The organism is Pseudoalteromonas sp. HF66 (assembly GCF_011806445.1).
Lineage (GTDB): Bacteria > Pseudomonadota > Gammaproteobacteria > Enterobacterales > Alteromonadaceae > Pseudoalteromonas > Pseudoalteromonas apostichopi.
Window position 1 is genome coordinate 346,029 of record NZ_JAATOU010000001.1, and the last position, 57,671, is coordinate 403,699.

49 protein-coding genes (1 of these 49 only partly in view) are annotated in these 57,671 nt (G+C 40.3%); 23 read left to right on the plus strand and 26 right to left on the minus strand.

The genetic code is table 11. The features are described from left to right. Window positions 1-409: 409 nt before the first annotated feature. The 10 genes from HCZ11_RS01455 to azu form a co-directional block, all read right to left on the minus strand. Entirely contained in the window at window positions 410-982 is a 573-nt protein-coding gene (locus HCZ11_RS01455; RefSeq protein ID WP_167657429.1) for an NAD(P)H-dependent oxidoreductase, read from the minus strand. Between the two features lie 142 nt (window positions 983-1,124). Continuing rightward, on the minus strand, window positions 1,125-1,817 hold the full coding sequence (locus HCZ11_RS01460; RefSeq protein WP_167657430.1) for a DUF4336 domain-containing protein: 693 nt from the start codon (window positions 1,815-1,817) through the stop codon (window positions 1,125-1,127). A gap of 133 nt (window positions 1,818-1,950) precedes the next feature. Continuing rightward, a complete protein-coding gene (locus HCZ11_RS01465; protein WP_167657431.1) occupies window positions 1,951-2,292 on the minus strand; it encodes a MerR family transcriptional regulator in 342 nt (113 codons plus the stop codon). A 73-nt stretch (window positions 2,293-2,365) separates the two neighbouring features. Continuing rightward, window positions 2,366-3,367, minus strand: coding sequence for a LacI family DNA-binding transcriptional regulator (locus HCZ11_RS01470; RefSeq protein WP_130052850.1), 1,002 nt, complete (start codon window positions 3,365-3,367; stop codon window positions 2,366-2,368). A 34-nt stretch (window positions 3,368-3,401) separates the two neighbouring features. Beyond that, window positions 3,402-4,934, minus strand: coding sequence for an MFS transporter (locus HCZ11_RS01475; protein WP_130052849.1), 1,533 nt, complete (start codon window positions 4,932-4,934; stop codon window positions 3,402-3,404). 13 nt (window positions 4,935-4,947) lie between these two features. After that, window positions 4,948-6,276, minus strand: a complete 1,329-nt coding sequence (locus HCZ11_RS01480; protein ID WP_167657432.1) for a GH1 family beta-glucosidase — start codon at window positions 6,274-6,276, stop codon at window positions 4,948-4,950. Between the two features lie 499 nt (window positions 6,277-6,775). Beyond that, entirely contained in the window at window positions 6,776-8,263 is a 1,488-nt protein-coding gene (locus HCZ11_RS01485; protein WP_167657433.1) for a tryptophan halogenase family protein, read from the minus strand. Between the two features lie 9 nt (window positions 8,264-8,272). Continuing rightward, on the minus strand, window positions 8,273-9,799 hold the full coding sequence (locus HCZ11_RS01490) for a tryptophan halogenase family protein (RefSeq protein ID WP_167657434.1): 1,527 nt from the start codon (window positions 9,797-9,799) through the stop codon (window positions 8,273-8,275). Between the two features lie 243 nt (window positions 9,800-10,042). Then, window positions 10,043-13,015, minus strand: a complete 2,973-nt coding sequence (locus HCZ11_RS01495; protein WP_130052845.1) for a TonB-dependent receptor — start codon at window positions 13,013-13,015, stop codon at window positions 10,043-10,045. A gap of 366 nt (window positions 13,016-13,381) precedes the next feature. Further along, window positions 13,382-13,837: an azurin gene (gene azu / locus HCZ11_RS01500; protein WP_167657435.1), complete on the minus strand. Its 456-nt coding sequence runs from the start codon at window positions 13,835-13,837 to the stop codon at window positions 13,382-13,384. A gap of 556 nt (window positions 13,838-14,393) precedes the next feature. Here azu and HCZ11_RS01505 point away from each other — a divergent pair. Continuing rightward, window positions 14,394-15,692, plus strand: a complete 1,299-nt coding sequence (locus HCZ11_RS01505) for a PAS domain-containing methyl-accepting chemotaxis protein (RefSeq protein ID WP_167657436.1) — start codon at window positions 14,394-14,396, stop codon at window positions 15,690-15,692. A gap of 215 nt (window positions 15,693-15,907) precedes the next feature. On the opposite strand, the gene HCZ11_RS01510 is transcribed toward HCZ11_RS01505, so the two are convergent. Then, window positions 15,908-16,333 carry a DUF6678 family protein gene (locus tag HCZ11_RS01510; protein WP_167657437.1) on the minus strand — a complete coding sequence of 142 codons (426 nt, stop codon included), beginning with the start codon at window positions 16,331-16,333 and terminating at the stop codon, window positions 15,908-15,910. 667 nt (window positions 16,334-17,000) lie between these two features. Between HCZ11_RS01510 and HCZ11_RS01515 the strand changes: the two genes are divergently transcribed. The 3 genes from HCZ11_RS01515 (at window position 17,001) to HCZ11_RS01525 (ending at window position 19,980) form a co-directional block, all read left to right on the plus strand. Beyond that, on the plus strand, window positions 17,001-17,255 hold the full coding sequence (locus tag HCZ11_RS01515) for a YfhL family 4Fe-4S dicluster ferredoxin (protein WP_054562570.1): 255 nt from the start codon (window positions 17,001-17,003) through the stop codon (window positions 17,253-17,255). Window positions 17,256-17,363: 108 nt separating this feature from the next. Next, complete coding sequence (locus tag HCZ11_RS19755; protein ID WP_167657586.1) at window positions 17,364-18,683, plus strand: PAS domain-containing methyl-accepting chemotaxis protein; 1,320 nt, start codon at window positions 17,364-17,366, stop codon at window positions 18,681-18,683. Window positions 18,684-18,972: 289 nt separating this feature from the next. Next, window positions 18,973-19,980: a PAS domain-containing methyl-accepting chemotaxis protein gene (locus HCZ11_RS01525; protein WP_167657438.1), complete on the plus strand. Its 1,008-nt coding sequence runs from the start codon at window positions 18,973-18,975 to the stop codon at window positions 19,978-19,980. Between the two features lie 2 nt (window positions 19,981-19,982). Here HCZ11_RS01525 and HCZ11_RS01530 read toward each other — a convergent pair whose 3' ends face one another. Both HCZ11_RS01530 and HCZ11_RS01535 read right to left on the minus strand, forming a co-directional pair. After that, window positions 19,983-20,234, minus strand: a complete 252-nt coding sequence (locus HCZ11_RS01530; protein WP_130052834.1) for a TIGR03643 family protein — start codon at window positions 20,232-20,234, stop codon at window positions 19,983-19,985. Between the two features lie 45 nt (window positions 20,235-20,279). Further along, window positions 20,280-21,164 (minus strand): LysR family transcriptional regulator, encoded by an 885-nt coding sequence (locus tag HCZ11_RS01535; protein ID WP_167657439.1) that lies wholly within the window; start codon window positions 21,162-21,164, stop codon window positions 20,280-20,282. A 102-nt stretch (window positions 21,165-21,266) separates the two neighbouring features. Between HCZ11_RS01535 and HCZ11_RS01540 the strand changes: the two genes are divergently transcribed. The 3 genes from HCZ11_RS01540 (at window position 21,267) to HCZ11_RS01550 (ending at window position 23,703) form a co-directional block, all read left to right on the plus strand. Then, window positions 21,267-21,896 (plus strand): NAD(P)-dependent oxidoreductase, encoded by a 630-nt coding sequence (locus tag HCZ11_RS01540; RefSeq protein WP_167657440.1) that lies wholly within the window; start codon window positions 21,267-21,269, stop codon window positions 21,894-21,896. Between the two features lie 68 nt (window positions 21,897-21,964). After that, entirely contained in the window at window positions 21,965-22,987 is a 1,023-nt protein-coding gene (locus HCZ11_RS01545; protein ID WP_167657441.1) for a kelch repeat-containing protein, read from the plus strand. Further along, on the plus strand, window positions 22,984-23,703 hold the full coding sequence (locus HCZ11_RS01550; RefSeq protein WP_167657442.1) for a Sir2 family NAD-dependent protein deacetylase: 720 nt from the start codon (window positions 22,984-22,986) through the stop codon (window positions 23,701-23,703). The genes HCZ11_RS01545 and HCZ11_RS01550 overlap by 4 nt, the downstream gene beginning before the upstream one ends. 39 nt (window positions 23,704-23,742) lie before the next feature. On the opposite strand, the gene HCZ11_RS01555 is transcribed toward HCZ11_RS01550, so the two are convergent. Further along, window positions 23,743-25,335 carry a carboxylesterase/lipase family protein gene (locus tag HCZ11_RS01555; protein WP_167657443.1) on the minus strand — a complete coding sequence of 531 codons (1,593 nt, stop codon included), beginning with the start codon at window positions 25,333-25,335 and terminating at the stop codon, window positions 23,743-23,745. Window positions 25,336-25,530: 195 nt separating this feature from the next. Then, window positions 25,531-28,470: a TonB-dependent receptor gene (locus HCZ11_RS01560; protein WP_167657444.1), complete on the minus strand. Its 2,940-nt coding sequence runs from the start codon at window positions 28,468-28,470 to the stop codon at window positions 25,531-25,533. 200 nt (window positions 28,471-28,670) lie between these two features. Here HCZ11_RS01560 and HCZ11_RS01565 point away from each other — a divergent pair, with 200 nt between their 5' ends. The 8 genes from HCZ11_RS01565 (at window position 28,671) to HCZ11_RS19695 (ending at window position 38,874) form a co-directional block, all read left to right on the plus strand. Further along, complete coding sequence (locus HCZ11_RS01565; RefSeq protein WP_167657445.1) at window positions 28,671-29,918, plus strand: amino acid deaminase; 1,248 nt, start codon at window positions 28,671-28,673, stop codon at window positions 29,916-29,918. 11 nt (window positions 29,919-29,929) lie between these two features. Beyond that, window positions 29,930-30,781: a MurR/RpiR family transcriptional regulator gene (locus tag HCZ11_RS01570; RefSeq protein WP_167657446.1), complete on the plus strand. Its 852-nt coding sequence runs from the start codon at window positions 29,930-29,932 to the stop codon at window positions 30,779-30,781. A 2-nt stretch (window positions 30,782-30,783) separates the two neighbouring features. Beyond that, complete coding sequence (locus HCZ11_RS01575) at window positions 30,784-32,241, plus strand: amidohydrolase family protein (RefSeq protein ID WP_130052825.1); 1,458 nt, start codon at window positions 30,784-30,786, stop codon at window positions 32,239-32,241. Window position 32,242: 1 nt separating this feature from the next. Beyond that, the gene (locus HCZ11_RS01580; RefSeq protein ID WP_167657447.1) at window positions 32,243-32,626 is read left to right on the plus strand and encodes a RidA family protein; all 384 of its coding nucleotides are present in this window, start codon (window positions 32,243-32,245) and stop codon (window positions 32,624-32,626) included. 128 nt (window positions 32,627-32,754) lie between these two features. Next, the gene (locus HCZ11_RS01585) at window positions 32,755-34,203 is read left to right on the plus strand and encodes a sodium:solute symporter family protein (RefSeq protein WP_167657448.1); all 1,449 of its coding nucleotides are present in this window, start codon (window positions 32,755-32,757) and stop codon (window positions 34,201-34,203) included. Then, window positions 34,196-35,110: a sugar kinase gene (locus tag HCZ11_RS01590; RefSeq protein WP_167657449.1), complete on the plus strand. Its 915-nt coding sequence runs from the start codon at window positions 34,196-34,198 to the stop codon at window positions 35,108-35,110. Before HCZ11_RS01585 ends, HCZ11_RS01590 begins: the two co-directional genes overlap by 8 nt. 3 nt (window positions 35,111-35,113) lie before the next feature. Beyond that, the gene (locus HCZ11_RS01595; protein WP_167657450.1) at window positions 35,114-37,417 is read left to right on the plus strand and encodes a family 20 glycosylhydrolase; all 2,304 of its coding nucleotides are present in this window, start codon (window positions 35,114-35,116) and stop codon (window positions 37,415-37,417) included. 140 nt (window positions 37,418-37,557) lie between these two features. Then, complete coding sequence (locus HCZ11_RS19695; protein WP_167657451.1) at window positions 37,558-38,874, plus strand: PAS domain-containing methyl-accepting chemotaxis protein; 1,317 nt, start codon at window positions 37,558-37,560, stop codon at window positions 38,872-38,874. A gap of 213 nt (window positions 38,875-39,087) precedes the next feature. Here the strand turns inward: HCZ11_RS19695 and HCZ11_RS01605 are convergent, their stop codons facing one another. Then, on the minus strand, window positions 39,088-40,086 hold the full coding sequence (locus tag HCZ11_RS01605) for a DUF4382 domain-containing protein (RefSeq protein WP_167657587.1): 999 nt from the start codon (window positions 40,084-40,086) through the stop codon (window positions 39,088-39,090). Between the two features lie 227 nt (window positions 40,087-40,313). Here HCZ11_RS01605 and HCZ11_RS01610 point away from each other — a divergent pair, with 227 nt between their 5' ends. Further along, window positions 40,314-40,754 (plus strand): hypothetical protein, encoded by a 441-nt coding sequence (locus HCZ11_RS01610; RefSeq protein WP_167657452.1) that lies wholly within the window; start codon window positions 40,314-40,316, stop codon window positions 40,752-40,754. Between the two features lie 38 nt (window positions 40,755-40,792). Here the strand turns inward: HCZ11_RS01610 and HCZ11_RS01615 are convergent, their stop codons facing one another. The 4 genes from HCZ11_RS01615 to HCZ11_RS01630 form a co-directional block, all read right to left on the minus strand. After that, on the minus strand, window positions 40,793-42,481 hold the full coding sequence (locus HCZ11_RS01615) for a methyl-accepting chemotaxis protein (protein ID WP_167657453.1): 1,689 nt from the start codon (window positions 42,479-42,481) through the stop codon (window positions 40,793-40,795). A gap of 99 nt (window positions 42,482-42,580) precedes the next feature. Next, window positions 42,581-43,090 carry a GNAT family N-acetyltransferase gene (locus tag HCZ11_RS01620; RefSeq protein ID WP_130052817.1) on the minus strand — a complete coding sequence of 170 codons (510 nt, stop codon included), beginning with the start codon at window positions 43,088-43,090 and terminating at the stop codon, window positions 42,581-42,583. 3 nt (window positions 43,091-43,093) lie between these two features. Further along, window positions 43,094-44,437 (minus strand): N-succinylarginine dihydrolase, encoded by a 1,344-nt coding sequence (gene astB, locus HCZ11_RS01625; protein WP_130052816.1) that lies wholly within the window; start codon window positions 44,435-44,437, stop codon window positions 43,094-43,096. Window positions 44,438-44,485: 48 nt separating this feature from the next. Continuing rightward, complete coding sequence (locus HCZ11_RS01630; protein ID WP_054562555.1) at window positions 44,486-44,716, minus strand: helix-turn-helix domain-containing protein; 231 nt, start codon at window positions 44,714-44,716, stop codon at window positions 44,486-44,488. 403 nt (window positions 44,717-45,119) lie between these two features. Here HCZ11_RS01630 and HCZ11_RS01635 point away from each other — a divergent pair, with 403 nt between their 5' ends. Beyond that, window positions 45,120-45,524 carry a hypothetical protein gene (locus HCZ11_RS01635; RefSeq protein ID WP_105173664.1) on the plus strand — a complete coding sequence of 135 codons (405 nt, stop codon included), beginning with the start codon at window positions 45,120-45,122 and terminating at the stop codon, window positions 45,522-45,524. A gap of 125 nt (window positions 45,525-45,649) precedes the next feature. On the opposite strand, the gene HCZ11_RS01640 is transcribed toward HCZ11_RS01635, so the two are convergent. Then, complete coding sequence (locus HCZ11_RS01640; RefSeq protein WP_167657454.1) at window positions 45,650-46,663, minus strand: zinc-binding alcohol dehydrogenase family protein; 1,014 nt, start codon at window positions 46,661-46,663, stop codon at window positions 45,650-45,652. 93 nt (window positions 46,664-46,756) lie between these two features. Continuing rightward, entirely contained in the window at window positions 46,757-47,188 is a 432-nt protein-coding gene (locus HCZ11_RS01645) for a MarR family winged helix-turn-helix transcriptional regulator (RefSeq protein ID WP_130052814.1), read from the minus strand. A 123-nt stretch (window positions 47,189-47,311) separates the two neighbouring features. On the opposite strand from HCZ11_RS01645, the gene HCZ11_RS01650 reads away from it, so the two are divergent. After that, on the plus strand, window positions 47,312-47,740 hold the full coding sequence (locus HCZ11_RS01650) for an organic hydroperoxide resistance protein (protein WP_054553604.1): 429 nt from the start codon (window positions 47,312-47,314) through the stop codon (window positions 47,738-47,740). 26 nt (window positions 47,741-47,766) lie between these two features. Here HCZ11_RS01650 and HCZ11_RS01655 read toward each other — a convergent pair whose 3' ends face one another. Continuing rightward, window positions 47,767-49,500, minus strand: coding sequence for a GMC family oxidoreductase (locus tag HCZ11_RS01655; protein WP_167657455.1), 1,734 nt, complete (start codon window positions 49,498-49,500; stop codon window positions 47,767-47,769). 179 nt (window positions 49,501-49,679) lie between these two features. Here HCZ11_RS01655 and HCZ11_RS01660 point away from each other — a divergent pair, with 179 nt between their 5' ends. Further along, window positions 49,680-51,803, plus strand: a complete 2,124-nt coding sequence (locus HCZ11_RS01660) for a methyl-accepting chemotaxis protein (protein ID WP_167657456.1) — start codon at window positions 49,680-49,682, stop codon at window positions 51,801-51,803. A gap of 137 nt (window positions 51,804-51,940) precedes the next feature. Here the strand turns inward: HCZ11_RS01660 and HCZ11_RS01665 are convergent, their stop codons facing one another. Beyond that, entirely contained in the window at window positions 51,941-53,413 is a 1,473-nt protein-coding gene (locus tag HCZ11_RS01665; protein WP_167657457.1) for a diguanylate cyclase, read from the minus strand. A 400-nt stretch (window positions 53,414-53,813) separates the two neighbouring features. On the opposite strand from HCZ11_RS01665, the gene HCZ11_RS01670 reads away from it, so the two are divergent. Next, entirely contained in the window at window positions 53,814-55,322 is a 1,509-nt protein-coding gene (locus tag HCZ11_RS01670; protein ID WP_167657458.1) for a DUF3360 family protein, read from the plus strand. A gap of 47 nt (window positions 55,323-55,369) precedes the next feature. On the opposite strand, the gene HCZ11_RS01675 is transcribed toward HCZ11_RS01670, so the two are convergent. After that, the gene (locus tag HCZ11_RS01675) at window positions 55,370-55,894 is read right to left on the minus strand and encodes a hypothetical protein (RefSeq protein WP_167657459.1); all 525 of its coding nucleotides are present in this window, start codon (window positions 55,892-55,894) and stop codon (window positions 55,370-55,372) included. 53 nt (window positions 55,895-55,947) lie between these two features. Between HCZ11_RS01675 and HCZ11_RS01680 the strand changes: the two genes are divergently transcribed. Beyond that, entirely contained in the window at window positions 55,948-56,307 is a 360-nt protein-coding gene (locus HCZ11_RS01680) for a DUF1294 domain-containing protein (RefSeq protein WP_167657460.1), read from the plus strand. Window positions 56,308-56,325: 18 nt separating this feature from the next. Here HCZ11_RS01680 and soxR read toward each other — a convergent pair whose 3' ends face one another. Next, window positions 56,326-56,781, minus strand: coding sequence for a redox-sensitive transcriptional activator SoxR (soxR, locus tag HCZ11_RS01685; RefSeq protein ID WP_167657461.1), 456 nt, complete (start codon window positions 56,779-56,781; stop codon window positions 56,326-56,328). 76 nt (window positions 56,782-56,857) lie between these two features. Here soxR and HCZ11_RS01690 point away from each other — a divergent pair, with 76 nt between their 5' ends. Both HCZ11_RS01690 and HCZ11_RS01695 read left to right on the plus strand, forming a co-directional pair. Beyond that, window positions 56,858-57,322 carry a flavodoxin family protein gene (locus tag HCZ11_RS01690; protein WP_130052807.1) on the plus strand — a complete coding sequence of 155 codons (465 nt, stop codon included), beginning with the start codon at window positions 56,858-56,860 and terminating at the stop codon, window positions 57,320-57,322. A 47-nt stretch (window positions 57,323-57,369) separates the two neighbouring features. Further along, a protein-coding gene (locus HCZ11_RS01695) for a DsrE family protein (protein ID WP_130052806.1) crosses the window boundary here: on the plus strand, window positions 57,370-57,671 show its 5' portion. 223 nt of this gene lie beyond the right edge of the window; the window shows 302 of its 525 coding nt (coding positions 1-302); its start codon is at window positions 57,370-57,372; its stop codon lies off the right edge, out of view.

A 57,671-nucleotide genomic window follows, 5' to 3' on the forward strand; every position in this document is an offset into this window, starting at 1 on the left:
ACGCGTTCTTCCTTGCTTTAATTGAGAAAACAAGAGGAGCTTGTTGTCTTTATAAAGTAATTGATACGCCTTACCAGAGACATACTCTAAGCCTAAAAAACAGTCATATGGGCTAAGAGGGTGCTTATCAGCAGACTCTATTGTTAAACCGGCCTGAATGAGCGAGTTTATAATGTCACTGTTTTCGACTTAGTGCCGTCACAATTTTTGGTATTGGTGATTAGGGGAAGATCAAGGTTATAAAAAGTAGACTGAGTATGGAGCTCAGTTCTTTTATTCCATGTACCTCTATTTACTTAAATATAATCCATTTCCCTTCATCTAATTATTTTCTATTGGGCATTATCTAAAAGTCAGAATAACACCCAATAAAAATTATAAATATTATATTTTTAGTTAAAATAAGCCTTTAGTCACATAGAGAACCTAGCTCAGCAACTGTTGTTTTCCAGTTCGATTTTTGATTATCATCTGAGAGAATAACAGAGCCAAAAAAGTTAACTTTCGGCTTTTCAAAACCACAATATTCGAGAGTATAGCGGCATAACTGTTCTACTACGGGCTTTGCTAGTTCCTGAGCGAGCTCTTGGGGTGTATCCATGGTTAAGATCACTCTCGCAGTTTTGTCAGTTAGCAGTGGCGTCGGCAATAAGCTGTTTTGTTCGAATTTAAAGGTAACCCCAGGCAAAAAAACGCGATCAAACAGCCCTTTTAATTTAGCGGGTAGGCTACCCCACCAAACTGGCGAAATAAGCACGAGATGATCGGCCCAAAGGAGTGCATTTGTAAATGCTTCTAAGCATGACTCTAACGGCTGTACCTGATCATAACCAAAGCTGAGATCTGGGTTAAAGTCCATTTCAGACAGTCTAAAAGTACGTATATTTGCCGTTTCTTTAGCAGTGCATTCATATGCATCCACTAAAGAGTCAGCAAAGCTATTGGGTTTAGGGTTTCCGTTTAAAATGAGTATATTTTTCACAATTACTACCTCTATGTATTAGGAAATAATTGCAAGTCTAAAGCCTCCCCTTAACGGGAGAGTCAATCATTTTTTGAAAAACAAATAAATACGGTACATTAAATATATAGAATGTTATATGTAACGAAGCTGGTTTTTTCTTTTAACTCTTAGTAAGCCAGCGGAAGGATTTATGCAAAAAATCCACAGCGTTTTTCTCAATTAGCTCGCCATGGGCCATAACCAAAATTTCAGGCTGCCAGGCTAGCATCTGTTCAAAATGTTTTCTGGTCTTGGCTTTGTTAAACATAAAACTTAGACGCCAATCGATAGGTGTTTTTCCATCAGGGGCGATGATCCCAACGCCCTTGGCTATCCATTTTTGCAAAGGGTTAAAATTATCACCCGAAAAGTTTTCTACCAAATCAGTAACAATGAGTGTTTTAGAGCTTTTATGGAAAAACACACACTCTTCCATAAGAGGGGAGCCTGTAACTAAGACTTGGTTAATTTCATTTTGCCACTGCCACGCTAAATCGTCATTTAGGGACGCATCAAATGAGATATCGCTACGCTTTTTGATGACTTCATCAGTGCCATAGATTTGCGCATCTGGATATTTTGTTATCCATTGGGGTAAAAACAGGTGATGTAAATGATTTGGTGCAATAAGGTATTTGACAGAGCCTAACTGGTCTATTTGGGTTTTTAACGCATCACTTAGATAGATAGGACTATGAACCCACAGATCGCCATTTGCGAGTTTAATGACTGTCATTCGAGTTGTAAAAGGTAAAAAGAAGAACCTTACTGCTTCACCATCAAAAATCCAAATGTCGTTTGCTAACTTTTCCATATTATTCCTTAATTAGAATTTAAGTTATCAAAAAAAAGATTAGTTTATTGAAAATGTTAATTTAGATTGTACTGCTTGTTCTAGGTCTACATGAGATACTATAAACCCTCCACTAAAGGGGAGAGTCAACTAATTATTTAGCGTTAATAATCCCAACACATGAATCGATTTTGGCTATTTTCTGTTTTGTTTGCTCAATTTGAGCTTGCAAACGGGCTTTTAAGTGTACTAAAAACTCGCTTATCTCAGCCCAGTTTGCTTCCCCGTTTTCATATTTTATAAACCCTTTTAGCTCAGCTAGTGTAACCCCCAACAGTTTTGCTTCTGCGATTAACCTCAATACTTCAATGTGCTCATTGGTGTAAACACGGTATTTTCCTTGGCGTTTTGGGGGGACAATAAGCTCTTTTTCTTCGTAAAACCGAATAGCTTTAACAGATAAATTCGTTTTTCTTGCTACTTCACCGATAAACACCTGTTACTCCATCTATACATCGATATTATTCATTATATTTAAATAAGCGGTTAGTTTCGCCTTTTTCAAGCTCTCAAGTTAAATGTGTTGTTGAGTCGCGTATCAGTAATTCAGGTGTGAAAATATGCTCTATATTCGAGAGACTTTGTTTATATACTTGTTTTAAAACCAAGTTGGCGGCCATGATCCCCATTTTCTCTACCGGGTTATCAATGGTAGTCAAAGTTGGGTACAAGTAATTTGTAAAATGAACATTATCGAATCCGACGATAGCTAAGTCTTTTGGTAGATCAAGCTGATGCTCTCGAGCATATTTCATTACACCAGATGCCATTTCATCATTTGCACAAACAACAGCAGTAAATTTTATGTTGTTGTTAAAGAAATGCTTTAAGCCGTTATACCCACCTGTTTCTTTAAAGTCACCGACAAATAGAGTTTGCTCATTAAAAGTAATACCGTATTCTTTAAGTGCTTTTTTGTGACCTTCTAGTCGATCAAATGCATCGGGTTTAAATAACGGGCCCGCAATGTATGTTATATCTTTATGGCCTTGAGCAAGTAAGTGCTTAGTTGCTAAATATCCGCCCATCACGTTATCCAGACTAATGCAGTTTTCTTTCATTTTATCTACATAGCGGCTGATTAAATAAATAGGGGTTTTACCTTTGTTTAATTTTACTAGATACTCATCACTAACAGCTTCAACATGAGCAATGATTGCATCGCAATTACGTGAAATTAAAAATTCTAAGCCATTCTTTTCTTTGTCTTCTTCACTGTGTCCCGGCGTAATAATGACATGTTTTCCGGCAGCTCTTAATTGAGCTTCGATAGCAGACATCATCTCACCAAAAAACGCGCCATCTAATTCAGACACTAAAATACCCACACTATTAGTGCAATTTGAAGCGAGAGAGCGAGCTATTGAATTTGGTTTGTAACCAAGCTGCTCCATCGCATCGAGGACTTTTTGTTTGGTTTTTTTGCTGACGTAGTCATTTTCATTTAACACCCGAGATACGGTTGATAAAGAAACGCCAGCGAGCTCTGATACCTGATAAATAGTTGCCATAATTACTGTTTTATATAAATCTTAACTGTTTAATTTACAGACTTGCACGCCTAATTGCCAAGTCTTCTGTTATTTTTTCTGTCATTTCAGATGTTAATGGATAAAAGGCCATCAGTGCTGCGGCTATTAGAGCAAACGCTGCTGGTAGCCAACTCATTAGTAGTATCATGCCATCGAGTGAGTGTGCAATGGTGGTTTCGTCCATTCCGTCATAGCCATAACTTGCAAGTACAACAAGCACTAAGGCTCCGGCAAATCCACCCCCCGTTTTTTGCACGAAAGTTCCTGCTGAGTATATGAGGCCAGTGGCACGGCGCTTATTTTTCCACTCAGAATAGTCAGCACTATCCCCAAGCATCGTAAAAAACAGGGTAGGCATCATGGCTGCGAAGAATTCAGACAGACAACCCATAACAAAGATCAGGCTGAGGTTATCATTTGGCAGCCAAAAGAAACAAATGGTAAAGAAGGCACTTAGTAATAATGAAGCGATAAACAAAGTACGTTTACCCAGAATCTCAGCTAATTTTCCTGTACTTAACGCGCCGAAAATTGAGACGATTAATAAAGCTATAAAGTATTGGCCAGTTAAAAGCTCATTACCTACGTAATATTTAAAATAATAAGCAATGACACCATATTTAATGCCATTAAACATCATTGTTAAAAAGCCCATACCTAATAAGATCAGCCATGGTTTATTTGTAAGTAAATCAACCATATCTCGTTGAGTGCCACTTAGCTTACTATGATCGCTTGCAAGTAAGCGACGAATTACGACAGTCATAAAAATCATTGTTGCCGCAAAAAACAAACCGGAGTAGAGCTCGCGATAATAGAAAAATAATGTGATCGCCAATAAAGGAAGAATGATAAAAGGTAAGCTTTTACTTAAATCAGTTAGCTCAGTTTTTAGTGAAACTTGCGTTTTTGTTGCAGGTTGAACGCGCTCCTTTGTACTTACAAACGTGATTAACATGAGTACAGTGAGTAAGGCTGCAAATACATACATAGTGTATTGGTAACCTTGTGCGCTATTTCCTTCCCCAAAGTATGCAACTAAATCAGGTAAAAAGCCCATAACTAATAAGCCACCTGCAAATGCTCCGGCAAAGCGAAAGCCAGACAGTTTAGTTCGCTCTAGATCATCACCAGTCATAACCCCCATTAAAGCAGAGTAGGGTACGTTACTTACCGTATAAGCTAGAGTGAGCCCTATATAAGTGAAATAAGCATAAAATAGCTTAGCTGCTGGGCTTATGTCAGGTGTTGTGAAGCACAACACCATAAACAAGGCTAGAAAAGGAGTTGACCACAATATCCAAGGACGAAATTTACCGAAACGTGTTTGCGTTCTATCTGCAATCATCCCCATTATTATATCTGTCACGCCATCTGATAAGCGCACAACTAAAAAAAGTAACGCAGCAGCGGCGGCAGAAATACCAAATGTGTCTGTATAAAAAACGGCTAAATAAGCCAAAGCACCACGCCAAACTAAATTAGCGCCGGCATCGCCCATCGCGTAGCCTATTTTTTCGTAGATGGGAAGAGTGTGTTTTATCATTATTGTTGTCTTATTATCGGCGCGTGATTAACTGACTATATGCTTTACCACTTAGCTTTACTGTTCGTACTTGTGTATCGTAATCAACATGAACAATTCCGAAGCGTTTTGAATAACCCTCTGCCCACTCAAAATTATCCATTAAGCTCCATGCGAAGTAGCCAGCTACATTAACACCTTGTGATATGGCATCATTCACTGCATTTAAATGGGCATTATAATAGTCGATACGATCTTGATCGTTCACCTCTCCATTCTCCATTTTGTCCGCCATAGCAGCTCCATTCTCTGTAATATAAATTGGCGGCAAATCATATTTTTGATGCAAGGAGTCTAATAATTCGGTCAATGCAGATGGGTAAATTTCCCAACCAATATCGGTCATCGGCGCTTGGTGAGGCAGTTCATGGTAATAATCTGTATCACTTGCTTCATAGCGCAGTCTGGTATAAAAATTTACGCCTAAGAAATCTAAAGGTTGGCAAATAATCTCCATGTCGCCATCTAGAATGTCAGGTCTGTGAGCGGGTGGCAACTGCTCTATGATGTCAGGGTAAGCTCCTTGCATTATAGGTTTCATATACCATTGGTTTATGTAGTCATCAGCAAAAGCTGTTGCAGCAATGTCTGCTTCGCTTGATGATACGGAATAACATGGAGTAAAGTTAAGCACGATACCGTTTAACGACTCTGGGCTATTTTTAGTTAGCACCTTCATTGCTAAACCATGGGCAAGTAATAAATGATGAGCGGCTTTTCGGCCAAATTCACGGCCTTTGATCCCTGGAGCATGAACACCAATTTCATAGCCTAAATACGAGCTGCAGAAAGGTTCATTCAACGTTGCATATGAATATACTTTTCCAGATAGCTCTTTACTAACTAGATCAACATAATGAGCAAACTCATACGCTGTTTCACGATTTAACCAGCCTCCCTTATCTTCTAAGTGCTGTGGCAAATCCCAATGGTATAAGGTAACAAATGCTTTGATATTCCGACGCATTAATTCGTCTAAAATATTAATGTAAAAGTTAATACCTTCTTGATTTAAGGTACCGTCTAACTTTATGACTCTTGGCCAAGAAATTGATAGGCGATAGGCATCTACACCTAAAGAGTCGATTAGCTCAATATCGTCTTTCCATTTTTTTACATGCTCACAGGCGAAATTACCGTTTGAGTTATCAGCTATTTTTCCTGGGGTCGCACAGAAAGTATCCCAAATACAAGGGAGGCGCTTATCAGCAGCTCCTTCTATTTGAAACGAAGCCGTTGCAACGCCATAGATAAAGTCTTTGCTAAGCATTGTTGAGTTTTTTGGTAACGTGAGCTGAGTCATGTAAAGAAACCTTTGATAAACAAATGCAAGTAAATCTTGCAGCTAAATTTAAGTTGTTATGGTAGCGCTTCCATCTTTATGTGTATTGCATGGATTGAAAGTTATTGCGTTGTTTATGGTAGCGCTTCCATATTTAGGTTAGAGGCTATTGTCCAAACGGTCAACCGTTTATTTTGTTTAGCCTGAAAACAACCTAGGTAAGTCATTTTAATATTTAATAATTAATGAGTTAGTGTTAGGCTTTTTTTTAGTTATAGTGACAATTTAAGAGCTGAAAGTTGAGTGGTTAGATTATTTTCTCAGTTGAGTCATGGTTTTTACTTTTTAGCATTTTTACGCTAAGTGTTTTTAGTTATCACTAACCCTTGTCGGCTAAAATCATCATTAAGAGAGGCCTAATTCAGTTTGTAATTACTGTAAAGCGAACGCTTAAAAGCGGCTTTACAGTAAATTTTATTATGTATATTTTAACAATAATCGTATCGGCTTTACTGTGGGCTTAGTCATTTATTCGACAGTACTTGTTAATAAACTCTTTATGAGTTGGCAATTGCGCTAACCGATGGGCAATTTGTTGTTTAATGCCTTGCATAAAGCGACCTAACTCTTGGTCATTCATTAAAGAAGCAACATAATGATATTGTTTTGGTTTAACACCTTGCCCAAGCATGACTTGAACCCAAGAGTCGACACGGAAAATATCGCCATCATCTAAAAATACTCGGCCAGTTTCTTTAAATAATGCGATTTTATGAGCAAGTGACTCAGGAATTTCCATAGCTTGGCAATGACGCCAAAATTCACTGTCTTGCCTATCTGTAACTTTATAATGCAAAACAATAAAGTCACGAATACTTTCGAGCTCTGACTTCAATTGCTTATTATATTCATCGATAGCTTGTTGTGTTACACCAGCAAAAGGATACAGGCGCATAAACCGAATGATACCGGTCATAATCAAGTGGATACTTGTTGATTCAAGAGGTTCTAAAAAGCCACTGGCAAGACCTAGCGCTAAACAGTTTTTGTTCCACCCTTTACGCCTACGACCAGTTTTAAATTTAATGATTTTTGGTTCGGTTAGGGTGTCTCCAATAAGGTTATCTAATAGTAATTTAGTTGCATCATGGTCATTTAAATAGCGGCTGCAATAAACTAAGCCATTGCCAACTCTGTTTTGCAAAGGAATTTGCCATTGCCATCCTGATTGATGCGCAATAGAACGCGTGTAAGGGAGAGGGTCTGATGTTCCTTTTGTTTGTACCGCAACGGCACTGTCGCAAGGTAATAAATGAGACCAATCTTCAAACCCTGTATGTAAGGCTTGCTCGATAAGTATGCCTTTGAAACCAGTGCAATCAATAAAAAAATCACCCGCTATTTCAGTGTTATTATCCAGCGATAAGCTTTTAATAAAGCCATTATCAGAATGTTTATTTACCCGTTCAATTTTACCTTCTATACGTTTGACACCGAGGTTTTCTGAAAATGCTCTTAAAAATGTAGCATAACGACTGGCATCCATATGAAATGCGTAATTAATTGGGTTTTGAGGGCTAATCCCAAATTTACCTTGCTTAGCTGCCTGTAGTTCATAGCAGTAATCTGCGAAATCATCGGTATTGCCCATTTTTTGCCAATGCAACCAAAAATGGTGGAACTCTCCAGCCCAACATTCTTTACCTGTCATACCGAAAGAGTGAATGTAATCACTGTTTGACTGATGCCAATTCTCAAAGCTAATTCCCAGTTTGAATGTGGCTTGTGTGGCCCTCATAAATTCTTGTTCATCGATACCTAGCAATTTATGAAAGGTACGAATAGGTGGAATTGTTGCCTCTCCAACACCGACAGTGCCGATATCATCTGATTCAATTAAGCAGATTTTAATATCTTTATTTAGTAATTTAGCTAACGCGGCAGCTGTCATCCAGCCTGCGGTACCACCGCCAGCTATGACTACTTGTTTAATTTGTTGTTGTCTCATTTTGCCACCTTACTCCCTTTGTAATTGTTCTAATAACAGTCGATTAGTGGGTAGTTTTTGTAAGTATTGCGCAATCTTCTTGCGATTGAGTTGGTAGAGTTTTTGTGCCATCTGATATGTATGGTTATCAAGCTTTTTTGTTTGCTTGGTTTTGAAGCCCATGCCATAAAGCACGTATTGATAACTCGCAGAAGAAAAAATTTCTTCATTTTCTATAAAGTCAAATCGGCTGGGAGCTTGATATTGCCATAGTTCTAGCAAGCTCTGTAATTCACTTGGGATACTTTTATGGTGGTGGTTATCGGACCAATAGCTACTATCATCGCGACTACTCAATACATAATGTAGCTTTAGAAAATTGATGACTTGCTTCCAGCGGTACCTAAAACGTTTATTAAAACGTTTTCTCAACAACTGCATGTGTACTTGGTCTACAGGCATTTGTTCACTTAGCATGCTAATACTTAATTCAACCATTGCTAACGCCGAAGCTTCTAGTGGCTCTATAAATCCTTGCGACATTCCTATTGCAACACAGTTTTTATGCCAGAATACTTCTCTGTAACCAGGCGTAAAGCGTAATGTTCTTGTTTCAATATTGTTAGCTTGTTGAATGCCAACAGATTGTGCAGCATAACTTTTTAGTGTTTCAACAGCAGTTTCAACGTCACAATATTTATCACTAAATGTATAGCCAATACCGCGTCTAGTAGGTAATCCTATATCCCAAATCCAGCCAGCGGATTGTGCGGTGGATAAAGTCGCTGATGCAATATCTTGAGAAGGGCTTTCGTAAGGTAAGTGCGCTGCAACAGCAGTATTATTAAAAAGAATGTGACTTTGATCTAAAAATGGGATCTGGTAGTGCTTGGCTATTAACAGTCCTTGACTACCAGAGCAATCAATAAACAAATCACCGTTAATCACACCATTATTCTGTGTAGTGACACTTTCAATGTAGCCTTGAGCATTATTATTGGCGTGGAGGACATTATCGAGAATGCGTTTTACATTGAGTGTGTTTACACAATGTTTTGTGAGAAATTGTGCGAATTTATGGGCATCTAGGTGATAACCGTAATTTGTAACACCCGCATATTCAGGTGTATTCAGTTGTTTAGGCGCAAGGGTAGCTTGACAAACAAAGCTTTGCACGTTCATTGCATCGGCGTATTTTTGTTCAGAAAACAACTGCTGCCATGCTGCATGAACATCATACTCATTGTAGCCTTCAGGAACCATGAAAGGGTGATAATAGTTATCTGCCTGTTCTTTTCCCCGCCAGTTTATGAATTTTGAACCTTGCTTAAAAGAGGCATCACATTGCTGTAAAAAGTCAGTTTCTTTTATGCCAATTCGTTGCAATGTATGTCGCATCGATGGCCACGTCCCTTCACCGACACCGGAAATACCGATATCAGCAGATTCAATTAAAGTGATACTTTTATCTGGGTGTTCTTTGGATAGTAACCCAGCTGTAAGCCAACCAGCAGCTCCACCGCCAATGATCACAATATTATTAATTTTTTTGCTCATATGCTTACTTTAAATGTTAAAGCCGCTTCAATTAAGCGGCTTTATACCTATTCGCAATAATTGTTCATCTTTTAGGAAGTAAACTTATCGTAATTAGTCTACAAAAGAGACTCATTTAAACTAATTTAACAGTACTTTTGCCTTCTTACGAAATAGTTTCTAGCCCCAGTTGTTCACTCAAATATGCGAATAGGCATTTGGCTGTATATACAAAACGTAATATACATTTTCTACAGTAATAGGTTAGAAGTTATAACGTACACCTAAATTGTAGCGAGCCCCATTTTTGTCTAAATTCCATAACTGGGCTTTATATCGACCATGTTGACGGTTGTCTTGCTCAGTAATATTAATTCCCTCTAAGAAGAAAGACAGTTGTTCACTGTAGTTATAAGCCACATTAAAATCGATTTGATAATATTCTTCAGTAAATGCGGGCTCATTTACATAACGCGCAGCATTATTTAAGAATTTATCACGCCAGTTATAGGCTATACGAGCTTGAAATTTATCATTCTCATACATTGCAATGAAGTTCGCAGTATCACTCAAACCAACTAATGCAAATTGCGTTGTTGTTGGGTCTGCTGCGACATTGAAGTCAACATCACCATTTACAATCGTATAGTTTGCCTGAAAACCAAAACCTGAATCACCAAAGAAATGCTGTATTGCAAGTTCATAACCATCTATCTTGGCGTCTTTGTTATTGGTAGGGACTTGAGCTGTAAAGTCCATTAACGGGTCATCGCTATTAGGTAAAATATCGTATGCGGCTTCAAACTCTTCATAAGACATTGAATCAAAAGCGACCCCATTTTCCATTGCAGCAACCATTTGGAATAGGTTTGAATCAGTGACAGCTAGACCTCTTGCTTCAAGTTCAGCTTTTGCTGCTTGTGCGCGAGGACCTGCAGATACATCTCGTAAGCCATAGTAATTTTGAGTCATAGGTGTTAAGCCTATGAAGTTATCAACTTTTTTATTGTAATAACCGACAGAAACATAGCTAACATCGCTGTAATACCACTCGGCTGAAACATCGATATTATCTGATTCAAGCGGCACTAAGCCTGGGTTACCAGTCGACGCAGGTGCATTGGTTGTACCTGGAATTAAACTTGGTCCAGTAGGCACTCCCACTGTCGCAGCAGAGCTTAAATTATCATAAGTAGGTCGTGCGATTGTTGTGCTATATGATGCTCGAATTTTCACATCTTCAACTACGTTAATATCAAAATCTACGCTAGGTAAGAAGTGGTCATAATCAGAGCTTAGAGAATAATCTTGCTTATCAGTACCATATCGCACATTAAAGTCGTTGTTACCTTCCCAAGCAACCGCATTTGGTAAATCAATATTTGCTGTTGATGTGATATCAGTCGTTTCGTATCGAGCACCAACTAAGAGGTTAAATGGCATATCGCCAATCTCACCTTGATGTTTATATTGTACAAAGGCGGCTTGGATATCTTCTTTTATTGTACGATTTGTTGCAAAAGCGCCGTCAGCAGCAAAATTAAAGCCGTACTGGCTTGCTGCCCAATAACCAATTTCAGATGCGCTACCTGTGAATCCTTGATCAAACGAACCTGAGGTATTGTAGCCATCTAGTTCACTTAAGAAGTTTGTAGGATCAAGGTAACCGTCTGGTAACTCTCCAGGGTTTTCAATCCCCCAGTTACCCATCGTATTACGTGTAAGAGATTGTAATGAATGACTTTCCATTGAACGTGATTCAATACCAAAATCAATCACGCCTGATTCGATTTCATATTTACCGAGCAAACGAAATTCATCAACGGTTGATTCTTGGCGTGCGAAGTTAGAGTCAAGAATAGAAGTACCTACATCATCTTGGTCTAATACACCATTACAGTTTAAATTAGCACGGCTGCAATCATCAAAATCAATCACCATTGATGGTAATTTGCGGCTAAAGTCAACTTCTTGAGAGGCAACAACATTTGCACCTAATCCTGCATTTACCCAACTGCCGTAAGGCGCATCAGGTTCACTCGTTGCCTTTGAGCTGTGCGCATCAAATACAAAACTAAGTCGATCATTAACAAAGTATTCAAGGTTTAAACCAATCGAATCATTTTTATTAAGCTGATTTAGCTCTTGTAAAGCTAAACCGAGATCTCGTGTGGATAAATCTCTGCGCTCTTCTTTATAGTAAATTGGAGTTTTAACTGCATTATCATCAAAAATTAAATGCGTTTTATAGTTATCCATCCAGATAGATTGCTCAGCTCGCGACTCAAAGAGCTCTTGTTGTGAGTATGTATAATCAAGAGTTGCTGTTAATGATTCAACAGGGCTGTATTGCAACGTTAATTGCGCATTTGTACGTGTTCTTTCACGATCCGCAATTGTATATCGAAGGTCTGAGGGCATTGAATAATACTGTCCCATAGCAGGTGCGTTTTCGATAACAATATCATCTGCAGATTGAGGGATCGTGCCGTCGTAAGCTGTTGTTCGCCACTCGTTTACAAAAGCTCCTGCAGCCGAACTATCTCTTTTTTGAACGCTTGCAGTAAGCGAAACCCCAAACTTAGCTTCTTCGTCTGTCCAACTAAAAATGCCTGAAATTTCGGGTGTAATATCATCACCTACACGATTTGTTGTGTCGTGCATCGCCTTAACACCAATATTCGTGATCAAACCTGGATTGTCTAAAGGACGAGCAGTATTGATATTGATTGTGGCACCAATACCGCCTGATGCGATATTTGCTTTTCCTGTTTTATATACTTCAACAGATTTAACACTTTCTGATGCCAGATTAGCAAAATCATAGGCACGAGAGTTTGGTGAGCCCCCGCCAGCAGGAAGTGAGGCGGCAGGCATGGTACGTCCGTTTAGGGTTACCATATTATAATCTGGACCAAAACCACGTACTGTAACTTTAGAGCCCTCACCATTACTGCGGTCTATCGATACACCTGTGATACGTTGTAAAGACTCTGCTAAGTTAGTATCAGGGAATTTACCAATATCTTCTGATGAAATCGCATCAACAACACCCGAAGAATAGCGTTTTAGTTGTGTTGATTCTTTGATACTACCTTTAAACCCTGTTACTTGAATTACTTCAATGTCGTCGTTGTGTTCAGACTGCTCAGCATAAGCTGATAAGCAGGTGCTAGCACCTAAAAGCAAAGATAAGCTGGAAGCTAACTTTGTTCTTTTAAAGTTATGGCTTGGCATCAGGTTTCCCTCGTTCTTTATCGTTGTTATTCATGCTATTAGAGCATGATATTGTTGTCGAAATTGATTATTTTTCAAATCTGGAAGCGCTACCATAAAGAGGTTGAAAACCGCCCTTATGAAAGCGCTTCCAGAAAAGAGTAGTGTGATTTGCAGTTTACGTCAACAGCTATATCAACAAATTGTTAAAAAAGTTGCGTGAAAATCGAACGGATATTGATTGTTATATTTAACGGGTAGTAGGGGATATTGATAATTTTAATGGGAGTCATATACAACTCCCATTAACTTAGTCATTTTTAATAAGCAGCCTATTCTCTAAAAAATGATAGTGAGGCTGAGATAAATATGTAAACGGCCAGTATTTTACTTAGTTATGCTAAAGCTACCTTGCATTATTGCCGAATGTCCCGGGGATGCGCAGAAAAAGATATATTCTTCTTTTGTATTTATAAGCGACGTTTTGAAAGATATTGAGGTTGATTCACCTCCCCCTATAACTTTAGAAACAGCGATTGCTCTAGAGTCATTTGGCTTTACATAGTTATTCTCGAAGCCGGCTTCATAGCTATCATTTGTTAATCCAACTAAATCCTCTTTTTTTGAGATAACCAAATTATGTCCCATTAAAGTTGCTGGTAGCTTGCCAGAGTTTTTTAGGTTTATAGTAACGGAAGTACAACTAGCAGATACGTTTATTTCACTTTTAGAAAAGTGCATTTCGTTTGTGGCTTCTATATTCACAATGCAATTATCTTGAGCCAAAGCAGGAAAAATAAAGCTTGCAAAGAAAAGAACTAATAAGGTGCTGCGGATAGACATTGAGCCTCCAGTTAAATGTTAAGTTATTTAGGTTTGAACTTATCAAGTAACGCTTTAACTCTCTAACGAGTAAATTAAATCTAATCAATTGATAAAACAGATGATTTAAAGCTATTTTTAAAAATTAAATGCTCAATAAAAGTTGGTTTCACATTATGAAACTATAAGTCAGTAAGGTAATTCATTAAATAACAAGTGCTTAGCTTTTAATAAGCCATATAATTCACCAAAGACGGCGCGTGTCTTAATTTGTTTCCTCACTACTCTATGCTTTGCTGGATCAAGGTCGCTCTAGATATGAATGTAAGGCGAGGCTTGGGGGAAGGAGTAGCGTGCAATTGATTTTTGATTATTAAAGCTACGAAACATATAAAAAGTGATCTTTTATAGCGTAAGAGCAGTATAAAGATTCTTTGATCAATATTTGAATCTCAGAATTAATTTATCTGCCTTCTAATTAATCGTTCAACCTAATGTACTTCTAATCACCATTTTTATTTGTACGATGATACAAATATCTTCATGAGTTAAGTTCTTAATTTAAGGAACATATTAAATGTGGTTTACTAATCGTAACCTGTTATCCGAAAATACTTACTTAAAAGAGCAAGCAGCGGAATATGAAAATATACAGAAAGATCTCAAAAAAGAGATGCTGTACTTTTTACTGAGTAAAAATAGCACCATCATTGAAGTTAATGAGCTATTTGCAGCTGCATTAGACTCTAAAGTTGATGAGTTAATAGGGAAAAACTTTAATGATTTGATTCTTAAAAAATCAATTAATAAGCCACATACACAAAAACTACTTTTGGCAATAAATAACTTAAACCACTGGCATGGCGCCTTACAATTAAAAACTAAAACAGATCGTGAATTGTGGCTAAGAAGCATTGCACAACCAATTAATGGTGAGCTAGCCGTTTACTCTGCAGAACTCACAAGAACAATTTCTCAATCAAGAGAAAAAGAAGACATGCTTGCTGCTCTAAGTCGCTCTTCCGCAGTTATTGAGTTTAGCTTAGAAGGCATAATACTCAATGCAAACGACAATTTTTTAAATGCTATGGGTTACTCTCAAAGTCAAATTCTAGGAAAACACCACAGTATGTTTTGTGACCCAAATGAAGTTGAGTCGAGTGCATATAAGCAGCTTTGGTCTGAGTTGAAGCAAGGGCGCTTTATTTCAGACCGTTTTAAAAGGATTGATAGTCGTGGTAATGAGGTATGGCTTGAAGCCTCATATAACCCGATTCATGACGACAATGGTGATTTATATAAAGTTGCTAAGTTCGCGACTGTCATTACTGAGCAAATGAGAAGAGAGCAAGCTATTTCTCAGACTGCAGAGATTGCTTTCGATATCTCAAAACAAACAGACGCAGATGCTGAAAATGGTTTAGAGGTTGTAAAGCAAACAATATCAACTATGAACGCTCTTTCTAAGAAACTCGAAATAGCGAGTGAAAGCATCAATAAGTTAGATGTACAGTCAGCTAAAGTAGCCGAACTGGTTGATAGCATTAAAAGCATTGCAGACCAAACGAATCTATTAGCACTTAATGCTGCAATAGAAGCAGCAAGAGCAGGGGAGCAAGGGCGCGGTTTTTCAGTTGTGGCTGATGAAGTAAGGCTATTAGCATCAAGAACAAGTACCGCCACTGAACAGATAATAGGCGTTGTGACTGAGAATAAAGTACTAACACAAGATGCGGTAACTCAAATTAAGTCTAGCTTAGTAGAAGCAAAAGATGCATTAGAGTTATCTAATAGTGCAGGCAGTGTAATCGATGATATTCAAAAAGGTGCAAAAGAAGTGGTTGAGGCCGTAGGGCAATTTAAAACGAACCTTTAGCTAAAGGGATATAGAATAAGGGAGTAGTGTGCTACTCATTTTTATTTGAAGTAGGCTTGGTAAAAGCCTTGCTAGTATTTCAACTCGTTTTTGGACATAAATGAGTTGGAGTATTTATTCTGTAACGCCCGAATAATGGGTGGATTTTGCTTGGTTACACTTAGCGAAGAATGAGCGCCAGCCAAGCTTTAAGCGTCCCATCCATTATTGCCTTGTTATATGCCGAGTTTTTTGTGGCCGTATATTTTTATGCCACGTTCAGTTTGCTCAAGTTCAAACTCTCCAATTGACTCAAGTATTAAAATAACTCGATCTACGTCCTGTTCAAAATTCATATGAGGTATATTTTCATAACGGGGATCGACACCAACTCTTGGAATTTCGATCCATTCAATTCTTCGGTAAGCAAGTGGCGCGCCTGCTAGCCCACAATCACCAATAAACCTATCCATTAAATCACTTTCGTCGACGAAGCAACTGCGCAATTCATAATCTAAATCGACATACTTCCAGTACGCTTGTTTCAAGGGGATAACACAAAGAGCTGTAAATATCTTCCGCCATTTTGTATTGGACATAAACGAAGCATCAAACTTACGTTTGATTAATTTTTTAAGTGCTTCTTCCATTCTCGCGGGCATGACATTCCTTAGGCATATAACATTTTAGTATTTATGCGACACGCAGTCTGTGCTGCATAATCGCTTGTTGGACTGAGCCGCTACCTGCTCGGTGTGTCAGAGTTGGTGTTGTTTATGCTATGGGAATTTGCTTTTTGGTGGCTCTCTCTTTCCTAGCTAATTTAATCAGCTTAGCGAGTGTTATGTAAGCTTTCCCTGCATTGCTCAGCGCTTATTATGTACTCATTACACCTAAATTTGCCTTAATAAGCAATTATATTTTTTACACGTTTAGAAGCCGCTTACCTGAGCTATTATTAATTGATTATAAGCATTTTCGTTAGCTCATTTTGGGCGCAAAACCAATTTGCAAAATATGCAATTTGCTAACTCGAAAAGGGGCAGAAACGTATTGCACTCTTATGACTGCTGCGGACGCCTACAATCAACTAAGTCACCATAAAACATCTCACTTATCTCATCACATCACTTGCTTCGGTAGATAACCGCTAATGCATTAATTACGTAGCAACTACCAAAAAGAATTCAAACTAATTTCAAGCTTGACCTAGATCAAAGAAAGGTTAAGTGAAGCAATCTATATTACGCGGCTGCAATTTTCGCTGCTTTTTGAAATCTAGATTAGCTTTTAAAGGCAATACTCCATCAGCGTGCTTAAAGGTTTGTCATGGCATTACTCATCAATAACAAATGTATTAACTGTGATATGTGTGATCCTGAGTGTCCGAATGAGGCTATCTATATGGGCGCGAAGATATATCAAATCGACCCTAACAAATGCACCGAGTGTGTTGGGCATTACGATAACCCTACTTGCGTGAGTGTGTGTCCTATCGATTGTATTAAGCCAGATCCAAATCATCGCGAAACGTTAGATGAACTGGCAGAGAAATACGTTAAATTGACCTCTCAAGCTTCTTAGTTAAATCACTTTTCTTAATTCTTTTTACTTATTTTAAAGTGGCGCCCCGTGTTAATTGTTCTACAATTTTATGAACAACAACACGTTAATAAGAAATCAGGGCGTTTTATGTGGTTTAGCAAATCATTACAGGCTGAAATTGATGCGTTAAAGGCGGAACTTTATCCTTTAAAAGATCTTACTTCAGGCATTGATGAAGAGATGCTGGTGCTTAGACTACGTGCTGATGGCACAATGGCCTATATTAACCAGAACTTTTTAGATGAATTAGGCTACTCGCACAATCAGCTAATTGACTCGCCCTTTCAGGATATTATTACTGAACAATGTCAAAATACTGACCAGTTTAAAGATTTAAAAAACACCATTGAAAATCAACAGCATGGAGTTGGGCACTTACAAATAACCCGTTATGACGGCAAACTTGAGTGGCTGCGATTAATTGCTCATCCTGTTCACACAGAGCAAGGGGAGCTTAATTACTTTGCTATTTACGGCACTGTACTTACTGATGCAATTTCTACCTCTCGTGAACAGCGCGACACTATTAATGCTATTTATCGTTCTATGGCGGTTATAGAGTTTGACCTTGAAGGCAAGGTTATTAACGCAAATGAACCGTTTTTAGAGAGTATGGGTTATAAAAAAGAAGAGATTGTCGGTAAGCATCATCGCATGTTTTGTGAGCCAGAACTTACAGAATCTGCTGAGTACGAAAAGTTTTGGCAGCGTTTAAGGCGCGGTGAGTTTGTTGTTGATCGCTTTAAACGTGTTGATCGTCATGGCAATGAAGTTTGGCTTGAAGCTTCATATAACCCAATTTCTAATGATTTCGGTGAGCTTTATAAAGTAATGAAGTTTGCAACCGTGATCACTGAGCAAGTTAATCGTGAGAATGCAATCTCCCAAGCTGCCGAAATTGCATATGGCACATCAACAGAAACCGATAAACTGGCTCAACAAGGGGCTGAGGTGTTACAAAACACCATGACGGTGATGAATGAATTAGCTCAGCAGATGGAACAAGCCGCACAAGAAATTTCTGCGCTTGATAAACAGTCACAACAAATTGCTGCTATTGTGCAAAGTATTAGTAGTATTGCAGAGCAAACAAATTTGCTGGCACTCAATGCCGCGATCGAAGCTGCCCGAGCGGGTGAGCAAGGTAGAGGCTTTGCTGTGGTTGCTGACGAAGTTCGACAGCTTGCATCGAGAACTTCAAAAGCCACAGAAGAAATTGTTGAAGTAGTTAACGATAATCAGTCTCTTACACAAAATACAGTTAAGGTTATAGAGCAAGGAAAGGTAAAAGCCGAGCAAGGTGTCTCATTATCAAATGAGTCAGGTCAAATGATGGAGGATATACAACGTGGCGCTCAACAAGTGGTAGATGCGGTTGGACAATTCGCTAACCAACTTAACCACTGACAAAAAGCCTACACAGCTAGGCTTTTTTAATGCTATTTAATTAAATCATTTCTTATTTTCCCTCAAGAAACTTCCTATTGTCTTGAAAGTTGATATTTACCCAACTTTTTTACGCTAAAATCATCGAACGGTACAGATTAAGTAGTCCTTATAAAGCTACTCTGTGATGATTTAAGTATTTAAGGTGGGATGCTTTATGTTTTTTACCCAGCCATTGAAAAAAAGGATAGCTCAGTTAGAGGATGAATTGTTTAGTGTATCTCAAGTCATAGATACATTAGACAATAGAATGTTTACACTGGAATTAGATAAGGAAGGTCGTATAACATTTGCTAATACACAAGTATTAGCTGAACTTGGTTATACAGAAATACAGCTAATAGGAAAACCTATTCTTGATTTGGTGCCTAATAATGCCAAAACCACAAGGCATTACCTTCATTTAAAACGAGCTATTTTAGACAAATCAGCCTGGGTTGGGGCCGTACAGCTTTTAAATTCACAGGATCAACAAGTTTGGTTAAGAGCATTTTTCCATCCGATTGTGAGCAAGCAACGAGGCTTTGAAAAGTTTTCACTTCACGCCAGTGTACTAACTCGCACAATTGAAACATCGCGAGAAAATAAAGACTTAGTTCAAGCGATAAATCGCTCTATGGCGGTCATTGAGTTTGATTTAGATGGCTATGTTTTAAAAGTGAATGATCAATTTTTAGCAGGTGTTGGTTATACGAAGAACGAAGTTATCGGTAAGCATCACCGCATGTTTTGTGAACCAGCTGAAGCTAATTCAACAGATTATGCCGAGTTTTGGCTTAAATTAAAAAAAGGCCTCTTTATTTCGACACGATTTAAACGTGTAGATAAATTAGGAAAACCAGTTTGGTTAGAAGCGACTTATAACCCTGTTTTTAATGAGCAAGGCGTGCTCTATAAAGTCGTTAAGTTTGCTACTGTGCTCAGTAAGCAAGTAAATCGAGAAATAGCTGAGCTTCAAGCGGTTGATAATGCTTACAATATATCAGCTGAAAACGATAATGCAGCGCAGCAAGATGCTACAGGTTTAGATGAAATGGTCCGCGTGATGAATGATTTAGCAAGACAAATAAAACAAGCAGCAGCTGAAATGACTGAGCTCGATAAGCAATCTCAACAAATGACTGCCATTGTACGAAGTATTAGTAGTATTGCAGATCAAACAAACGGACTAGCACTTAATGCTGCAGTTGAAGCGGCTCGTGCGGCGGCACGAGGTCGCAGTTTAGCTGTTGGTCAGTTTTCACAAAAGATAAAGTGAATTTATCTATGCTTATACTGTGTTTTGCAATAACCACGAGATATATCAGGGTGGCGTAATTTTAAGTGTTTGGTTTGTCGGCCCGCCGCGCGTTTTCGCCAAAGTTTAAAACTAGAGCTTGTTAACTGCTCACGCATTAATGCGATTACGCTTTTTTCATTTAAGCCAAATTGCTGGTTGATTGCTTCAAACGGGGTTCTGTCTTCCCATGCCATTTCGATGATACGAGATATTTCATGTTCTAAGTGCTGCATTACGACTCCTTTTTGTTGCTTATACGTACCTGCAGCAGATTTAGATTATAAGATATCCTGTTGCCAGTGCTCTGCTAAAAAGTCGATGAACGCTCTCACCACATTTTGTTGGAAGTTACGCGACAAATACACCGCCCATAAGTGAGAGCCCATAGTTGTATGCTCTGGCAGTACTTTAACAAGCTCACCTGATGTCAAATAGTCATTGGCGAGATCGCAAGGCAGATGAGCAACCCCCATTCCTTGTTTGGCAGCTTTTAGAAGTACGCCCATATCGTTGGCAACTATGTTGCCCTTAACAGTCACTTTTTGTGTGTTGTCGTCGCGTTGAAATTGCCAAACATTCTGTTTGTTATGAATAAGGCAATTGTGTGCTGTTAAGTCACTTGGCTCATTAATCGTTTGATTTGCTAATAAATAATCGTTAGATGCACACACTGCGGTTGCGATATACATTAGCTTGCGTGCAATGAGTCCTTCATCGGGCTGGTGGATGTAACGCAAGGCTATATCAACGCGGTCATCAACAAGCTGCGATAAACTATCCGAAAGTAAAAGTTCAAATCGAGTCTGTGGATGGCGTTTGGTGAACTCTTCAATGGCATCAAACAGCTTATGTTGTCCAAGCCCAATGGGGGAGGCAACTCTTATGGTACCTACCAATTCGTTGTTATGGCTGTGTGCTCGGCTTTGTAAATCAGACACTTGGTTCAATATTTGCTGGCAATAGCTAAGGGCTTCTTCGCCTTGAAGGGTTAAACTCACTTTGCGTGTTGTGCGATGAAATAACCTTAAATTTAGCCATTTTTCAATATCTTGAATATGCCTAGAAACTTGTAATCGGCTTAAACCTAAATGCTCAGCAGCTTGAGTAAAGCTGCCTGTGCGGGCAACTTCGACAAAGCTAGTAATAGAATTGAGTTTATCCATTGGTATCTTAATATGAAACAATGTGTGTCTATATAGTGTATTTATCAGTAATTAGTGAACAAGTAAACTGCAATCATTGAAACAAACAACGGAGCATTCCTCATGAAATTAGCAGTTATTGGCACAACAGGTTGGATTGGCAGCCACATTACATCAGAAGCACTCGCACGTGGTCATCAAGTCAATGCATTAGTAAGAGACGCAAGTAAAGTAACTCAAGAAAACATCACTGTAACTGAATTTGATTTAACAAAAGACGATATCGCAATTGCAGCTGCAGGTAGTGATGTTGTTATTGCTGCAATTGGTGGTCGTGCTTTAGGTAACCATGACATTGTTGCAAACACAGCAAAGCAATTACTAAACGCGCTTGCAGGTACTGGCACACGCATTTTATGGGTGGGCGGCGCAGGTAGCTTAGAAGTCGCACCCGGTGTAACCCTTGTATCAAGTCCTGACTTTCCTGCTGAATACAAAGCAGAAGCAATTGCTCAAGGCGAGGCGCTTGATGTATTTAGAGCATCAACAACAGATACACCATGGACGTTTGTATCACCCGCAGCGGTTATTTACCCTGGTAATTCAGAAGGCCCATACCGTGTCGGTGGCGATAGCTTCTTTACTGATGCAAACGGCGAAAGCAAAATATCAGTTACTGATTATGCTAAAGCGATGCTTGATGAAGCGAAGTCGGCGGCACATTTAAATCAACGTATTAGTATTGCTTACTAATAGCGAGCCTTTTTTCAGGCTCATAAAATGGTATTCTTTAGCGATGTGTTTAGCTATTTATTTAATTTATGAGCCTGTTATTTTCTATTGCACTTGCAACCATTCCCGCCTTACCTGAAGCCGTCGCTAACAACGCTGTAGCGAAAGTTGTTATTGATGAACAAGCCTACTTCTTAAGTTTTATGGGCTTGAGCTCAGGCAAAGCACATACCGATGTTCACAATAAAGTGTGGGTACTCAAAGTTGGCGATAACGCATGGCAAGCGGCTAAAGCAGTGCCGAGTACATTGCCACTTACTGGTCGCTTGGCGAGTACTGCAGTGGGCGTTGGTAAACATGCCTATGTATTTGGTGGTTATACGGTGAGTGCAGAGCATCAAGAAATCTCTTCACCTGATGTATATCGCTATGATGTGCTCTCTAATTCATATACGCAACTTGCCAATATGCCCGTGCCTGTGGATGACAGTGTGGCGCTCTCATACCAGCAGCGTTATATCTATTTAGTCAGTGGTTGGCATAATGATGGGAATGTTAACCTGGTACAAGTTTATGATACGCAAACAGATACTTGGCAACAGGCTTCGCCGTTTTTAGGTCAACCAGTGTTTGGCCAAGCGGCTGCGATCAGTGGTAATACTATTTTAGTGTGTGATGGTGTAAAAACACAGGCAAATACTGATAAACGTCGTTCTTTTGCTGCAGTTGCACAGTGCTTAAAAGGCACTATTGATGCTGATAATCCTTTAAAAATAGATTGGCGTACCGTGCCACATCCAACAGGGGTTGCCCATTATCGTATGGCTGCAACCAGTTTTAATGGTGACATCTATATGATGGGCGGCTCTGATAATCCATATAACTATAATGGTATGGGGTACGATGGCAAACCAGCGCTAGCGAGTGATCATGTTTGGCGCTTTGATATTGATAAAAACACGTGGCAAGTGATGCCAAAAGCCGATACTGCGAGCATGGATCACCGAGGTTTATTAGAGCACCAAGGAAGTTTGTATCGTCTTGGTGGTATGGACAATAATCAACAAGTGACGGCCGATGCACTTGGTTACAAGGTAAAGTTATCTTTATGAATATACTCTATATTACTGGGGCGGGAGTGAGTGCCGCTAGCGGTATACCGACCTTTCGTGGCGAAGATGGCTTTTGGACCATTGGTAGCAAAAATTACACGCCAATGGAAATGGCAACACGTGCTATGTACGAAACTAATCCACGAGAATTTTTAGCTTGGTATTATCATCGCTTTGCAACGTATCGCCATCACGGTCCCAATGAGGTGCATCATTGGTTGAGTGATAAAAATCTCATTACGCAAAATATCGACGGTCTTGATGGCAAAGCTGGTAACACTGATTTTATTGCTATTCATGGTCGTTTAGATCAAATGACACTGTTTCACCATCAAGGTGACGATGTGATGGCTTTTAATGCGCCGTGGGAAAAGGTCAACGAAGACAACCTACACAACTCGTTGCTTGAGGTGTTTAATATCAATAATGAAAGCCCGATGATTAACGAATCGTTTAAGCCTTACGTGTTGTTATTTGATGAATACTACACTGAACTTTATCGTATTTCACAGGCGCAACAGCGTATGCTCGATGCCGATAAAATCGTCTTTATAGGCACTTCTTTTAGCGTTAATATTACGCAAATGGCACTCGATATTGCACGCAGTCAAGGCATACCGATTGAAGTTGTTGACCCTGATCCTACTCATGTATTTCATCCGAATGTGACATACCACAAGATGACTGCGCTTGAGTATGTTCAGCAGCAAGGGTAAAAATAAGGCGCTTTTATTAAGCACCTTATTTAATTATTACTACTGTTCAGCTTTTGTTGCTGTGATGTTTAACCGGGCTTGTAAGGGATCTGGTAAAAATTCTGCAGTCCCCGACTTATTCATTTGCAGTATAAAAGATTCATCATTTTTATATGCTTGCCATGTCGGTAAGCCTGGGCCATTTGGTGTGCCTAATTTAATAAAATTAGTGACATAACGGTGCATTATTTTAGCAGCTTGCTTATCTTGCTCAGTGGCCACATGCCCATATTTAGCCGCCACAGTGTTAAAAAAGTACGGAATTTCGCTGGCGTGCTCTGCACCGGGTTTATCTAAAGTTTGCGCTACATAACCAAAACGATATAGAAAGGCATCATTACCCATATCTGTCACACGTTTTGCAACGAACCTTGCTGGCTCTTGCATTAAAGCATCTTGACCAACTTGATAATTGAGTAACGGTAACGGAGTGTCGCCATTTGCATCGTAAGTCATTTTGGCTTGTGTGCTGTGAGGGGCAAAGCTTGCGAATAGTGCTTCTTTTGAAGCAAAATTTGCAAAGCCTAAGTCCATATCTGTTGTGCCAACCATTGTTGCAACATGGCTAAATGTACCTTTGTTCAAGCGCGCTTCAGTCGTGGTATTGATAATGGTGCCATCAATAATTGGCCCGCCAACGTAAGTTGAATCATCATTGATTTGTCGGTTCAATGTGCTTAAGTTTAGATTATCAATCACTTCTTCAGCAGATAATTCCCTTAGCGCTGCAAGGGCATTTTCATCACTGCCTAAAATGGTGTGTTGCTTGGCAAAGTTTTTGCCAATTTTTTCAGCGCTTAAGACTGTGTCCTCGTCACTATTAAGTGGCAATTGCTTAAATAGCTCTCGCCCGCCAGCTGACATAATAACCGCTTGTTGGAATAAGCCATTTGCAGCAGGAGTTTGCATCATGGCATGAACCGATGCACCACCTGCAGATTCACCCATGAGTGTCACTTTTGAAGCATCACCACCAAATTGAGCTATATTTTGTTTCACCCACTCAAGTGCTGCAATTTGATCCATTAATGCGTAGTTACCCAATGCGTCATTCTCAAAACGAGTAAGTGCAGGGTGTGCAAAAAAGCCAAATCGGCCTAGTCGATAATTAAAGTTAACAAATATAACCCCTTGTTTAGCAAAGTTCTCACCTGAGTAAACCGCGGGCGATGCACCCCCATTTACAAAGCCACCACCGTGGACCCATACTACAACAGGGTATTGAGTATCACTGTGCTTAGTCGGTGTAAATACATTTAAATAAAGGCAGTCTTCCGAGGGCGTTGTTGTAAGCGGCGCAGCATCTGCTGCAAATGGCTTTTGCATACAGTCAGGCGCGTAATCGTTAAGTACTTTAACACCTTGCCATTTTGGCACTGGCTGTGGTGCTCGCCAGCGTAAGTCTCCCACAGGAGCTGCAGCATACGGAATACCTTTATAAGTAATAAAACGCCCTTGCTGCTGTCCTTGGATGAGCCCACCAGTCACAGCGATATGATCAGATTGAGGCTGTTCTTGGCAGCCTTGCAAAAATACGGCAGAGCCTAATAGTAAAGATGAGTAAAAAATCGATTTTAGAATACGCGATGTCATAACAAAGCCTAGGCTATTTGGATAAGGCTTATAATATTAACATATTCAGATAGTAACAACGAAAAAACCAGCATAGCTACAAGGGGAGGCTATGCTGGTTTTAGTATTTGGCTAAACCACGCGATGCGTTGTTCATTAAAAAGGCCAAACAGACCTTTTATCACTTGGGCAGAAGTGAGCCAAATTAGATTAACCTTAGAAGCGTGTACGAATACCTAGTGTAATACGGCGCTCAAAGATATTTTGAGTGATCACATTATCTGACCACTGTGCGTAAATATCTTCTTTTTCCTCGGTTAAATTACTGACAGATGTATAGATACTGGTATCTTCAGCTAACTCATAGCCAGCATATAAGTCGTAATACAAGGTACTTTTAGTCCAAAATGGCATCACACCATCACCCATTGCTGAGCTTAAGCTATCTAAGCGGTCGCTACGATAGTTTGCTGCTAAACGAAGTTGTAATGGGCCTTTTTCATACCACAGTACAGCATTTGCTGATTTTTCTGAGTTGTCTTGGATTGGTAAGCTTTTGCCATACACATCAACGTTAGCGCTATCACTTGGTGCGTAAGTAAAGTTAAGTGATGTACCTAAACCATCAAATGGCTCTGGTAAGAAATCAAATGCTTGTTGATACGTTAATTCGAAGCCTTTAATTTCACCACCTTTACCATTGATTTCGGTAGTCACAGGTACTTCACGACGAATTACACCGTCAATATCAGGTAAGCCCATCATTACGGTGCCATTTTCAACAAAAGACTCAATATCCATTAAGAACGCAGAGATACTTAATAAACCACTTTCATTGAAATACCATTCGGCTGATAAGTTATAGTTTGTAGCGCGCCAAGGCTCTAGATCAGGGTTACCATTTTGGCGACCTTGAACCGCAACTAGTAAATCAGGACTTACTCCAAGTTCAGCGGCAAGAACATCACCAGCGCGAGTACGTCCAACACTGATACCCCCTGCGAGTTTACCAATGTCCAGCGTTGTCATTGTTTTGCCGTAACCAGCACGTAAAATGAAATCCTCAGTCAGGTTTAAGTTAAAGTTCATCGATGGTAAGAAATCAGAGTAATCACGATTTAGCCATTTTTCTCCTGTTTTTTCACTAGCCGTACATAGTGAACATGGACGCGCTGAACCTAGTTGGTTTTGTAGCATGTCGAGTTCCGTTTTAATGTATTGAGCACCAATATTAGCTGTATAGCTCATATCACCAAGCTCACCAGCAAAGTTGAATTTAAAATAAGCTGATTGAGTTTGCTCTTTTACTTGGTATGTACGAGATGGATTTGCTAAACGTTTATTACCTGGATAAATAGCATTTTGGAAAGCCATAGGATCGTCCATGACTTTTGGATCAATTAAGTAAAAGCTTTGATTAGAGCCACCGGGGCCAAAATTACTAACTTGGTTTACCCAGCCATCAGGTAAATCACTAAAGAAGTTAGTATGGCCAAGGGTTAAGTCACCACCTGCAACACTTTTTTCGCCATCACCATTGGTGTCACCTAATGAGGCACCTGAATCTTTCCACATAACGTCTGCGCTTATGTCGCCAGTTGTAAATGGTGCCACAAGAATATAAGTTTCTCGCTCAACATCGCGTTTTGATGCTCGAATACCAAAATCAACGTTAGTTAGATGCTCTGTTGAAAATTCGTAACGACCATCGATACGTGCTACATCAAGTGTCGCTTCTTCTTCAAAGTTATTTTCTGAATATGTAGATACTAGGTTGTATTGATTGATATCACTTCCAAAGCCTTCTTCAAAACCAAGGGTGATGTACTCACCTCCACGAGAAAAATCAACCGCAACAGAATCAGGACCAACACCGTTAGGATTTACAGGTGTCGCGCCTGTACCATCATTTTTCAGCAAACCATGTTGTGCGCCTGAGGTTAAATAACCGTGGGCAACATTCTCAGTATGACCTCGTTCAGCACTACCATGAATATAGCGAAACTCGCCTGAAAGTGGGCCATCACCTTGATATTCAAATTGCATACTTACGTTAGTTGATTCGCGATCATTCGTTAAGCTCTCTGAATAAGCACTTACCCGACGAGCCAAGAATGTTGCATCATTTACTGTATATATTTGACCACCTTGGTCATTATCTAAGCGAGGAATGAAGCTATCTGAATACGCCCAAATATCGCCACGAGCATTGTCGATCATCATGCCTTGTTTTCTATCAGCATCATCCATGTTGGTATAAAAAATATCACCGGTAAATGTCACTGCGTCTGAAATTCGATATTGAACTGTGGTGTTTAAGCCTAAACGTTCTCTCTCCGTTTCACGGTGCATCACACCATAAAATCGTTGGCTGTAGAAACTGTCATTTAGATCACCGTCACCGTTAAAATCGCGAGTAGTCTCATCTTTAACTTCGCTTGATGTCAAAATTGTACCGTTTCGGTAGTTAGCAAGCGTGCCTTCATCGTAAGCAGCAGTAAAAATAATCCCAAAGTCATCGTTGTTATAACCCGCAAAAGCAACCACTTTTGGATCAGTTTCTTCTGAAAGGCTGCCACGAGTGGCCTCTCCAGTGAATGAGAAGGTAGTACCTTGCTCTAAATCGAATGGTCTGCGTGTTTTTAGATCTAGAGTGCCAGAGATACCGCCTGCTAGCGTATCTGCTTGAGGTGATTTAAGTACATCAATACCTGAGAGTAGCGCTGCCGGTACGTCGGTAAAGTCAGGTTGTAACGTGGTAATTGAACCTGCACTTAAAAACTGTTCGCCATTTAACAGCGTTGTCACTTGCGGCATACCGCGAACATTGATGGTTGAACCTTCCCCCGCCGAGCGACGAATTTGAATACCTGGAATACGTTGTAAAGTATCTGCGATCGTTACATCGGGTAATTTACCAATGTCTTCAGCGGTGATTGAATCCATTACACCAGTACTAAAGCGTTTGTTATTTATATCTTGCTTGTTACTGGCTGCAATACCTCGGACTTCAATGGTTTCGATTTCTTCATTTGTTAAAGAGTTTTGATCTGCAGCAATCGCATTGAAGCTGGTATAACCGCAAATAACAGCAGCAACGGCATTAGCCGTGATACTGCGACTCAGTTTATGTTGGCGACGGGTTTGAGATTTCATTTTTAACGTTCCTCATCCTGTTTATTTTAGGGTAATTATTATTTTCTGTTAATTTGTAACACGTATTGACTGTGTGTGTGTTATTAATTAACATTAGATTTAACAAAATTGCAATAACAATTACATTAAAAGCGTTATATTTTTTGTTTGATTTTTAAACTATCGCCATTAACTGATTGATTTATAAACAGGCTTTTGAAATGGAAAAATTTAGTGTCGCAAACCTAGAAACAGTAAATCGAGCTAATAAAGGGCTTGGTAATTACCAAAAACTATCTTCATCAGGTTGGAATGTCGCTAAGCAAGATGTCAGTTTGCCTTGTTTATGCCTGTATGAATCACGCTTAATAAATAATATTCAGTGGATGGCTGACTATACAAAAAAAAGCCATGTTCTTTTTGCACCGCATGGTAAAACAACGATGACTCCTGCAATTTTTAAAAAGCAATTAGCTGCAGGGGCTTACGCGATAACGGTCGCAACAGTTGCCCAATCACATGCCGCTGTAAAGAGTGGTGCAAAAAGAGTGCTAATGGCAAATCAATTAGTTGGCCGTGCTAATTGCCAGCAATTAGATGAGTTGCTTGCTGCTAACGACATAACCTTTTATTGCTTGGTTGATAACCTAGATAATATACGCATGCTTGGCGAGTACTTTGCTAACACTAAGCATACGATTCATGTGTTGATCGAGCTTGGTGTGCCGGGAGGGCGCTGTGGCGTTGTTGATAGTAAAGAGCTGACATTATTGGTTGCTGAAATAGCTAACTATCAATCGCTTGCATTGGCTGGCATCGAAGTTTATGAGGGAGTGCTATCGCAAACTGAAGCGGTAAGTCAGTTCCTCGAATATGCAGTCGCAACGTGTAAGCAATTAATTGCTGATAACGCATTTGACACACAACAAGTGATGATTACAGCGGGGGGATCAGCTTACTACGACTTAGTGTGTGAGGCATTTCATCCCGAAAAACTGACTCAAAACATGGTCGCTGTGCTTCGTCCGGGCTGTTATGTCACTCATGATCAAGGTATTTACGAACAAGCACAGCAGCAAATTTTAGCGCGAAATGAATTGGCATGCTCTTTAGAAACTGAGCTTACCTCATGCTTAGAAATTTGGGCGTATGTGCAATCAATACCTGAACCGGGTCGAGTGATTATTGGTTTTGGTAAGCGAGATGCTGCATTTGATGCGGGATTTCCAATTCCTTCACTACTGGTTGATCAAAACGGGCAAGTAAGTAAAGCAGATCCCACTTGGAAGATAGAGAAAATGATGGATCAGCACGCAATGATGAAAGTACCACTCGATTGTACACTTCGAGTTGGCGATATTGTCGCATTTGCTACTTCACATCCGTGCTTAACATTTGATAAGTGGCGCTACATCAATGTGATTGATGATAGCTACAACGTAGTTGATGTGGTCGAAACTTATTTTTAGGAGATAGACGATTGGATATAGTTTCAAGAATAAAAGAGCGCTTAGGGCATTTGCGCCAATCAGAACAAGCCGTCGCTCAATTGATTTTGGCGGATCTGCAGTTTGCAGCTTCTGCAAGTATTAGTGATTTAGCAGATAAAGCGAATGTTAGTCATGCGTCAATTACCCGCTTAGCAAAAGCGCTAGGTTGTAGCAATGTACGTGATATGAAGTTACAACTTGCGCAATCTTTAGCAGTAGGTGAGCGATTTATAAATGAAAGTTCTACGCAGCGAGAAGATATCCCCGCTATTTACAAAGCAATTCACGATATTTTAGATATCAACGCAGGACTAATTAAACAAGCCGATGTAGAGCAAGCTGCCCTATATATTGCCAATAGCCGCCATAGCTTAATTTTTGGTGTTGGTGGGGGGAGTTCCGTAGTTGCACAGGAATGCCATAATCGTCTGTTTCGATTAGATATTTTAAGTAATGCCTACAGTGACCCTGTGATGATGCGCATGACGGCGGCAAGTGTTGATGTGAGCGACGTCGTTGTGATGCTATCTCTGACGGGTTGTGCTCGTGACTTGATTGATACTGCGCGTATTGCAAAAGAGTATGGCGCTAAGGTTATCGCAATCTGTCCGCAAAGTGAGTTAGCAGATTTAGCCACGATTCATTTGCCAATCAAAACTAACGAATCTGATTACATTTTTACGCCAAGCACCGCGCGATATGCGATGTTAGCTGCAGTTGATGTGTTAGCCAGTGAAGTCGCAATTTTGACGCAAAAGAAATCTCGCGAAAAATTACGCCGCATAAAGCATGAGCTTGATCAATATCGCCAAGGACCGGACCGTGCACCGATAGGAGATTAGCAATGCAGTACACCGTCTCACAACCTGTTGATACATTAATTCAAGGCGCTAAAGTATTTGATGGCCTTGGCAACGAAGCGCTTACTTGTGATGTAGCTATTAGCGGTGATCGTATTGTTGCCATTGGCAAATTAACGTCATTGTCAGCAAAAGAAGTCATTGATGCTAAAGGCCTATGCCTTGCTCCTGGGTTTATTGATGTTCACACGCACGATGACCTTGAAGTACTGCGCAATCCAAATATGGCTGCAAAAATCAGTCAAGGTGTCACAACCGTAATCACAGGGAATTGTGGGATCAGTGCAGCCCCTGCAATTGTTAAAGGATGCGCTCCTGATCCGATGAACCTACTCGGTGCAGCCAGTGAGTTTAAGTTTGCCAACATGGCTGATTACATAGCAGCAATTCAAAGCGCTCCTTCGAATGTCAATGTAGCCGCTTTGGTTGGTCACACAACGCTTCGTAATAATGTGATGGATGATTTATTGCGCACGGCGACTGAAAGCGAAGTTACTCAAATGTGTCGGCAGCTTGAAAGTGCATTGAATGCTGGCGCGCTAGGATTAAGTACCGGCCTTGCCTATAAAAATGCGAATTTTGCCACAACTGATGAAGTTCAAGCGTTTGGACCTGTGCTAAAAGCACATAATGCGCTGTACACAACACATTTGCGCACCGAATTTGATGCTGTGCTTGACGCTATGGATGAAGCATTTGCGATGGAAAAGCTGTTTGATATTAAGGTGATCATTTCTCACCTCAAGTGCGCTGGTAAAAATAACTGGGGACGCGCGCCTGAGTTAATCGAACGATTTTCAGTTCAGGGAGCGCATTCTCGTTGTAGTTGTGATGCTTATCCTTATGCCGCTAGTTCAAGTACATTAGATTTAAAACAAGTGACAAGTGACTTTGAAATTTTTATCACGTGGTCACAACCACATCCAGAAATGGCCGAGCGCTCACTACAAGAGATTGCTGATGATTGGCAGTTGTCATTAATTGATACCGCTAAAAAGCTGCAACCAGCCGGCGCTGTGTATCATGGTCTGAATGAAAAAGACGTAGCAATGATACTCGCTTTTGATAAAACCATGATTGGTTCAGATGGTCTCCCTTGTGACCCTCATCCGCATCCCCGTTTGTGGGGGTCTTTTCCACGTGTGTTAGGCAAATACGCTCGCGAAGACGGTATTTTTTCACTTGCGAAAGCGATCCATAAAATGACTGGGTTAAGCGCGAGTAATTATGGTTTAACCGATCGTGGTGAAATTGGCTTAGGTAAGTTTGCTGATCTGGTTCTTTTTGACAGCGATGCCATTTGCGATAACGCCACATTTATTAATTCCGAATTGCCGGCTTCAGGCGTCCATCGTGTATGGACCAACGGGCAGGCAACACTTCTTAATGACCAAGTTGTGCCAGCACACTCGGGCAAATTTTTAACATCAGTTGGAGAATAACATGATCAGACGTATTGGTATTGAAGGTGGTACAGGCACCGGTGGACAGCATTTACCTTTTGCTCGAGCGATAGAAGCAGGTGGTTGGTTAATGGTTTCGGGGCAAACACCAATGAAAGATGGTGAAGTTGTTGAAGGTGGCATTATTGAGCAGTCGCGTTTAGCGATTCAAAACTGCATCGATATTATGGATGAAGCTGGTTTTGGTCTTGAACATGTGGCGCATGTAAAAGTGATTTTGACCGACTCACGCTATTTTCAGTCGTTTAATAAGGTATTTAAAGAATTTTTTGGCGAACATCCGCCGGCACGTATTTGCGCAGTCGCAGATCTGGTTGTTGACTGTAAAGTCGAAGTTGATGTGACTTGTTATAAAGCACCTTAAAAAACGTTAAAGCGTTCAGCAGCAAAGGCTGTTGAACGTCAAAAGCACGAAACGAAATTATAACTATAAGCACCAAGCCAAACAGCAGGTAATCATAATAATGAGGCTTAGGTGAAGCAGGATGTCGTATGAAGTGGCAATTATTAATGGCCTTTTTAGGTTATCTGATTTTTATGATCTGGTTTGGCTGGTGGGTTAGTCGTAACAACAAAACGGGTGATGATTTTCTTCTAGGCGGACGAAACCTTCCTTTATTTTTAACCTTAGGTACTACTGTTGCAACTATGGTTGGAACTGGCTCATCCATGGGAGCCGTAGGTTTTGCCTACAGCAATGGTTGGGCTGGCATGATATATGGGCTCGGAGGTGCGTGCGGGATTTTATTGCTGGCTAAACTTTTTGCGCCGGTCAGAAAATACGAATTTATGACAATGAGCGAAGAAGTATCGTTTTATGTCGGTGCCAATCCGCTTGTTAAAAATACTATCGCTATTTTTATTTTTGTAGCCAGTATCGGTTGGCTTGGCGCACATATATTGGGTGGTGGTATGTATTTGGCTTGGTTAACAGGTCTGTCGCCGCTCAGTGCTAAATTATTTATTGCACTTGGTTTTAGTATTTATGTTGTTATTGGTGGTTATGTAGCCGTTGTATGGACAGACTCTATTCAAGCACTTGTGTTGTTTATAGGATTTTTCTTGATGGCGGGTGTCGCGTTGTATCAGGCAGATGGTTTAGTCGCAATAAACGAAGCACAACCTTTATTAAATCAAAGCTTTTTATCGTTAGATAAAATAGGTGTAGTGCATGGGGTTTCGTTATTTTTTGCAGTGTTGATTGGTGTTTTAGTCGCGCCTTCATTTCGTCAACGTATTTATTCTGGCAAGCATGTGAAAAGTATCCGGCAGTCGTTTTATTTATCAGGCGGCTTATATCTGCTTTTTGCGATCGTGCCAGCGATTATTGGTATGGCTGCATACAAACTAAACCCATCACTTGAAAACAGTGCATTTTCTTTCCCTTACATGGCCTTTGAGCTGCTTCCGTTTGGCTTAGCTGCGCTGGTTATTATTGCTGGACTTTCAGCTACTATTTCTAGTGCTAGCTCAGATGCTATTGCGGCTGTTAGTGTGCTTATACGTGATATTTATATACTGGTATTTAAACGGATGCCGCATGCAAGTGAAGTCATAATGCTTTCGCGAATTGGCCTGGTGCTAACTATTGGTATCGCGTTGTTATTGGCATTACTTACCAATGATGTGATTGGTTATATCACCAATATGATTGCCACTTTGATGTCGGGATTATGTGTATGTGTTCTACTCGGACATTTTTGGCCGCGCTTTAATTGGCAAGGAGCAATGACAGCCTTGTTTGTGTCATTTATTGTATCAATGGCGGTCATTTTAATACCGAGTTGGCAAGCTTATTGGAGTAATCCAATTATTCCAGCGACAACTGCATCAATGCTTCTATCGGTATTTGTAACGCTCATTACTCCAAAACAAACATGTGATAGTGAACAAGCATTAGCAATTTTAAATGCACAAAGAGAGGCGATGCATCATGATTAAAATCGCATTTTTTGGTGAAGCTATGCAGGAATTAAATGACGAGCACGTACTTCGTTTTGGTGGTGATGTTTATAACACTGCAGTGTACTTTAAACGCTTAGCACCACAGGCAGACGCGCAATTTGTTAGTGCTATCGGTATTGATGAAATAAGCCAAGCTGCCCAGACGCTTTGGCGACAGCAAGGGTTATCACTTTCGTTTGTGCAAACGTCAACGGATAAAACATTAGGACGTTATGGAATTACAACTGACAGTCATGGTGAGCGAAAATTTTGTTATGCACGAAGTGACAGCGCTGCCAAACAATTTTTTCAGTTAGATACACAACATAACTTTATAGAATCGTTAAGAACTACACACTTTAGTCATTGTTATTTATCGGCAATTAGTCTCGCTATTTTAGATACAGCTAATCGGCTGTTACTACTCGACGTATTAGATGACTTTAAGCGTGCAGGTGGCAAAGTGATTTTTGACAGCAACTACCGCTCGGTTCTTTGGCAATCTGAGCAAGCGACTCCGTTTTATTTAACCGCTTACAAGCTTGCCGATTATTTATTTGTGACTGACGATGATCATCATGGCGTTTTTGGTCAATGTAATGAGAAAGAATTAGTCAGCTTTTATCAACAATTTACCAATAAGCTGGTGATTATTAAGCAAGGTGTAGCTGATACTTTAGTGCTCAATAACAAGGAAATACAACGCTTTACTGTACAAAAGGCTGAGCATGTGGTGGATACCACTTCCGCTGGTGATGCCTTTAGTGCGGGTTTTTTAGCTACATATTTATACTCGCATAATACACAACAGGCTATAAGTACCGCACAACAAGTAGCGCTTCAGGTTATTGCTCAAAAAGGAGCGATAGTGCCAACAACAATCCAAATAGCGAATGAGGGTTAAGCAATGACTTATTTTTTACGTTTATTGATGTGTGCTTTATGCGTGACAGGCACTGCCGTCGCTAAACCGCCATTGTTGATGCCTATGCCTGTAAGTGTGACGAATCTTGATGGCCAGCTGCAACTGACATCGAGCCATCTATCAGTTTACCTTGATGAAAAGTACAGAAACTCAAGTAAGTTACTATTTGAAAATACGGCGTTTTTACAAAATTTTTCATCAGTTACTTGGCAAGATAAGCGCAGTGCTCAGTTAAAAATTGAGGTGGCTGCTTGGCTGGGTGATATCCCTCGATTAGATGTTGATGAAAGTTATCAACTGATTATTAGCACTAAGGCCATAACACTTAAAAGCCAAACACAATTTGGCATGTTGCGCGGTTTTGCAACGCTTAATCAATTGCTATTTTCAGCAAAGACACCTTATCAACTTAATGCAATGACAATCAACGATGCACCCACTTATCCATGGCGTGGATTGTTATTTGATAGCGTGAGGCATTTTTTACCTATTAGTGATGTAAAACGGACATTGCGAGGGCTAGCATCAGCAAAAATGAATGTATTTCATTGGCATTTAACCGATGATCAAGGCTGGCGTGTTGCCCTTAAAAGCTACCCGAAATTACACCAAGTTGCATCCGATGGGCTTTTTTATACCGCAGAAGAAATCAAAGATGTCGTGGCATATGCAGCAAATTTAGGAATTCGAGTTGTGCCTGAATTTGATGTGCCAGGCCATGCCAGTAGTATCGTGCTTGCTTACCCAGAGCTTGGCAGCGGAACAAAACTTGATGAGATAGAGCGTCGCTGGGGTGTATTCAGGCCTTTATTAGATCCAAGTAATCCTAAGGTTTATAGTTTTGTTGAAGAAGTTGTTAAAGAATTGACAGAGTTATTTCCTGATCATTATTTACATATTGGTGGTGATGAAATAGATGACAGAGATTGGCAAGAAAATACTCAAATACAATCATTTATGGCTAAGCATAAGCTTTCGGATACGCATGGCTTGCATGCTTATTTTAATCAGCGAGTTGCGGATATATTAGCAAAATATAATCGTAAGATGATAGGCTGGGATGAAGTGTTACACCCTAAGTTACCCGAGCAAACCTTAGTGCAATCTTGGCGCGGCCATCATTCCCTCGCGGCTATACAGGAAGCTGGGTTCGATGGGTTATTATCGAGTGGCTTTTATATTGATCAACCACAATGGACCAGTTATCACTATCGCAACCACCCAGATCCAATTAAACCTAAAAGGGTAACTGCTAAAGAGGTAATTAACCACTCAGTTTTTACTTTGAAACGATTAAAAGGAAGTTCAGTCAAAGGAAAAGTGACGGTATTTAGAGATACTCAATCCTTGTTAGCAGCATTGGTATACATAGAAGGAAAAGGGCATTTTATTACTGACCAAGTTGCGCAATCAGAGCACGGTTTTGAGTTATTGATAGACACTTGGATGGGGCCTACAAAGCTTTTTGTAGGAAACATTGAAAGTAATCAAACTGCATTTGTGGGTAACACTCCATACAAGATGAAAAGCAAGTCAGAAAATAAACCAAGCTTAACGGCACTTAATATTTCACTTCACGATGAACAAGGTAAAGATAAAAGTGGCAGGGTGTTGGGCGGTGAAGCAACTATCTGGGCCGAACTTATAACGACAGAGAGCTTAGATACTCGCTTATGGCCTCGTTTATATGCGATTGCAGAGCGATTTTGGTCGCCAAAAACGCAAGTAAATGAGCGAGATATGTATCGTCGTTTAGCAGTAATGGATGAGTTTGCATTGCAGCATGGAGGTCGGCATAAGCAGCAATTTAGTGCTCGATTGAAGGCATTGTTAGGCGACAATGTAACACAAGAGAAAATTGCTAATTTACTAAAATTTAGCGAGTTTTTAGAGCCTGCACATTATTACACCTTGCATCATTTAGCTTATTTGCGTGATGAATACCATCATGGGGCTCCCCTTGATAAGTTAGTTGATGTGCTGCCAGTTGAAAGCTTAATGCTGCGAGAGTTTGATTATAAAGTGGCTGACTACAAGCAGTCTTGTTCTAAAGCTCTTGAGAGCTCATTGCAATTACAAGTTGATGAATGGCATAAGTTTATTAAGCATAACAAGGTCTTAATTGAAGGAATTAAAGAGTGGCGAAAACCCTACCTGCAAATTAAACACGCGCTGCAGTCAAATGAGTCACAGTTCATTGTTAATAATAATGGCACGATTGCTCAGTTAGTGGCTTCATTAAATCAATATAAAAAAGTGTCTTCACTTTGTAAAAACAGTGGATAATGAGCAATTAAAAGGAGTGTTAGTTTCGGAATTTATTCTGGCCTAATGCTCTATTTGTAGGGCTAAAAGGTACTTTTTTATGTGAATCTATCACTTACTGAGATAAACTTTATTAAAGTACCTTCACAATTGGTTTTTCAATGTGGTTTAGTAACAATAAAGATCAACTCATTCATGAGTTGCAGCATGATGTTGATAAAGGTCAGCAGTATTTAGCTGGGATCAGAGAAAATATTGCTTATATCGAATTTACACCCGATGGAACTGTTCTTGAAGCCAATGATTTGTTTTGTAAAACAATGAAAGTGCAAGCAGGCGATATTATTGGTCAGCATCATAGTAAGTTTTGTGCGCCTGAATATAGTAGCTCAAAAGAATACCAAACCTTTTGGCAAGATATTGCTAGAGGCCAAGCAAAGTCAGGGGTTTTCTCTCGCATTAATGGTGCCGGCGAAGATATTTGGCTGCGTGCAACTTATTTTCCCGTTAGGGGTGATGATGGCCAGGTACGCTGTGCGATTAAGTTTGCTTCAGAAATTACCAGAGAAGTTGAAAAGCTTGATGAAATGTCGGCAATTTATGATGCCGTTAATAAAAGTACTGCGATGATCCGTTTTACTCCTGATGGTCATATTATTTCTGCAAATGATAATTTTCTTAATTTTGTGGGTTACAGTCTCGCTGAAATCCAAGGTCAGCATCATAAATTGTTTTGTTATGATGACTTTTATCAAAACAACCCCAACTTTTGGCAAGAGCTTGCGAACGGGCGCATTTTTTCTGGGCAATTTTCTCGTAAAAAACGTGATGGCAGCCCGCTTTATTTAGAGGCAACCTACAACCCTATTTTTAATAAACAGGGTAAAGTGACGCAGATTATTAAGTTTGCATCTGATGTCACCGCCAGAGTTAACAGCACCGAAGAAGTTAAACATGCAGCAGAAAATGCCGGCTGCACTTCGAAGGAAACCTCGCAAGTCGTGACGAATGGTCAACAGCGAATTTTGAACAGTGTTGAGTCATCAAAAAAAGTGAGCGAGCAGGTTCATCAAACTCGTGAATTGTCAGATGTATTAGCGCAGCAGTCATCACAAATAGGTGAAATTGTAACGACTATTAATAGCATCGCAGAGCAAACAAACTTACTAGCCTTAAATGCAGCGATTGAAGCCGCTCGAGCAGGGGAGCATGGTCGTGGTTTTGCGGTGGTCGCCGATGAGGTTAGAAATTTATCGCAACGTACTTCTGCGTCAACCAGTGAAATATCAGGTCTTATTGGGAAGACTCAAGAAATTGCAGCAAAAATGACAGCCCTTATCGAAGAAATAGAAGCGTTGTCTGGTGAGTCTCAACAAAATGTTGAAGAAGTCAGCATGATAATGGGAGACATTAAATCAGGTGCAGATAAAGTAGTGGATAAAATATCCGAAGTGATTACTCGCTACGATAAACTTTAAAACAAAAAGCCCGCATTGCGGGCTTTTTAGTGGGGTATTGATACTAATCTGCAATAATACATAATTATTTTGAGGGATTAAACCTGTCGCTATCTGCGTTAAAAATTTCTGATTTAGAACAACTAAATAACGAAATTTTTGCATTGTTACCAACAAGCTTTTATTGCCTCAAAATAGACCACTTAATTAAGTGAATTGATATTAAAGCCAATATTATTCAGAAACTGTGAAAGACACGTTTAAGTCTTCACCCGATGTTACTGTAATTGGTTTAACTTGATAAAGCGTAAATGCTTCGTCTTGAGTTTCTACGTCATCGATATGCGCTGCACAGGTGTAGGCAAGTTGGTAATCACCTGGTTGAATGAACGCAAGTTCAAATTCGTATTGGTTATCTTCGCTATCGAAAATAACATCAGCAGTTGCAAGTGGTGCATCTAGTGGTGTTTCATCTTCGTTAACTTCATAGTTATCCATTGGCATTTCAACATCGCTGCTGTATAGGTAAACAGCATGACTGAATGAGCCATCTTCTAATGCGATATCGATATTATCTGTTTCACAGTTAGCGATGAGTACGTCGCTAACAGTACCTTCGATATCTTCAGACTCGGCAAGGTTTTCTAAACGAACACCGCGTGGTTTTAAGAAGATCTCATCACTATTTTGTGGATCAACCAATGACTTTTTAAGGTCAAACTCAATAACAAAGTCGTTACCAGCTTGGTTAAGGGTAAAACCATCAAGTTGGATTTCACCTACACCATCGTTGCCTTTACGCTTAACAACCAGTGGTGCAATGCTGTCATCTTCGTAAACAACATGCGAAGTCATGGTTAAATCGTTTGTGTCACCATTGATCACATCTGCACGGATCCATTGATATTCGCCAGCAGGAACTTCTTCATCTTCTAGTAAAGAAAATACATCATCACCTGTGTAGTCTAACAAGTTAACCATTTCAGGCATGGTTTCATCATCATCTTTACGGGTCTCAAAAGTGAACTCTTCACCACCTTGGGTTTTCAATGTGATTGAATCAAATACAACATTAACAGCTTTTAAACCTGTCACAGGTGCGTCAGACACACCTAACGTGAATTGTGCAGTTTGCGGCTGAGGATCAACCGAGTCGTTCTTGTCGTTATCTGAGCCACAACCAACCAGTGCAAATAGAACGGCGCCGCTAAGTAATGTAGTTTTAAAGTTCATCATTTCTTCCCTATATGTTCTAAAAATTTACTAATAGTGTAATAACTAAAACTTAATGTAACTTGAACTACTAATAGTAAGTTTCTGGTAACACCTTTGTACCTTTTTTGTAATGAGATGAAAGTTTTTAAAGGTTTAATTTCAAATAAGAGTGTTTTTGAGGTAAATCCATTTTTCATCCACATTTTGCTGACACCATAACGAAAAATAAAAACCTAGGAACAAAAATGAAAGTTATTGACTTAGAGAAGCGCTTTGAGCTTAGAACTTGGGTCTTGTTAAGTGTATTTAATATGCTCTTATTGGTAGGTTATATGCATAGTAAGTCGGAGTTAGGCAATTTATTTTTTAGTTTTTTACTGTGCAGTGTTTCGTTGTTATTGGCGCTACTTGTAGTGAACTCAAAACGCAATTTAACAGTGTGTCGCCATGGCGTGTATTACCGTAATATATTTGGACAATGCCGTCATATGCATGCAAGACAAGTTCAGTTTATTCATCATTACTCACTTTTTGGTCTGCGTTTAGTTCTTATTATGAGTGAGAAATATGCCTGCTTTGCGCCATTTTATAGTCTCAGTCATAAGCAGCAACAACGCCTTAAGCGCTACGATAATGATTTATTCGATTGGTTAAAGAACTTACAAAAGACCAATGATTTTTGTTAAGCAGGTATCTCTACCTGCTTAACAATTACGCTAAAATGTTAGGTTTTATAACGACTTACATTTTTTTCTAATTGCGTTGCCGTGTCTGACAGCTCATGCATGTATGATGTGGCTACATCGGTATCATTGGCGGTTTTGTTAGCAATATCAACAATGGTCGTCATGTTTTGATTAATCGCTTCAGACACTGATGTTTGCTCTTCAGCGGCTGTGGCAATTTGTGCATTTTGTGATGTTATGGTGTTAACCGAAAGCAGTACTTCATTAAGCGCTTTTTCGACTTCGCCCGCCTCATTAACACTGGTTGCACTGCCTGATTTAATTGACTGCATAATGCTATTTACAGTTGTTGTTCCTTGCTGTACTTGCTCAATCATTGCCTCTATTTCGTGAGTACTGTCTTGCGTGCGTTTTGCAAGCGTACGCACTTCATCAGCCACCACTGCAAAACCACGGCCCGCTTCGCCAGCACGTGCCGATTCAATTGCCGCGTTTAGTGCCAATAGATTCGTTTGCTCGGCAATGTTTCTGATCACATCAAGCACACTACCAATTTGACTCGATTGTTGATTAAGCTGATCGACCGCATTAGCTCCTTCATCAACTTGTTTGGCAAGGCCGTTAATTACTTTTATAGCGATAAGTAACTGGTTGTTAGCTTGTTTGACTAAATGATCGGCATGTTCAGCAGCGGTTGAGGCCTCTTGGGCACTGCGTGCCACTTCCATTGACGCCGCTGACATTTCGTTTATTGCCGTTGCAACTTGTTCACTTTCTTCATGTTGACGATTAATACCTGCGTGCATATTGGCAAGTAGCTCATTGAGCTTATGTGACGCTTGATTCATCGATTGCGATGATTGGCGTATATCAATAACCATTTTTCCGACGTCATCGGCAAAGCGGTTAAACGAGCTGCCAAGTTTGCCGAGTTCATCGTCTCGTTTCACCATTAAACGCTGGGTTAAATCGCCATCACCTTGTGATATATCGTTCATTGCTAGTACGGTTGTGTGAAGAGGGCTAGTAATACTGCGCGATACCACCACAGCAATCGCTGCGGTAATTGCAACTGCAAATACTGAAGCGATAATAGTATTAATAAAGGCATTATCAATACCTTCATTAACTCGTTGCTCTGTTACTGCAACTTGTTGCTCAAGGCCGCTGATCCAAAAACCTGTACCTAGTACCCAATTCCATTTTGGTACCAAAGCGGCATAACCGAGCTTAGGATTTACACTGCCATTGGTATTTTTCCAAGAATACTGCACATAGCCACCGCCTTTCTTCGCCGCATCAATGAGCTCTCGTATCAGATAAACCCCATTAGGATCTTTAAAATCATAAAGGTTTTTACCCTCAAGAGAGGCGTTAACGCCATGGGCAATGTTGATACCTTTAACATCATAAACAAACACATAGCCGGTATCGCCAGCATCATCAAAACGCAAATTACGTAAGATACTTTTTGCTTGGTTTTGCAGCTGTTCAGTATTAGAGCCATCATCTTGCGCGATCAGGTGAGCAATCGAGCTCATGGCAATTTTTTGATAGTTACTGACTTCGGCCTTTCGGTCGTTTTCCATTTGTGTGGCAAAACTTTCAACGGTTTGTGCACCACTGTGTTTTGACTGCACATAGTTGTAGAGTGTCAGCATAATTGCAATGAGTAGGGGGGGAAGTAGGGCTAGAAAGAGTACCCGTTGCTGTATTGATAGCGCCATTTATCGCTCCTAATAAAAATCCGCAGTACTAGTTTAGTACGTTTAAAGATTTTTATTAGTCGACTTTATGGTTATATCAATTGGCTATAAAAAGCAGATCTAGGCGACTTGCTTATAAAAATACACCGTTGCGTCAAATTCACCGGAGGAACTTTTCGCAAAACCAGGAATAGTGCCAGCTTCAATATAATCGAGTTTGCGATACAAATATGAGGCAGTATCACCTTGGCGGGTATCAAGTACCAGTAATTGAATACCTAATGTACGGGCGTCGGTCTCTAGACTATTCATCAATTGTTTTGCTATTCCTTTGCCTTGATATTCGCTGTGTACCATGAGCTTTTCTACCTCGCCGCGGTGAGCGCCATTGGCCTTGGCGCACAAAGAAAGCTGCACTGAGCCAATCACCGTATCACCATCAAGGGCAAGATAAAGCCTACGGTAAGGAGTTGCTAAATCTCCATCGACCCCTTGCCAGTAGTCATGTGCTGACTGTAATGATAAAGGGGCAATAAAGCCGATTGATGCGCCACTGGCAACGCTATCAATCAGTAAAGTATTGAGTGATTTAGACACCCCTTTAATAGAGTGTACTGCTTTAAGTTTCATTATTTATTCTTGTTGAAATGGATACACAGAGCCTAAATTAAGTAAGCTGGTTAACTCATCAAGTGCCTGATAGCTTTCGGTTAAAAGCAGTGGGTCGGCAAAGTCGTCACTACTTAAAGAGTCACGGTAATGCTTATTCGCCCAACTCACTAGTTGAGTATATTTTTCTTCGCTGAAGCGCACACCCGGATTGATCGCTGCCAGTTCGTCAGTATTGAGTGCAACACGTAAGCGTAAACAAGCAGGGCCACCACCATTTTGCATGCTTTGGCGCAAGTCAAAAAAGCGTACTTGTTGAACTGGGTTATCTGCCAAAATCATTTCTTGAATGTAATCGTGAACGGCTTGATTGCGCTGACACTCTTTAGGAGCAACCAGCATCATGCTGTCATCATTTAAGGTAATTAATTGGCTATTAAATAAATAGCTGCTTACGGCATCTTTAATGTTCACTTTATTGGTTGGTACTTCAATAATATGCAGTGGCTTGTTGCCAAGGTAGGCTTGTTTAATTTGTTTTAAAGTATCAGCTTGATGCAAAAACGCTTGTTCGTGGCATAAAAGTACATTGCCATTGGCCACAGCAATTACATCGTTGTGGAAGACACCTTGATCTATTACATCAGGATTTTGTTGAATAAATAACTGATTTTCTGGCTTTAGCTGATGTAAACGGGCAATTGCTTGCGATGCTTCTAGAGATTGTCTTGCAGGAAATTTAACGGGTTTTGGTAGGGCGCTATTAAAACTACTTGCACCATAAACAAAGATCTCAAGCCCTGCATCTGCATGGCTGTCGCATAATCGATTATGATTTGCGGCACCTTCATCACCAAAAAAGCCTTGATCAGGTAAGTGTGTATGATGGCTAAAGTAACGCTCATCGTTAAACATGGCTTTTAGTAATGCCGTTGTTGTGACAGGTTCTAACGAGCGGTGAAATTTGTTATTTAAGTTAGCAGCCGTAAAGTGCACTTTGCCATCAAGAGTATCGACTGAAGGCGAAATAGTGCCAGCATTGGCTGTCCACATTGCCGATGCACTGTAACAAGCTCGCAGTAAAACAGGGTCGGCTTTAAATGCTTTTTCAATAATTTGGCTATCGCTGCCTGTAAAGCCTAAACGCCTTAGCACATTAATGTCAGGGCGAGCATGAGGTGCAAAAATACCTTGTTCTAGGCCTAATTCGTGCATTGCCTTCATTTTTTCAAGGCCTTGTAACACAGCCTCTTTGGGGTTGGAATGCGAAGAGGCGTGACTTAGTGAAGCGACATTGCCATACGATAATCCCGCGTAATTGTGAGTAGGCCCCACTAAGCCATCAAAGTTTACTTCTACTGCGTGCATACTTAATCCATCATTATTGTGCGTGTATTTTAACCATACAGAAGTTATTTAGCTGAAGCTAGCTAACTCCATTTCTACATTACGTAGACTTTGTTGAAGGCGCTTCTGAGTGGCAATTAAATACGCTTTTTGTTTGTTCTGTTTAACTTGTTGCTGTCGTGCAGCTTTATATAACACACGCTTAGGAATGTCGTACTGCTCAGACGCTTCGGTGATTGTAAGTTGATGAACCGAAATTTTTTTAAGCGCTTCAATAAATGCGGGGTCATTATTTAACATAGCGACGCTCCAAATCAGCAACATTATGCGGATCGTTTGCTTCATGCATATGCCATGTGCTGATGTCTAATCGCCAAAGTAGATAAAGAGTGTGAAAGAAGTTAGTCACGTTAGTCTCCTTGTTAGTGCCTGTTCATACTCACTATAGGAAGATCTGTGCCAAACCTTTATTAAATTTAAAAGCATTAAAAATCAATTGGTTAATATTTTTTGGCTGGGGAGTCCCTAAAATCAGGCACTAAAATAGTGAAAGGTAATTGCTGTAATGCACTTTAATGATGCGTGCTTGTATTGCCTATGAAACTGTTATTGTTGATTTGTGATGTTAACTATATGATGTTTGTGACTGATAATCGTAATTGAAGTTTTGCTCCAATATTTAAAGTATGCACAAGGAATTGGTATGAGTAGATGGGATGATGATAAGGTAAAAGTTAAAGATATTTTTGATACTATCAGGAATTTTGGTCTCTGTGGATTAGTCTTTTTCTTAGCTACTAAAAGTTTGTTCTATGTTAGCTCTGTCGAATATTTTAATGTAATTCATAGAGCTACTTCAGCCTGCTTGTACGGTCTTTCGCTATATCTTTTTTATATTAATACTCGGTTGTTCAATAAAATTATAAAAGAAGAGTTTGATGGCGGGAAAGTTGGTGTATTTTTATACATGGTAATTCCAGCTTTGTTTTTCATTTTAGGGATTAACATTTTCTTCCAATCAGCACTATCGTTTCAACTTGACACAAATCAAACGGTAGGTGAGCTATCAATTAAAGAACTTATCGAGAATATACCTGAAAATAATTAGCAAATTAGCGCTAAACTCTCAGCGCTAATTTGATTTTAGACTAATACTGACCAGCAACTAGCAACTTTACTCTCTCTAACTTTCCCCTCGCAACTCGTATCTTTCCCTTTGTAACTCGTACCTTGTTACTCAAACCCTTCCAATACCAGCTTTCCGCGAGCCTTATGAGACTCTAAAACCCTATGGGCTTTAATAAGGTTTGCTACGTTTATCTTACCTAAATGTTCACCCAATGTTGTTTTGATTGTGCCGTTATCAACTAAGGTGGCTAGCTCTGAAAGAAGCTGATGCTGGGCAATCATATCATCGGTTTGGAACATTGAGCGGGTATACATAAACTCCCAATGCAACGAAATACTTTTACGCTTTAACTTTAAAATATCAAAGCTTGCAGGGTCGTCGATCAGTGCCAATTTACCTTGTGGCTTGATCACTTCCATAATGCTATCAAGGTGTTGGTCGGTGTGCGTTAAGCTAATTACGTAATCAAATTCACTAAGTTCAGCTTCAAGGCGTTGCTGGTTAAGGTTTTTGCTATGATCAAGCACATGATCAACACCTAAATCTTTAAGCCAGTTGGCGCTTTCTTCTCGTGCGGCGGTACCAACAACTGTTAAATTGGTAAGCTGTTTGGCAAGTTGCACTAAAATTGAGCCTACACCACCTGCGGCACCGATCACTAATACAGAGGCTGGTTTATTGTTCTTAGATTTTTCAATCTGTAAGCGATCAAACAATAACTCCCATGCCGTGATACTGGTTAATGGCAGGGCGGCTGCTTCACTATTGCTGAGGCTTGTTGGTGCAAGACCGACAATGCGCTCATCAACAAGTTGCAGCTCAGCATTACTGCCTTGGCGCGTTAAGTCGCCAGCATAAAACACACGGTCACCCACATTAAATAACGATACTTTGTCGCCAATAGCTTTAATCGTACCCACAGCGTCCCAGCCAATAACCTTATAGCCACTCTCGGGTGACACATTAGCGCGAATTTTAGTATCAACTGGGTTTACTGAAATTGCTTCTACGGTTACAAGAATATCGTGACCTGTGGCAACTGGATCAGGTAATTCAATCGCTTGTAGTGATGAGTCAGATAACGTTGGGGTTGCTGTGGTGTATCCAAATGCTTTCATGATGGTGTCCATATTGATGAGTTTTGAACACTATAGCGCATAGAATTATATTAAAAAGAGTTGTAATCCAAATTCACTTTCAAATAATTTTTGTTAATTAAGGTCACCATTTACTAAATCGAGTAACTCAATCAGTTGCAACGCTTGTTGATCGTTAATGCTTGGGAAGCGACAACGAATTTTCGACGGTATCTCAGCGGCTTGATCTTGCATCGCTTTGCCTTTGGCTTCGAGCTGAACGAGTCGTTTGCGTTTATCTTGGCTATCTTTGATGATCGATAATAATGCTTTGTCGCTCATTTTTTTTAAAATTTGCGTCATCGCACCGCCATCAATGGCGGTTTTTTCAAGTAGTTCAGCAATGCTGATCTGATCTTTTTCCCACAGCGCCATCATCACTACGTATTGCGGGTAGGTTAAATCTAATTGATTGAGAGAATCTCGATACGCACGGGCAATTCCATTCGATGCCATATATAAGCGATGGCATAGCTGGTTATCTAATTTTAGTTGTGGGTATTTCATACTCGATCCTCAAAATTTAATAAGAGTATTTTAATTTGCATGCAAAATATTTGCAATCCCGAAAAAGCTGAACTAATATACTTTGCATGCAAAATATATTTCCACTTAATTAGGAGAGTAACCATGAAAGAACTACAAAGCGTCGCATACACAGCAAAAGCAACAGCTACGGGTGGTCGTGAAGGTACAGCAAAATCAGATGATGGCCGTTTAGATGTGGCACTATCAACACCTAAAGGGTTAGGTGGTGATGATGGTCAAGGTACAAACCCTGAGCAATTATTTGCAGCAGGTTATGCGGCGTGTTTTATCGGCGCATTAAAACTAGTTGCTGGCCAAGCAAAAATTAAATTACCAGCAGATACTCACATAAACTCAGAAGTATCAATTGGTCCTATCGAAGGCGGTTTTGGTATTGCCGTTAAGCTTGCGGTATCAGTGGGTGATCTTGATAAAGACACAGCCCTTGCTCTAGTTAATAAAGCACACGAAGTATGCCCATACTCAAACGCAACGCGCGGTAATATTGCTGTAGAACTATCAGTGATCTAATCATTGTGATCAAATTAAGCCGTGCTTTAAGTGCGGCTTTTTTGTTTTTCAGCAATCGATTTTGCTAAATCGCCTGAGTCAGTGAGCGCTGATACTAAGCCTTCGCGCGGCTCACTAAATTCTATTGGCTTAATCTTACTTGCTCGCTCTTTATCGAATATTGGTATTTGGCTCATCGCGTATTCAGATAAGGCGGTAATGGTTAATGATGGGTTTACCCCTAAATTACCCGGTATGATTGAACCGTCGATAACACGCAGGTTTTGATAGCCAAATACTTCCCCCGAGCTATCAACTACGCCGTTGGAAGCATCAGTACCCATAGCGACCCCACTCATGATATGTGCCGTCATCGGTACACCAAATAGCACTTCAGATAAGGCTGAGCCTGGCACACCGCCAAGTTTTTCGGCGTATAGTTTGGTCGCTTCTTCTGCTTTTGGAAAACTAACGCTAAGCGGCGTATCATTTTCTTTTTGCACTGCAGTTATGCTCTTTTTAAAGAAGCGATACCATTTGCGTCGCCACTCAAGGTGAATAAACGCCTCTGATTTTTGCATTACTAAAAATAGAATGGAGCTGCGGGCTTTGCCTTTTGGGCGCAGAACTCTGGCTGTTTTTATTGGATGGCGCAGTGTGTTAACTAAAAACTTAGTAATACGCTTTAGACCTTTTCCTGTCACCATGGGAACGTAAGGTAAATATAGCCATGTGCCATCGGCACCTTCTCTAAACCGGCAAATTTCAATGTTAGTGTCTTTGTCGACCGAAATAAATGAGCTGATGGCAACACCATCATCAACTTTTTTAGTGGTGTTGTTAGCGGTGGTGAGGGTTTCTGAGTTAGTGCGAATTTGCTTCCCAAGCCAAGCTGAAATATTGGGCAATGTTTTGTTTTTATCACGCATTTTTAAAAGCAACGGAACGGTGCCCATTACTCCTGCACTTAGCACAACCCCCCGTGTTGTCAGGGTATAAATATGGCTATTGCGATGACTGGTATCTTTAATTTTGATTTTGTATCCGGCGCTACCATCTGCACTGAGCGGGGTGATTTTTATTACTTCAGAGCTTGGTCTTATTTCTACGCCGTTGCGCTCGGCAAAGTAAAGATAGTTTTTCATTAAAGTGTTTTTAGCATTATGGCGACAACCAATCATACAGCTACCACAGTAATGACAGGTATTTCGCCTTGGACCATCACCGTTAAAGTAAGGATCCGGTAGCTCTTTGTTATAGGCTTCGCCGGGTTTTGCAAAAAGCACACCTGTGTTCACGGTTTTGAAGGAGTCACCTTGACCCATTTGCTCAGCAATGTCTTTAAGCGCGTGATCGGCAACATTGGTGTAAGTATTTTTGGCACTGCCTAACATGCGTTGTGCAAGACCATAGTAGGGCATTAGGGTTTCTTTCCAGTCTGATTTTATTCGTGTCCAAGCTGGAGATTGAAAGACTTCATCATCAGGAATAAGGTGCACATTGGCATAAACTTGTGAGCCACCCCCAACACCGACGCCATGCAGCACTGTGACTTTGCTGGTAAACGAAAATTGAATGCAGCCTTTTAGGCCAATTTCTGGCTGCCACATATAGTTTTTGATATCTAAATTGGTTTTTGGAAACTCTTTATCGTCGCGGCGCAGGCCTTTTTCGAGTACTAATACCCGGTTACCTTTCTCGCTTAGGCGTAGCGCACTAACAGAGCCACCAAATCCGGAGCCTATAATAATTTGGTCAAAATCGAATGTGTGTTGCTGCATTATTGTAACCTGTTGGTGTTACCTACTATTAAAGACTTGGATTAGTAGTGGTGGCATGTTTAATTTCTATACCTGCAATGCTTTTTATTATTAGTACTTTTTTTGCAATTAATCTAATGTGATCAAACAAATGGTCTAAACTATTAGTTAATCAATGATAATAATAGCAGGAAGAATCAATGCGGCAGTTAGCATTAGCGAAAAAGTTGTTATGGCTCACCGTAGGCAGTATTTTTATTACGGTGTTTGTTTTATCAAGCATTTTATGGTGGCAGCTTTCAAGTAGTAATCAAGAGTTAGCTAAACAATCTGAAAAGCTGATTGTTGCTGAAGTGGAAGAGAAACTTTCCTCAAATGCAACAGCATATGGTGAACAAGTCGCCGGCTTTATCAATGAAGCATATCGAGTACCTTACTCATTCGCTGCTATTTTAGGCGACCCTGATGCTGCAGCGACTCTAACGCGCGATGCTGTGGTTGAACTTAATCGCTCTATACTGAATAAAAACACAATACTCTCATCTATTTACTCGCAATTCGAAGCAAATGCATTTGATGGTCGTGATGCTAACTTTATCAGTGGCTATGACCACTCTGTAGCCGGTGCTGGTACATTAGAAATCTATTTCACGCGCAATCGAGATGGTGTCATTGAGCAACAAGTTGTTGACGATGTCGCAGAAAAATATGTAGACACGTTAAATGAATTTGGACAGCGTGAAGCTGAGTGGTACTTGTGTGTAAAAGACACGAAAGTGCCATGCATTATGGAACCTTATCTATACGAAATCACCCCTGGTTACTCTGAAATGATGACGTCTTTAACGGTGCCAATTCTTCGAGGTAGCGAATTTATTGGTGTTGCTGGTGTTGATTTAACCTTACCTGTGTTTCAAAGCATGACCGAAAAACTGTCAAAAGAGCTGTATAACGGTAAAGCTCGAGTCACTTTATTAAGCTCACTTGACTTAGTGGTAGGTAGCAGCCATTACAAAGATAAGCTTGGCAGGCCGCTAAAAGAGGCGGTGACTAAAAGCACTTTAGACAATTACGTAAAAGCGAAAAATCAAAGTGGCGTATTTAAAGTCGGCGATCAGTACTTAGTTAATTATCCAATTACAATTAAGCTTGCTAAAACACAGTGGAACTTGTTGATTGAAGTGCCTGCTGAGCTTGCTCTTGAAGGCCCTCAAGCACTTGCAAATAGCATGAGTGAAAATGCTAATACCTTAGGTGGTTTAATCTTGGTTACAGGTATTATTATTGCTGGTGCAGCCTTTGTTATTATGACTTTAGTGATCCGCACTATCGTGGCTCCATTACAACAAATTCAACAGCGTGTTGATAACCTTGCCAGTGCTGAGGGTGACCTAACACAAACTCTACATGTTGATACACATGCTGAATTAATCGCATTGGCAACAGGCTTTAATGCGTTTCTTACTAAATTACGCGACTTAATTGGTGAGCTTAAAAATGTATCGACACAAACTAAAGAGCAGGCTCATTTGGCGACAAGTGTTGCAGTTGATACTAAACATAACGTTCAAGCTCAGTTCCAAGAAATAGAGAGCGTAGTGACGGCAATGAACGAAATGAGCGCAACAGCTCTTGAGGTGGCAAGAGCCTCAGAGCAGTCAGCGCAACAAGCCGATGAAATAAACAGCCTAGTTGTGAGCAGTGAATCTAGCTTGTCGTCTGCGGTTACTCAAGTTAAAACCATGTCGGATGAAATCAAGGAGGCTAATCAAGCGGTTGAAAAAGTGGCGGCACGCAGTAACGACATCACCCAAATTCTTGATGTGATCAGAACGATTGCAGAGCAAACTAACTTGCTTGCACTTAATGCGGCAATTGAAGCGGCAAGAGCCGGTGAGCAAGGCCGTGGTTTTGCGGTGGTTGCTGATGAGGTCAGGGCACTTGCTTCAAAAACCCGCTCATCAACAGATGATATTAGTGGCCTTATAGATAGCTTACAGCTAGAAGTTGGTAATGCTTCTAAAGTTATTGAGCAAGGTGTAGTGCGCGCACAAACAGCGGTGGATGAAACCTCAGTTGCCTTCGATGCATTGCATGAAGTCGTGGTAAAAGTAGACGAAATAACGCAACAGATTACCCATATTGCAACGGCGGCGGAAGAGCAAAGTTCTGTCACAGAAGAAATAAACCGTAACTTGACGTTAATTTCAGATGCCGCATCGCAATTAGCTGAGCTATCGACACAGGCCGGAGATGGTAGCCAAACTCTCAGTGCACTCGTCGCGCAACAGGATGATGAGTTGAACAAGTTAAAGACGAAATAACTTTAAGCTGCTAGTTGCAAGAGTAAAGGGACTAGTTGTGAGATACGAGGTTCGAGAAAAAACGCGATGTAAAATCGCTGCTACATACTCGTACCTTTTTCTCGTAACTTTACTCTCGTAACTAGCAACTCGTAACTCTAACTACACTGCGCCTGATTGCGGCCTCGGTTTTTGGCTTGGTACAATGCTTTATCTGCGCGTTTTAACATCGACTCTATGTGCTGATCGTTTGCTTGCAAGGTGCTTACGCCAATACTCACAGTGAATTTAACGTGATTGTTGTCGACGATGATGTCTTGTTGTTCAATATCGACCCGGATCTTTTCTGCAATAACAAAAGCAGTGTGGTTATTTGCCATGGGTAAAAATAAGACAAATTCTTCTCCACCAATACGCCCCGCAATATCTGATGCTCTGCTATGTTGGATGAGCTTATGCGCTGTGGTTCGTATTACTTCATCGCCAGTAGCGTGGCCATATTTGTCGTTTATAGCTTTAAATTGGTCTAAATCTAACAGTAACAGGGAGCAGGTACATTGCGCGTCATGATATTTTGCAAACTGCTGATTAACCTTTTCGAAGAAGCCGCGGCGATTATAAAGTTGTGTTAAATGATCTGTTACAGATAAGGCTAATGCTTCATGCTTAGCACGTTCTAGCTCATAGGTTCTCTCTTCTACTTTTTGTTCGAGCATGGTGGTCAGCTTTTGTTGTTCTTTCTTGCGCTGAATAAACACGGCTTGAATAAGTAATACCGCTGAAAGAGTAAATAAAAAGAAAAACTGCATGGTCACTTCTGCTGACTTTGGGTGATGATAATAAAAATAGCCCCAGCCTTGATTACTTCCGACCCAAGCAGCAAAAAACACCAACATATTCATGCAGCTGGTGGCGGTTGGTGATAACCTCGTGGCTGCATAAAGCAGCGGAAACAGCAGTAATGCAGGTTGTAAAAATGGTAATGTCATCGCTGTGTATGCAGGGCCAAAAATAAAATAACACAACAAAACCACGGTCAAAGTAAGTAAAAGAAGCTTAGAAAATTCACTAAGGGTGACCGGATGCGGCCAATTTCGCCATAAAAAGTAAAGGGCAGGGGTGAATACAATCGCCGCTAGGGCATTGCTAATGCTCCAATTTAATATGCCTACATATAAGCCATCAAACCACTCGATACCAACTAGTGAGTATATGCCCACACCGAAAAATGCAGAAATCACACCAATCGCTATGCAAGCAACAATAAACACTCTGGCTAAACTGGTGACGCTCGTCAGCAGCGTGTGTTGTTTAAGTTTTCGGTTAATTAGCCAAAATGCAGTTAAAGCAGCGAAAGTATTTCCTGTCGTTGTCGCGGCATTTATTGCTATGTGTTTAAAAGTGAGTGGATTTAAGCCGCTGAGATAAAAGTAGAAAAGCACGACTAAATAGGTGCCTGATGCAACGCCCAACCAGGCTTTGCGACCAAATAACATCAAGCCAGCCAATGCGACTCCTGCAGGTGGCCATACCGCCAGTGTTTTTAACACTTGCATGGTAAACAAGCCAAACAGCAGATAAACAGAGCAAACAATGATATTAAATTGCCAAGGTTTGAGCTGTGTGTTCATACATCCCTTTAAGTGCTTTTGTAATAACCCCATGAGAAAGGCGAGTTAGCATTATTTAAAGTACTAATAAATTAGTATATTAGCAGTTGGGAAATAGGCAAATTCGATTAATCTAAAAGTGGTTTTACATAGCTGTTTGCTATTCATACAATTTATTAGACTAATAGTTAATGTGCTCAAAAAGCAAGCAAGTCTTACTCTTTATTGGCCTTTTTATTTTTAAAAAACATTAAATATCAAAGTGTTAAAATATTTTTTGAGAGCCACTTTTTATTAAAAACCCCATTTTTATAAATTCATACCCTACCTTTTGCCTAATCGTGTTTTGCAGTTGGCTGCTTTACCCTAACTGCATAATAAAAACTCACATAATTTTTCAAGATAGGTAGTAGGAGAACTCATGAATACGAGGCAGCAATCAGCGTCTGCTGAACAAGGATCGGATGCTCATGCCGACCAGCAAAGCTATCAAGCTCTTCATAAACCCAGCAGTGAATTTTCGAGTCGTGACGAATACCTTGAACACGAATTACAAATTATGCAGCCTAAGCGCTGGCGTCCTAACTTACCATTTCGTGATTATCGGTTTGAATTAGAAGACTCTATCCCAGCCATGGCAGGCACCATAGGCAAGGTGGTAATGGTGGGTGCTATTGCTGCAACATTTGCAGCGCCACTGGGCCTAGGTGAAGGTTTTATTTTAGAAAACGTGCGTTATGAGCTGTTAATTGTATCGATCTTCATTTTATTATTTTCAGGCTTCTTTTTACCAACAGCAAACTTAGCGGGTACGCATGGGCCGCTTATTCCTTTGATCCCGATTGTTGTTGCTGCGGGTGGTCACCCAATGGCCTTCGGTTTACTGATAGGGGCGTTTGGTCTGTTACTGGCACTTAGTAAAGGGGGGAGTTTACTGGCGGGATTAACTAGCCGAGGCGTGTGTGGCGGTTTATTGCTCTACCTTGGTTTTATTGGCACGATTTCGCAGGTTAAAAAGCTGTTTGCATGGGCTGAAGGCATTGATATGACCCATATCGCTTTTATTGTGATTTTATCGACAATCGTGTTGTATGCCTTACTTGAGCACTACAAAAAACGTTGGTTAGCTGTGCCATTAAGTTGCTTACTTGGCGGGTTAATCGCATTTTTACTGGGAGCACCGTTTGAGTTTAAAACAGCACCGGGCTTACCAAATATGAACCCGATGTATTGGTGGGGTGAAAATACTGGTTGGATGTTGGGTTTGCCTACACTTGAGAGCTTTGTGGTGGTATTACCATTTGCGGTGCTTGCGGTTGCGATGTGGTCACCCGACTTTTTAGGGCATCAAGTATTCCAAAAAATTAGTTACCCTGAGCGCACTGAAAAAGTACAAATGAACATTGACGATACTATGTTTAGCGCTTCAATCCGCCAGACTTTTGGTTCATTGTTAGGTGGCTCTAACTTTACCTCGTCATGGGGAACCTACATTGTACCTGCAGCCATTGCTAAGCGCCCAATTCCTGCAGGGGCGGTGTTAACTGCATTATTTTGTATCATTGCCAGTATTTGGGGCTACCCAATGGATTTAGCAATTTGGCAACCCGTATTATGTGTAGCCTTGATTGTTGGTGTGTTTATCCCACTTCTTGAAGCTGGCATGGAAATGACCCGCGAAGGTAAAACCACGCAATCGGCCGCTATTGTGGTATTTTCATCGACTTTAGTGAATCCTGCATTTGGTTGGTCATTAACTATGTTGCTAGACAATCTGGGCTTAATTGGTTGTAAAGAGCGAAGCTCTGAATTATCCCCAATGAGTCGTTGGATCATTCCATTAATAATGTTTATTATTTTAACAAGCGTGATGGCAATGGTAGGTATGCTGCCAGGTATCCCTGCGTTAATGGCAGACTTTAGGCATTAATATAGATTAGGGTAAGGTGATAAACACCTTACCCTTTTTTAAAGCTCTTATTTAAACTTAACTGTTTTTTCGCTGCGGGTGTAAGTACGGGTATCGGGTTTTGTCCATTGACCCTTTTTAAGGTAAGAGGTCGATACCACAAAGCTATTGTTTTTAAACTCGCTTGTCGATTTTACTTTAGTGATCCCTTCTTTGCTGCCTGTCACATTTTCATAAGCAACAAACCGAGTAGGGCTAAGTACATTCATTGTGCCTTGGGTATAAAAGCCTGCTGTAGTGAAGTAATAAAACACCAAAGACTGCTTTTTATTGTCCCAAAAAATCATCGATTCACCACCATATTCACCTTCATTGATAGAGTGAATGGTTTTAATGGCGGTGCCATTGAGCGCACGTTGCCACATACTCACATCCTGTACCGCAGGTTTACCAGCTGCGACATTAAAGTCTGACTGCCACGTGCCTAAATAAGGCTCAAACACTTTTAGCTTGTCATCAAGTTGTTGCTCTGCAGCCAAAACAGAAAGTGAACACAGGCAGATTGATAGTAAAAGTGATTTGAGGTATGCCATAATAACGCCCCGATATAATTTAATTTATTTTGCAAAGTATAGGTGATAATTCGTTGATTAAGAAAACATTAGTTACATTTTCATTGTTGTTTTTAGCGTTATTATGGCTGATATCGTGGCAACTTAATATTACCTACTTTATTGCAGGCACTTACAGCGTAGCGAGCTTAATAAGCTTTTTGGTATATGGCTGGGATAAACGGTTAGCGATGCAACATGGCGAGCATGTGATAAGAGTGCCTGAGCGTACACTGCATATTTTAGGGTTAATCGGCGGCTGGCCAGGTTCATTAATTGCGCAGCAATGGCTAAGACACAAATCTAAAAAACGCAGTTTTATTGCTGTACTTTGGTTAACAGTTATTGTTAATTGCAGTGCACTGTCGTCACTGTATTACTTGCAACTGATATAAAGTATCAGCAGAAGTGTATTAATCTCTTTCTAAAAGCACTGCGCCATTTTGCTCTTCACCTAAATAATCGTCTTTATTGTAAATAGGGCATTTGGCCATTGATAAGCAGCCGCAGCCAATGCAACCGTTAACGCGCTCGCGCAATCGCTGCATGTATTGAATGCGTTCATCTAATTGGGTTTGCCAGCGCTTCGAAAGTTCTGCCCAATCTTGTTTAGTGGGTGTGCGCTGCTCAGGTAGAGTGCTTAAAGTTTGTTTAATGTCCTCAAGGGTTATGCCCATGGTTTGCGCGGCTTTTATTACGGCAATTCGGCGTAATACATCGGGTTTATAGCGGCGCTGATTACCGTTATTTCGCCAGCTGCGAATAAGTCCTTTCGACTCATAAAAATGCAAGGTTGAAACTTTTACGCCACTGCGTTTTGCCACAAAGCCAACCGATAGGTTTGCATCAATAAGTTTCTTATCTGACATAATTTGCTCCAAGGTGTTGACCTAAAGTTAGCTTGAGGTTTTACGCTGCGCACATCATAAAAAAGGAGTGATAGTCATGCAACAAAAACCAATAACAAATACGGTAATTATTTATTCAAGTGCGCGAAAACAAGGTAATACGAGTTTACAAGTTAATGATTATAAAACGCAATATGGTGGTGATGTGGTATGTCTAGATGACTATGTTATCTCGCCTTATTGCTACGATAAGCAATATAAAAATGATGATTTTTATGCGGTATTTGAAGCGCTGTTGAATTATCAACATTGGGTAGTTGCATCTCCGGTGTATTGGTATAACACCACACCGCAGTTTAAAGCATTTTTAGACCGGATCACTGATTACATGGATGATGAAACACTCAGGCCTAAACTGAGAACACTTCGTGAAAAGCAGTTTTCATTGCTCTCAAACGCAGGATCTTCACACGCACCTAACGCGTTTATCGAGATGTTTAAAAACACCTTTAATTACTTAGGCATGACCTTTAAAGCGCATCAACATATTGATGCTAGTTAAACGCGTTTAAACAAGGTAGGCTAGAGTAAAAAACAACAGGAACTTTTATGAAATCAACACTGTTAGGTTTATCTTTAGCCTTATTATCTTCGTTTAGTCATGCAGAGCAAGCTGAGCCTGCTATTAAAGGTTTTGGTTTTTACTATGATGTGCCAAACCATGCGCCAATCTCTGATCAAACGGTTTTCAAAGTGGCATTTGATGTAGCTGATGCAGCAGAAAAAGGGGGGCAGAATAACAAAATGAACTCATTAGCACGATTCATTAATATGCACATAGCTCATGGTGTGAAACCTGAGAACATTCAACTTGCTTTAGTTGTGCATGGCGGCGCAAGTGTTGATGTACT

What these genes read in the sequence shown, in the direction of transcription:
- HCZ11_RS01460 (WP_167657430.1), bottom strand. Translation starts at nt 1,817, where the DNA reads ATGGAAAAGTTAGCAAACGACATTTGGATTTTTGATGGTGAAGCAGTA.
- HCZ11_RS01470 (WP_130052850.1), bottom strand. Translation starts at nt 3,367, where the DNA reads ATGGCAACTATTTATCAGGTATCAGAGCTCGCTGGCGTTTCTTTATCA.
- HCZ11_RS01475 (WP_130052849.1), bottom strand. Translation starts at nt 4,934, where the DNA reads ATGATAAAACACACTCTTCCCATCTACGAAAAAATAGGCTACGCGATG.
- HCZ11_RS01480 (WP_167657432.1), bottom strand. Translation starts at nt 6,276, where the DNA reads ATGACTCAGCTCACGTTACCAAAAAACTCAACAATGCTTAGCAAAGAC.
- HCZ11_RS01485 (WP_167657433.1), bottom strand. Translation starts at nt 8,263, where the DNA reads ATGAGACAACAACAAATTAAACAAGTAGTCATAGCTGGCGGTGGTACC.
- HCZ11_RS01490 (WP_167657434.1), bottom strand. Translation starts at nt 9,799, where the DNA reads ATGAGCAAAAAAATTAATAATATTGTGATCATTGGCGGTGGAGCTGCT.
- HCZ11_RS01495 (WP_130052845.1), bottom strand. Translation starts at nt 13,015, where the DNA reads ATGCCAAGCCATAACTTTAAAAGAACAAAGTTAGCTTCCAGCTTATCT.
- azu (WP_167657435.1), bottom strand. Translation starts at nt 13,837, where the DNA reads ATGTCTATCCGCAGCACCTTATTAGTTCTTTTCTTTGCAAGCTTTATT.
- HCZ11_RS01505 (WP_167657436.1), top strand. Translation starts at nt 14,394, where the DNA reads ATGTGGTTTACTAATCGTAACCTGTTATCCGAAAATACTTACTTAAAA.
- HCZ11_RS01510 (WP_167657437.1), bottom strand. Translation starts at nt 16,333, where the DNA reads ATGCCCGCGAGAATGGAAGAAGCACTTAAAAAATTAATCAAACGTAAG.
- HCZ11_RS01515 (WP_054562570.1), top strand. Translation starts at nt 17,001, where the DNA reads ATGGCATTACTCATCAATAACAAATGTATTAACTGTGATATGTGTGAT.
- HCZ11_RS19755 (WP_167657586.1), top strand. Translation starts at nt 17,364, where the DNA reads ATGTGGTTTAGCAAATCATTACAGGCTGAAATTGATGCGTTAAAGGCG.
- HCZ11_RS01525 (WP_167657438.1), top strand. Translation starts at nt 18,973, where the DNA reads ATGTTTACACTGGAATTAGATAAGGAAGGTCGTATAACATTTGCTAAT.
- HCZ11_RS01530 (WP_130052834.1), bottom strand. Translation starts at nt 20,234, where the DNA reads ATGCAGCACTTAGAACATGAAATATCTCGTATCATCGAAATGGCATGG.
- HCZ11_RS01535 (WP_167657439.1), bottom strand. Translation starts at nt 21,164, where the DNA reads ATGGATAAACTCAATTCTATTACTAGCTTTGTCGAAGTTGCCCGCACA.
- HCZ11_RS01540 (WP_167657440.1), top strand. Translation starts at nt 21,267, where the DNA reads ATGAAATTAGCAGTTATTGGCACAACAGGTTGGATTGGCAGCCACATT.
- HCZ11_RS01545 (WP_167657441.1), top strand. Translation starts at nt 21,965, where the DNA reads ATGAGCCTGTTATTTTCTATTGCACTTGCAACCATTCCCGCCTTACCT.
- HCZ11_RS01550 (WP_167657442.1), top strand. Translation starts at nt 22,984, where the DNA reads ATGAATATACTCTATATTACTGGGGCGGGAGTGAGTGCCGCTAGCGGT.
- HCZ11_RS01555 (WP_167657443.1), bottom strand. Translation starts at nt 25,335, where the DNA reads ATGACATCGCGTATTCTAAAATCGATTTTTTACTCATCTTTACTATTA.
- HCZ11_RS01560 (WP_167657444.1), bottom strand. Translation starts at nt 28,470, where the DNA reads ATGAAATCTCAAACCCGTCGCCAACATAAACTGAGTCGCAGTATCACG.
- HCZ11_RS01565 (WP_167657445.1), top strand. Translation starts at nt 28,671, where the DNA reads ATGGAAAAATTTAGTGTCGCAAACCTAGAAACAGTAAATCGAGCTAAT.
- HCZ11_RS01575 (WP_130052825.1), top strand. Translation starts at nt 30,784, where the DNA reads ATGCAGTACACCGTCTCACAACCTGTTGATACATTAATTCAAGGCGCT.
- HCZ11_RS01580 (WP_167657447.1), top strand. Translation starts at nt 32,243, where the DNA reads ATGATCAGACGTATTGGTATTGAAGGTGGTACAGGCACCGGTGGACAG.
- HCZ11_RS01585 (WP_167657448.1), top strand. Translation starts at nt 32,755, where the DNA reads ATGAAGTGGCAATTATTAATGGCCTTTTTAGGTTATCTGATTTTTATG.
- HCZ11_RS01590 (WP_167657449.1), top strand. Translation starts at nt 34,196, where the DNA reads ATGATTAAAATCGCATTTTTTGGTGAAGCTATGCAGGAATTAAATGAC.
- HCZ11_RS01595 (WP_167657450.1), top strand. Translation starts at nt 35,114, where the DNA reads ATGACTTATTTTTTACGTTTATTGATGTGTGCTTTATGCGTGACAGGC.
- HCZ11_RS19695 (WP_167657451.1), top strand. Translation starts at nt 37,558, where the DNA reads ATGTGGTTTAGTAACAATAAAGATCAACTCATTCATGAGTTGCAGCAT.
- HCZ11_RS01605 (WP_167657587.1), bottom strand. Translation starts at nt 40,086, where the DNA reads ATGAACTTTAAAACTACATTACTTAGCGGCGCCGTTCTATTTGCACTG.
- HCZ11_RS01610 (WP_167657452.1), top strand. Translation starts at nt 40,314, where the DNA reads ATGAAAGTTATTGACTTAGAGAAGCGCTTTGAGCTTAGAACTTGGGTC.
- HCZ11_RS01615 (WP_167657453.1), bottom strand. Translation starts at nt 42,481, where the DNA reads ATGGCGCTATCAATACAGCAACGGGTACTCTTTCTAGCCCTACTTCCC.
- HCZ11_RS01620 (WP_130052817.1), bottom strand. Translation starts at nt 43,090, where the DNA reads ATGAAACTTAAAGCAGTACACTCTATTAAAGGGGTGTCTAAATCACTC.
- astB (WP_130052816.1), bottom strand. Translation starts at nt 44,437, where the DNA reads ATGCACGCAGTAGAAGTAAACTTTGATGGCTTAGTGGGGCCTACTCAC.
- HCZ11_RS01630 (WP_054562555.1), bottom strand. Translation starts at nt 44,716, where the DNA reads ATGTTAAATAATGACCCCGCATTTATTGAAGCGCTTAAAAAAATTTCG.
- HCZ11_RS01635 (WP_105173664.1), top strand. Translation starts at nt 45,120, where the DNA reads ATGAGTAGATGGGATGATGATAAGGTAAAAGTTAAAGATATTTTTGAT.
- HCZ11_RS01640 (WP_167657454.1), bottom strand. Translation starts at nt 46,663, where the DNA reads ATGAAAGCATTTGGATACACCACAGCAACCCCAACGTTATCTGACTCA.
- HCZ11_RS01645 (WP_130052814.1), bottom strand. Translation starts at nt 47,188, where the DNA reads ATGAAATACCCACAACTAAAATTAGATAACCAGCTATGCCATCGCTTA.
- HCZ11_RS01650 (WP_054553604.1), top strand. Translation starts at nt 47,312, where the DNA reads ATGAAAGAACTACAAAGCGTCGCATACACAGCAAAAGCAACAGCTACG.
- HCZ11_RS01655 (WP_167657455.1), bottom strand. Translation starts at nt 49,500, where the DNA reads ATGCAGCAACACACATTCGATTTTGACCAAATTATTATAGGCTCCGGA.
- HCZ11_RS01660 (WP_167657456.1), top strand. Translation starts at nt 49,680, where the DNA reads ATGCGGCAGTTAGCATTAGCGAAAAAGTTGTTATGGCTCACCGTAGGC.
- HCZ11_RS01665 (WP_167657457.1), bottom strand. Translation starts at nt 53,413, where the DNA reads ATGAACACACAGCTCAAACCTTGGCAATTTAATATCATTGTTTGCTCT.
- HCZ11_RS01670 (WP_167657458.1), top strand. Translation starts at nt 53,814, where the DNA reads ATGAATACGAGGCAGCAATCAGCGTCTGCTGAACAAGGATCGGATGCT.
- HCZ11_RS01675 (WP_167657459.1), bottom strand. Translation starts at nt 55,894, where the DNA reads ATGGCATACCTCAAATCACTTTTACTATCAATCTGCCTGTGTTCACTT.
- soxR (WP_167657461.1), bottom strand. Translation starts at nt 56,781, where the DNA reads ATGTCAGATAAGAAACTTATTGATGCAAACCTATCGGTTGGCTTTGTG.
- HCZ11_RS01690 (WP_130052807.1), top strand. Translation starts at nt 56,858, where the DNA reads ATGCAACAAAAACCAATAACAAATACGGTAATTATTTATTCAAGTGCG.